Annotated in this window: 43 protein-coding genes and 1 pseudogene; 19 read left to right on the plus strand and 25 right to left on the minus strand. The window is 63.2% G+C overall.

Annotation, left to right across the window (positions count from 1 at the left end):
* Positions 1 to 403: 403 nt before the first annotated feature.
* Complete coding sequence (locus tag BX591_RS27235) at positions 404 to 1,456, minus strand: NAD(P)-dependent alcohol dehydrogenase (protein ID WP_111934429.1); 1,053 nt, start codon at positions 1,454 to 1,456, stop codon at positions 404 to 406.
* Between the two features lie 393 nt (positions 1,457 to 1,849).
* Between BX591_RS27235 and BX591_RS27240 the strand changes: the two genes are divergently transcribed.
* The gene (locus BX591_RS27240) at positions 1,850 to 2,767 is read left to right on the plus strand and encodes an AraC family transcriptional regulator (RefSeq protein WP_111934515.1); all 918 of its coding nucleotides are present in this window, start codon (positions 1,850 to 1,852) and stop codon (positions 2,765 to 2,767) included.
* 34 nt (positions 2,768 to 2,801) lie between these two features.
* Here the strand turns inward: BX591_RS27240 and BX591_RS27245 are convergent, their stop codons facing one another.
* The 3 genes from BX591_RS27245 to BX591_RS27255 form a co-directional block, all read right to left on the minus strand.
* Positions 2,802 to 3,575 (minus strand): molybdopterin-dependent oxidoreductase, encoded by a 774-nt coding sequence (locus BX591_RS27245; protein WP_111934430.1) that lies wholly within the window; start codon positions 3,573 to 3,575, stop codon positions 2,802 to 2,804.
* The gene (locus BX591_RS27250) at positions 3,572 to 4,204 is read right to left on the minus strand and encodes a cytochrome b/b6 domain-containing protein (RefSeq protein WP_111934431.1); all 633 of its coding nucleotides are present in this window, start codon (positions 4,202 to 4,204) and stop codon (positions 3,572 to 3,574) included. Before BX591_RS27250 ends, BX591_RS27245 begins: the two co-directional genes overlap by 4 nt.
* Positions 4,205 to 4,314: 110 nt before the next feature.
* Positions 4,315 to 4,947, minus strand: coding sequence for a hypothetical protein (locus BX591_RS27255; RefSeq protein WP_111934432.1), 633 nt, complete (start codon positions 4,945 to 4,947; stop codon positions 4,315 to 4,317).
* Positions 4,948 to 5,136: 189 nt separating this feature from the next.
* Here BX591_RS27255 and BX591_RS27260 point away from each other — a divergent pair, with 189 nt between their 5' ends.
* The 3 genes from BX591_RS27260 to BX591_RS27270 all read left to right on the plus strand — a co-directional run bounded on the left by BX591_RS27260 (position 5,137) and on the right by BX591_RS27270 (position 7,686).
* Positions 5,137 to 5,808, plus strand: coding sequence for a heavy metal response regulator transcription factor (locus BX591_RS27260; protein WP_111934516.1), 672 nt, complete (start codon positions 5,137 to 5,139; stop codon positions 5,806 to 5,808).
* Positions 5,805 to 7,205, plus strand: a complete 1,401-nt coding sequence (locus BX591_RS27265; protein ID WP_111934433.1) for a heavy metal sensor histidine kinase — start codon at positions 5,805 to 5,807, stop codon at positions 7,203 to 7,205. Before BX591_RS27260 ends, BX591_RS27265 begins: the two co-directional genes overlap by 4 nt.
* 157 nt (positions 7,206 to 7,362) lie before the next feature.
* Positions 7,363 to 7,686 (plus strand): VOC family protein, encoded by a 324-nt coding sequence (locus BX591_RS27270; RefSeq protein ID WP_111934434.1) that lies wholly within the window; start codon positions 7,363 to 7,365, stop codon positions 7,684 to 7,686.
* Between the two features lie 42 nt (positions 7,687 to 7,728).
* Here BX591_RS27270 and BX591_RS27275 read toward each other — a convergent pair whose 3' ends face one another.
* The 5 genes from BX591_RS27275 to BX591_RS27295 form a co-directional block, all read right to left on the minus strand.
* Positions 7,729 to 8,565: an HAD family hydrolase gene (locus tag BX591_RS27275; RefSeq protein ID WP_111934435.1), complete on the minus strand. Its 837-nt coding sequence runs from the start codon at positions 8,563 to 8,565 to the stop codon at positions 7,729 to 7,731.
* Between the two features lie 47 nt (positions 8,566 to 8,612).
* Positions 8,613 to 15,200 carry a non-ribosomal peptide synthetase gene (locus BX591_RS27280; RefSeq protein ID WP_111934436.1) on the minus strand — a complete coding sequence of 2,196 codons (6,588 nt, stop codon included), beginning with the start codon at positions 15,198 to 15,200 and terminating at the stop codon, positions 8,613 to 8,615.
* A gap of 50 nt (positions 15,201 to 15,250) precedes the next feature.
* A complete protein-coding gene (locus tag BX591_RS27285) occupies positions 15,251 to 16,108 on the minus strand; it encodes a hypothetical protein (protein ID WP_111934437.1) in 858 nt (285 codons plus the stop codon).
* 77 nt (positions 16,109 to 16,185) lie between these two features.
* Positions 16,186 to 16,764 (minus strand): acyl-homoserine-lactone synthase, encoded by a 579-nt coding sequence (locus tag BX591_RS27290; RefSeq protein WP_167444624.1) that lies wholly within the window; start codon positions 16,762 to 16,764, stop codon positions 16,186 to 16,188.
* A gap of 10 nt (positions 16,765 to 16,774) precedes the next feature.
* Positions 16,775 to 17,497 (minus strand): autoinducer binding domain-containing protein, encoded by a 723-nt coding sequence (locus BX591_RS27295; protein WP_111934441.1) that lies wholly within the window; start codon positions 17,495 to 17,497, stop codon positions 16,775 to 16,777.
* A 405-nt stretch (positions 17,498 to 17,902) separates the two neighbouring features.
* Between BX591_RS27295 and BX591_RS27300 the strand changes: the two genes are divergently transcribed.
* The gene (locus tag BX591_RS27300; protein ID WP_111934443.1) at positions 17,903 to 19,240 is read left to right on the plus strand and encodes a hypothetical protein; all 1,338 of its coding nucleotides are present in this window, start codon (positions 17,903 to 17,905) and stop codon (positions 19,238 to 19,240) included.
* A gap of 9 nt (positions 19,241 to 19,249) precedes the next feature.
* On the plus strand, positions 19,250 to 20,506 hold the full coding sequence (locus BX591_RS27305; protein WP_111934445.1) for an MFS transporter: 1,257 nt from the start codon (positions 19,250 to 19,252) through the stop codon (positions 20,504 to 20,506).
* A gap of 15 nt (positions 20,507 to 20,521) precedes the next feature.
* Here the strand turns inward: BX591_RS27305 and BX591_RS27310 are convergent, their stop codons facing one another.
* Positions 20,522 to 22,051, minus strand: coding sequence for a sensor domain-containing diguanylate cyclase (locus BX591_RS27310; protein WP_420849424.1), 1,530 nt, complete (start codon positions 22,049 to 22,051; stop codon positions 20,522 to 20,524).
* 215 nt (positions 22,052 to 22,266) lie between these two features.
* On the opposite strand from BX591_RS27310, the gene BX591_RS27315 reads away from it, so the two are divergent.
* The 4 genes from BX591_RS27315 (at position 22,267) to BX591_RS27330 (ending at position 28,125) form a co-directional block, all read left to right on the plus strand.
* Positions 22,267 to 23,199: a 2-hydroxyacid dehydrogenase gene (locus tag BX591_RS27315; protein ID WP_111934446.1), complete on the plus strand. Its 933-nt coding sequence runs from the start codon at positions 22,267 to 22,269 to the stop codon at positions 23,197 to 23,199.
* A 202-nt stretch (positions 23,200 to 23,401) separates the two neighbouring features.
* Positions 23,402 to 26,323, plus strand: a complete 2,922-nt coding sequence (locus BX591_RS27320; protein ID WP_111934447.1) for a molybdopterin-dependent oxidoreductase — start codon at positions 23,402 to 23,404, stop codon at positions 26,321 to 26,323.
* A 66-nt stretch (positions 26,324 to 26,389) separates the two neighbouring features.
* Positions 26,390 to 27,154, plus strand: a complete 765-nt coding sequence (locus BX591_RS27325) for a 4Fe-4S dicluster domain-containing protein (protein WP_111934449.1) — start codon at positions 26,390 to 26,392, stop codon at positions 27,152 to 27,154.
* A gap of 20 nt (positions 27,155 to 27,174) precedes the next feature.
* Positions 27,175 to 28,125, plus strand: coding sequence for a dimethyl sulfoxide reductase anchor subunit family protein (locus tag BX591_RS27330; RefSeq protein ID WP_111934450.1), 951 nt, complete (start codon positions 27,175 to 27,177; stop codon positions 28,123 to 28,125).
* Between the two features lie 44 nt (positions 28,126 to 28,169).
* On the opposite strand, the gene BX591_RS27335 is transcribed toward BX591_RS27330, so the two are convergent.
* Positions 28,170 to 28,868 carry a helix-turn-helix domain-containing protein gene (locus BX591_RS27335; protein ID WP_111934451.1) on the minus strand — a complete coding sequence of 233 codons (699 nt, stop codon included), beginning with the start codon at positions 28,866 to 28,868 and terminating at the stop codon, positions 28,170 to 28,172.
* Between the two features lie 430 nt (positions 28,869 to 29,298).
* Between BX591_RS27335 and BX591_RS27340 the strand changes: the two genes are divergently transcribed.
* Complete coding sequence (locus tag BX591_RS27340; RefSeq protein WP_111934452.1) at positions 29,299 to 31,161, plus strand: M24 family metallopeptidase; 1,863 nt, start codon at positions 29,299 to 29,301, stop codon at positions 31,159 to 31,161.
* A gap of 9 nt (positions 31,162 to 31,170) precedes the next feature.
* On the opposite strand, the gene BX591_RS27345 is transcribed toward BX591_RS27340, so the two are convergent.
* The 10 genes and pseudogenes from BX591_RS27345 to BX591_RS27395 form a co-directional block, all read right to left on the minus strand.
* Positions 31,171 to 31,746, minus strand: coding sequence for a DUF308 domain-containing protein (locus tag BX591_RS27345; protein WP_111934454.1), 576 nt, complete (start codon positions 31,744 to 31,746; stop codon positions 31,171 to 31,173).
* 109 nt (positions 31,747 to 31,855) lie between these two features.
* Positions 31,856 to 32,470 carry a DUF5666 domain-containing protein gene (locus tag BX591_RS27350; protein ID WP_111934456.1) on the minus strand — a complete coding sequence of 205 codons (615 nt, stop codon included), beginning with the start codon at positions 32,468 to 32,470 and terminating at the stop codon, positions 31,856 to 31,858.
* 89 nt (positions 32,471 to 32,559) lie between these two features.
* A complete protein-coding gene (locus BX591_RS27355; protein WP_418939775.1) occupies positions 32,560 to 33,351 on the minus strand; it encodes a molybdopterin-dependent oxidoreductase in 792 nt (263 codons plus the stop codon).
* A 2-nt stretch (positions 33,352 to 33,353) separates the two neighbouring features.
* Positions 33,354 to 33,947, minus strand: coding sequence for a cytochrome b/b6 domain-containing protein (locus tag BX591_RS27360; protein WP_111934458.1), 594 nt, complete (start codon positions 33,945 to 33,947; stop codon positions 33,354 to 33,356).
* 306 nt (positions 33,948 to 34,253) lie between these two features.
* On the minus strand, positions 34,254 to 35,546 hold the full coding sequence (locus BX591_RS27365; protein WP_111934459.1) for an NRAMP family divalent metal transporter: 1,293 nt from the start codon (positions 35,544 to 35,546) through the stop codon (positions 34,254 to 34,256).
* Between the two features lie 16 nt (positions 35,547 to 35,562).
* Positions 35,563 to 35,688, minus strand: a pseudogene (locus BX591_RS27370) (SDR family oxidoreductase); the annotation flags it as partial.
* A gap of 265 nt (positions 35,689 to 35,953) precedes the next feature.
* Complete coding sequence (locus BX591_RS27375) at positions 35,954 to 37,786, minus strand: thiamine pyrophosphate-requiring protein (RefSeq protein ID WP_111934461.1); 1,833 nt, start codon at positions 37,784 to 37,786, stop codon at positions 35,954 to 35,956.
* Between the two features lie 160 nt (positions 37,787 to 37,946).
* On the minus strand, positions 37,947 to 40,265 hold the full coding sequence (locus tag BX591_RS27380; protein ID WP_111934462.1) for an FdhF/YdeP family oxidoreductase: 2,319 nt from the start codon (positions 40,263 to 40,265) through the stop codon (positions 37,947 to 37,949).
* Between the two features lie 832 nt (positions 40,266 to 41,097).
* A complete protein-coding gene (locus BX591_RS27390; RefSeq protein WP_111934463.1) occupies positions 41,098 to 43,674 on the minus strand; it encodes an adenosylcobalamin-dependent ribonucleoside-diphosphate reductase in 2,577 nt (858 codons plus the stop codon).
* Positions 43,675 to 43,892: 218 nt separating this feature from the next.
* A complete protein-coding gene (locus BX591_RS27395) occupies positions 43,893 to 44,177 on the minus strand; it encodes a DUF3331 domain-containing protein (RefSeq protein WP_035563070.1) in 285 nt (94 codons plus the stop codon).
* A 376-nt stretch (positions 44,178 to 44,553) separates the two neighbouring features.
* Between BX591_RS27395 and BX591_RS27400 the strand changes: the two genes are divergently transcribed.
* A complete protein-coding gene (locus BX591_RS27400; protein ID WP_111934464.1) occupies positions 44,554 to 45,648 on the plus strand; it encodes an AI-2E family transporter in 1,095 nt (364 codons plus the stop codon).
* Positions 45,649 to 45,672: 24 nt separating this feature from the next.
* Here BX591_RS27400 and BX591_RS27405 read toward each other — a convergent pair whose 3' ends face one another.
* Both BX591_RS27405 and BX591_RS27410 read right to left on the minus strand, forming a co-directional pair.
* Positions 45,673 to 46,575, minus strand: coding sequence for an alpha/beta hydrolase (locus BX591_RS27405; protein ID WP_111934465.1), 903 nt, complete (start codon positions 46,573 to 46,575; stop codon positions 45,673 to 45,675).
* Positions 46,576 to 46,718: 143 nt separating this feature from the next.
* A complete protein-coding gene (locus tag BX591_RS27410; protein ID WP_111934519.1) occupies positions 46,719 to 47,828 on the minus strand; it encodes an OpgC domain-containing protein in 1,110 nt (369 codons plus the stop codon).
* Between the two features lie 175 nt (positions 47,829 to 48,003).
* On the opposite strand from BX591_RS27410, the gene BX591_RS36600 reads away from it, so the two are divergent.
* Entirely contained in the window at positions 48,004 to 48,168 is a 165-nt protein-coding gene (locus BX591_RS36600; protein ID WP_167444625.1) for a hypothetical protein, read from the plus strand.
* 206 nt (positions 48,169 to 48,374) lie between these two features.
* The gene (locus tag BX591_RS27415; protein WP_111934466.1) at positions 48,375 to 49,535 is read left to right on the plus strand and encodes a porin; all 1,161 of its coding nucleotides are present in this window, start codon (positions 48,375 to 48,377) and stop codon (positions 49,533 to 49,535) included.
* Between the two features lie 38 nt (positions 49,536 to 49,573).
* Here the strand turns inward: BX591_RS27415 and BX591_RS27420 are convergent, their stop codons facing one another.
* Positions 49,574 to 49,906, minus strand: a complete 333-nt coding sequence (locus tag BX591_RS27420) for a hypothetical protein (RefSeq protein ID WP_111934467.1) — start codon at positions 49,904 to 49,906, stop codon at positions 49,574 to 49,576.
* Positions 49,907 to 50,138: 232 nt separating this feature from the next.
* Entirely contained in the window at positions 50,139 to 50,726 is a 588-nt protein-coding gene (locus BX591_RS27425; RefSeq protein WP_111934468.1) for an NUDIX domain-containing protein, read from the minus strand.
* A gap of 116 nt (positions 50,727 to 50,842) precedes the next feature.
* On the opposite strand from BX591_RS27425, the gene BX591_RS27430 reads away from it, so the two are divergent.
* The 5 genes from BX591_RS27430 to BX591_RS27450 all read left to right on the plus strand — a co-directional run bounded on the left by BX591_RS27430 (position 50,843) and on the right by BX591_RS27450 (position 57,586).
* Positions 50,843 to 51,628, plus strand: coding sequence for a DeoR/GlpR family DNA-binding transcription regulator (locus BX591_RS27430; protein WP_244147137.1), 786 nt, complete (start codon positions 50,843 to 50,845; stop codon positions 51,626 to 51,628).
* Between the two features lie 519 nt (positions 51,629 to 52,147).
* Positions 52,148 to 54,976 carry a xanthine dehydrogenase family protein molybdopterin-binding subunit gene (locus BX591_RS27435; RefSeq protein WP_111934470.1) on the plus strand — a complete coding sequence of 943 codons (2,829 nt, stop codon included), beginning with the start codon at positions 52,148 to 52,150 and terminating at the stop codon, positions 54,974 to 54,976.
* A complete protein-coding gene (locus tag BX591_RS27440) occupies positions 54,973 to 55,752 on the plus strand; it encodes a (2Fe-2S)-binding protein (RefSeq protein ID WP_111934471.1) in 780 nt (259 codons plus the stop codon). Before BX591_RS27435 ends, BX591_RS27440 begins: the two co-directional genes overlap by 4 nt.
* Positions 55,752 to 57,044 carry a c-type cytochrome gene (locus BX591_RS27445; protein WP_420849427.1) on the plus strand — a complete coding sequence of 431 codons (1,293 nt, stop codon included), beginning with the start codon at positions 55,752 to 55,754 and terminating at the stop codon, positions 57,042 to 57,044. The genes BX591_RS27440 and BX591_RS27445 overlap by 1 nt, the downstream gene beginning before the upstream one ends.
* A gap of 116 nt (positions 57,045 to 57,160) precedes the next feature.
* On the plus strand, positions 57,161 to 57,586 hold the full coding sequence (locus BX591_RS27450) for a DUF3465 domain-containing protein (protein ID WP_244147136.1): 426 nt from the start codon (positions 57,161 to 57,163) through the stop codon (positions 57,584 to 57,586).
* The last annotated feature ends 85 nt before the right edge of the window (positions 57,587 to 57,671 follow it).

The raw sequence follows: 57,671 nt of genomic DNA on the forward strand, positions 1-57,671 counted from the left end.
GAGAGGCCACAGTACGTTTCTTTTTCATGATCGGCATATCCATGATATTCATCCTTCATGATATGCCTCGCCCACAAAATCACGGATAGGTCCCTGGCGTCGAATGCGCGAGGACACGGATTCCAGATGAGCCACTACCGTGACTGCGCGGGGGACCCGCTTAAGAATTAGCGGTGTGAGCGGCTTTCTCTTGCTGACTTCTCTTTGCCGCGGCAAAGAGAAGTTAGTGCCGCCCCGCACAGGGGCAACGCCAATAGACCACTAACAAAACAAGGAAAGGCCAACACCGCAAGCACCCAGGCAAGCAAGCGCAGCGAACTAAAGCACCAGAAAAAAACAAACCAAACACCCGCACCGCAGGCAAAACTCCCCCTGCGGCCACGAGCAAAAAAACCTAAAAAAATTACTTCCGCAAGGAATCCAGATCAACCACAAACCGATACTTCACATCACTCTTCAGCATCCGCTCATAAGCCTCATTAATCCCCTGCATAGGAATCACTTCAATATCCGAAGTAATCCCATGCTCACCGCAGAAATCCAACATTTCCTGCGTCTCGGCAATCCCACCAATCAACGATCCAGCCAACCGGCGACGCTTGAAAATCAGATTGAACACCTGCGGCGACGGATGATCGTGCTCAGGCGCACCCACCAGCGTCATCGTCCCATCCCGCTTCAACAGATTCAAAAACGGATTCAGATCGTGCTGCGCGGCCACCGTATTCAGAATCAAATCGAAGCTGTTGGCATGCGCTTCCATCTCCTGCGCATTCTTCGAAATCACCACCTCATGCGCGCCCAACCGCTTCGCGTCTTCGATCTTCGACGGCGACGTCGTGAACAACACTACATGCGCACCCATCGCGCGCGCCAGCTTCACGCCCATATGGCCCAGACCCCCCAGGCCGACAATCCCGACCTTCTTGCCGGGACCCGCGCCCCACGTGCGCAGCGGCGAATAGGTGGTAATGCCCGCGCACAGCAACGGCGCCACACCGGCCGGGTCGAGATTGTCCGGCACCCGCAGCGTGAATTCCTCGTCGACCACCAGTTGCGTCGAATAACCGCCGTAAGTGATCTGACCATCCACACGGTCGACACCGTTATACGTGCCTACCCAGCCGTTTTCGCAATACTGCTCGAGGTCTTCCTCGCAACTCGCACACGTGCGGCACGAATCCACCAGACAGCCCACGCCGACCAGATCGCCGACCTTGTACTTCGTCACGTCCGGACCCACCGCGCTGACGCGGCCGACAATCTCATGGCCCGGCACGACCGGGAAAACGGTGTTCTTCCATTCATTGCGTGCCTGATGCAGGTCGGAATGGCACACGCCGCAAAACAGGACTTCCATCTGCACGTCATGGGCGCGCAGTTCGCGGCGCTGGATTTCGAACGGAGCGAGCGGCGCGGTAGCGTCGGTCGCTGCATAGGCGTAAGTCGTGCTCATGGGTAGCTCCAGCAAAGAGGGTGATGTCACAAGGCGATGCCCCAAGGCGACGCGTGACGTCGCCGCGGACAGCCTTGTCTTGAGCCGGGATCGCAGCGCCAGCGGTGGTCGACGAATTCGCCGAAGCAGTGAATCGGCAACCGGGCCCGGCGTGGTGCGGAAAACTCGATCCGGCAGGGTTCCCATCTTAGGAGCCGACTCTGACCCGGGGAATACCTGAATGTCTTGAAGATTTGCCTAAAACTCCTGGCGAAGCGCGCAGTAGGTCGTTTAGTGCTAAATTTCAAGCATTATTCTCTTGAGCGTCACTATTCCGTCATGTCAAGTCCTGCTGCCGATCCCGCTGTGGATCACATCGTCGATCCCGTTGCAAGCACGCTCGCGGACCCGCGTATGGTCGAGCTATTCGATCTGTTGGCGCCGAAGCCGGGCTTCACCTGCTCCAGTCTGGAAGGCGTCAATCTGATGCGTGCCAATCATCCGATGCCGCGCATGCCGGTCATGTATGAGCCGAGCATCGTGATTGTTTGTCAGGGCCGCAAACGCGGCTATCTCGGCGACCAGGTGTTCCAGTACGACGCGCAGCAGTATCTGGTGCTGTCGGTGCCGCTGCCGTTCGAATGCGAAACCGAGGCGAGTCCGCAGACACCGTTCCTGGCGATCTCGGTGCGCGTCGATTTGACCATGGTGGCCGAGTTGCTGATGGCGCTGAACGAAACGCAAGGCGCGGCGCGGAACGAACCGCTCGGGGTTTATTCGACGTCGCTCGACCCGGCTTTGTCGAATGCGGTGCAGCGGCTGATGGAAGCGCTGGCTTCGCCGCTCGACGCGCGCATTCTCGCGCCCGGCGTGGTCCGCGAAATCTGCTATCGGGTGCTGACCGGCGAGCAGGGTGACGCGATCCGCGCGGCGCTCACGCATCAGAATCATTTCGGCCGCATCGCCAAGGCACTGCGACGAATTCATGCCGACTACTACGGCGAGCTCGACGTGGACACGCTGGCCGCCGAAGCCGGCATGAGCCTCGCGGTATTCCACGCGCAATTCAAGGCGGTGACCGCAACTTCGCCGATGCAATACGTGAAGACCACGCGTTTGCATCACGCGCGCTTGCTGATGGTGCAGGACGGTTTGAGTGCGGGCGCGGCCGCGGCGCGCGTCGGTTATGAAAGCGCGTCGCAATTCAGCCGCGAGTTCAAGCGGCTGTTCGGCCTGAGTCCGGTCGACGAAGTCAAACGCATGCGCGCCGTCTACGATGCCCCCGCGCCGCGTGTGGTGAAGCCGGTGGCGCGTTACGTGACGGCCGTCTAGGCGCATTCGCCACGGACGGTTGCGATGACTACGGCTATAAGCCGCTGAACCAGTTATACCCCTGGTCTTCCCAATAGCCGCCAGGGTTCGTGTTGGTCACGAAGATCGCCGCAATGTGTTTCGGGTTCTTGAAGCCAAGTTTGGTCGGCACTCGCAGTTTCAGCGGATAGCCGTATTTCGCGGGCAACGGGGCATCGCGGAAATCGAGCGTGAGTTGCGTTTGCGGATGCAGGGCCGTCGCCATATCGAGGCTCGAATAGTAACGGTCCGCACATTTGAAGCCCACATAGCGCGCGCTCAGATCGGCGCCGATGCGCTCCAGAAACGTGCGGAACGGCACGCCGCGCCATTGGCCGATCGCGCTCCATCCTTCAATGCAGATGTGGCGCGTGATCTGCGAAACCTGCGGCAACGCGCGCAACTGATCGAGATTCCAGCTACGTTTGTCCGTCACCAGCCCCGACACTTCAAGTTGATAGGTCGAGCCGTCCACATCCGGCGCATCGAACTCGGGGTAGAAGGCGTTAAACGGAAACGGGTCGGTGATCTCGCGCGCCGAATAGGTCGGCGCCAGCCTGTTGCGGTCGAACAGCCAGCCTTGCACGCGATCGTTCCAGCGCGACATGGCCCACAGCACCTTGTCGACCGAATCGCCGTCCTGCATGTTGCAGCCCGACAGCATGGCCAGTGCGCCGATCGACAGCGACGAGCGCAGAAACAGACGCCGCTGCAGTCGCTCGATTTGCGGCTGATGATCGCGGAGAACGACGGGCGCTCGGCGTGCCTTGTCGGGACGGGATGCGCTCATGCCTGGGTTCCTTCGTGAACGGTGGGTTTGGCATGGCCGGTCAGCATGGGCAGCAGCGTGCGCGGTACCAGCAGCACGAGCGCCAGATGCACGCAGACAAATCCCACCACGCCCGCCATGGCGACGAAATGCACGCGCCGCGCGAAATCGAAACCGCCGAATAGCGCGGTCAGCCAGGAGAATTGCACCGGCTTCCAGATCGACAGTCCCGACGCCACCAGCAGCACGCCGAGCGACAGCACCAGCAGATAGAGCGCACGTTGCACCGCGTTGTAGCGGCCGGTCTCGTGCGGGAGTTTGAAGCGCAGCGCCAGGGCGGCGTCATGCACCACGTCGCGCGGATGAACCGGCAACAGCGCACGGCGGAAATGCCTGCGTCCGATGCCATACGCCAGATACAGCAGCCCGTTGGCGCACAGCAGCCACATCGCCGCGAAATGCCACGCCATCGAACCGCCGAGCCAGCCGCCGACGGTCGCCCACGCGGGAAACCTGAAGGGGAAAAACGGCGACGCGTTGTAGATGGCCCAACCGCTCATCACCATGCAGACCATCGCAAACGCGTTGATCCAATGGGTGATGCGGACGACGAGCGGGTGAACGAGCTGACGTTGGCGTGTTTCGGGCATGGCGCGACGTTGACGGCAGTGGCGGCGTGAACAGGATGAACGGCAAGCGGCAAGCCGCGTCGTGACATTACGCGGCCGCTCAAACCGATGAAGCGATACAACGCGCCGTATTACATCGGCGGCGTGATGCCGTTCTCACCTGCGGAGATGAAGTTGGCCGCCATTGAACCGTCGGCTTCCTTGTGCGCGAACAGCACGACCTTCGCGCCCGGCACCAGCAGCGAACGGTCGCCCGGCACCAGGTTGACGATCGGCACATCCGGCGGAATCACGATTTTCTTTTCGCCGTCTTTGTATTTCACGGTGATCGTGCGGCCGTTGCTGACCACGAGCGAGCCGACGGTGCCGTTGGTCATCGAGCTGTTGCCGCCCAGATCCCACGGACGATGGCCTTCGCCGCTGCCGCGCATGCTGGCCGGAAACACGTGGACTTCGAGCGCTTTCAGCGTGCCGTCGGCCTGCGGAATCGCGGCGGTGCCGACATAGCTGTCTGGCTTGATGTCGTTCACGTTGGCGAGGGTGACGCCGCGAATCGGCGTGTCTTTCGCGAGCTTCACGTCGACGTCCTTGCCGTCGCGCGTGTGGACCTTGAGCAGGTCGCCCGACAGCGACGTGACGGTGCCGCGTACGCCGGTGGGCGCGGCGCTCTGGGCTTGCGCGGCGGGGCCGGCGGCGAGCAGCGCGGCGGCGACGAATGCCGGGGCGGCGAGCACGCGCAGTGCCTTCGCGGAAACGAGCTTCATGGAACGACTCCAGGTAAGTGAACGATGGGAATAACGACGGCAACAACGATGGGGGGCAGATTAAACGCGCAATCGGCTCAGCCGGGTGACCGGCGGATGACAAAAACGTCATGAACGGTGCGGTCCGCGCCACGTAGAATGGTCGTTACCTATCTTTATGTCCGGCGTTTTCCGCGCGCGTCAGCCACCATGAGCATTCTCGTCATCGAAGACGATCCGAAAACCGGCGATTACCTGAAGAAGGGTTTGCGCGAGAGCGGCTATGCGGTCGATCTCGCCCGCACCGGCACCGACGGTCTGCACATGGCGCTCGAACAGACGTATGAACTGGTGGTGCTGGACGTGATGCTGCCCGGCATCGACGGTTGGGAAATCATGCGCGCGCTGCGGGCGCGGCGCGATCTGCCGGTGATCTTCCTGACCGCGCGCGACCACGTCAGCGACCGCATTCGCGGTCTCGAACTCGGCGCGGACGATTACCTCGTCAAGCCGTTTTCGTTCACCGAACTCGTGCTGCGGATTCGCACGCTGTTGCGGCGCGGTGTGATCCGCGAGCGCGACGTGTTCGAGATCGCCGACCTCAAACTCGACGTGCTGCGTCGCAAGGTGACGCGCGAAGGCGTGGAGATTGCACTGACCAATAAGGAATTCATGCTGTTGCATCTGCTGGTGCGGCGTCAGGGCGAAGCGCTGTCGCGCACGCAGATCGCCTCCGAGGTGTGGGATATGAATTTCGACAGCGACACGAATGTGGTCGACGTGGCCGTCAAACGGCTGCGCGCCAAGGTCGATCATCCGTTCGAGAAGAAGCTCATCCACACGGTGCGCAGTATCGGCTATACGTTCGGCGACGGCTCATGAGCTGGTGGACCGAGCGTTCGCTGACGGCGCGCACCACGGTGCTGTTCGCGTCGATTGCCTGCCTCGTGATCGGCACGCTCGGCGCGTATTTCTATCACTCCGCCGAGGTCTCGCTGGAGCGCCGCGCCGACGTCGTGCTGACCGGCCGCGTCGAGCACTTCAGCCGGATCGTCCAGGACATGTATTCCGTCAGCGAGTTGAAGGCGCGCCCGCTGCTGTTCGAAACCATGCTGGGCGGAGAAGCGGACGTGCTGCTGTTTCGCCGGCCCAACGAGACGCCGTTCATCGACGTCAATCCGGCTGGCATCGCGGTGCCGCCGTTGCAGGCCGCCCCGTCGGGCCGACTGCCGACCTTTGCCGAGATTCGCCGCACCGTGCTGGCGGACGGCGTGCCGGTGCATTGGGCGATTGCCACGGCCAAGGCGCGCGAGGACGGCGCCGAAGTCGAGGTGATCGCCGCGCATCCGATGACCCAGGAAGTGCGCATGCTCGCCGCGTATCGCAACCGCATCCTGCTGGCCACGTTGTGCGGCATGCTCGCCGCCACGCTGCTCGCTTATTACGTGTTGCGCCGCGCGTTGCGGCCGGTGCGCGAGATCGCCACGCGCGCCGCGCAGATCAGTCCGGCGAGCCTTACGGTGCGGCTCGACAGCCAGGCCGCGCCGGTTGAATTGCGCCAGCTCACGCACGCGTTCAACGCCATGCTCGATCGTCTCGCGGACGGGTATCAGCGGCTGTCGCAGTTTTCCGCCGATCTGGCGCATGAAATCCGCACGCCGGTGGGCGCGCTGATCGGCCAGACTCAGGTCATGCTCGCGAAACCCCGCGAGCCGGACGAATATCAGCAGGTGCTCGAATCGAATCTGGAAGAGCTGAACCGCCTCAGCCACATTGCCGAGAACATTCTGTTCCTGGCGCACGCGGACCATGCGGCTCTGTCGGTCGACCGGAAAACGGTGGACCTGCGTGAGGAGCTCGTCAGAATCGCCGACTATTTCGAAGGTCTCGCCGACGAGCGCGGCATGCGTTTCACGATCGAAGCGACCGGATCGGTCTGCGCCGATCCGATGCTGTGCCGGCGCGCGATCAACAATCTGGTCGTGAATGCGGTGCGATATGGGGCGCCCAACACGGTCGTGCGGCTAAGCGGCAAGAACGACGCAACCGGCGCGACGGTGGCGGTGGAGAACGAAGGCGCACCGATTCCCGACGATCAGTTGCACCGGCTGTTCGACCGTTTCTACCGGGCGGATGCGGCGCGTAGCGAGTTCACCGAATCGAGCGGGCTGGGGCTCGCCATCGTTAAGGCGATCATGCATCTGCATGGCGGCGCCGCGCAGGCGGCCTGTCCCGCGCCGGGCGTGGTGCGTTTCGAACTGCGCTTTCCGCGCGCCTGATCGCGTGCGAACGAGCGCGCCTAACCCGGCGCGTGGCGGGTAACGGCGATACCGGGATGATTGCGCAACTGGCTACCGCTTTCCGGTGTCGTTACGATGGTGTGGCCTATTTCCATTCACCACTCGTCACTCCCCCCCACGATCCGGAGAGAACATCATGAAGCGGTTTCACATAGCCCTTGCGGTCGCCGACCTCGACGCTTCGATTGCCGATTACAGCCTGCGTCTCGGGCAAGCACCCACTGCCGTGGTCTCCGGTCAGTACGCCATGTGGCGTACCGATCTGCTCAACTTCTCGATCAACCTGACGCCGGAAAAAGCGGGCCAATTGCGCCACATCGGCTTCGAGGACGACGCGGCCGAGGGCTTCACGAAGAGCGTCGACGTAAACGGCCTCGAATGGGAGCATTTTTCGGCGCAGGAACAGGATCGGCGTATCGAGAGTACTTACGGTCACGCCGTCCGGGCGGATCGGGGCTAAACGGGGCTAGACGGCCTGGCATTGCGCTGACGGGAAGCGTTTTCACAGGGCCAGTAACTGGTCGAGATAGCGGGCAACCCCGTGCTGATGATTCGGCGGCGCCTGCGGATGCCTCGGCAGATGACGTTTCAGCTCCGGCATCGCGTTGGCCATGACCACGCCATGGCCCACCGAACTCAGAAGTTCCAGGTCGTTCATCGCGTCACCGAAAGCAATGGTTTGCGACAGGGCGATCTGTTGTCTTGCGAGGAACCACCTGACCGCGGTCATCTTGTTGTGATTGGGCGACACGATGTCGATCGTCTGCGCGGAGGATCGGCTCAACGCGACCACCTTGCCGAAGCGGTGGCGCAGCGCGGTGTAAGCGTTATCGGCCGCGATCACGTCACCCTGTAGAAGAATCTTGAACGCCTTGATGCTCCGTAACTCCGATTCGGTGTGATAGCGGCATGTCAGGCCGGAGCCGGCGATATAGTCGGCAAAGAAAGGGTTGGGTGTCAACGCATGCCAGCCGGCACGCGAGAATAACGTGACATGCAGTTGCACACTTTGAATGAAGTGCAGAATCTTCACGCTCGATGCCGGCGCCAGCGTGCGCTCCAGCGCGGGCGGCGACGAGGGTCCCGTTTTGATCAGCGTGCCGTTGCAGGAGACGACCGTCGGCGTGAAGCCGAGTTTTGTCAGGCTGCGTCTGGCATCGACGTCGAGTCGTCCGGTGGCGAAAATGATCTTCATTTCACGCCGATGGAGATGTTCGAGCACCTGGGCGGAATAGTTGGACAGCCGGCCTTGATTGTCCAGTAGCGTGCCGTCGAGATCGATCACCACCGCGCGCCATGGCAGGCGCGATGTCCTGCCGGCGCAAGAGCGCGTTTCCATTGAGATTGTCCCGTTGAGAAGAGTCGATCTGGTCGTCTGACGGCAACCTAAGGCGCCTTTGGCGCGGGGTGCGTGGCACGCGCTGCCGATGAATCGGGCGGCGTGTTCACCATCTCCTGCAGGATCACGACGAAGCGCGCCAGAAGCTGCGTCGCCGTTTCTTCCTGAAGTTCTCGCGTGTCGTAAAAGAGGCGTAACTGGAGACCTTCCGCATGCGGAATCAAACACAGCACGGTCTGATGATTGCTGCCTGAAATAGCATTCAGCAGTTTCAGGCGGAACGGCGGTTCGCTGCCGAATTCGGGCTCCGGCATATTTTCAAATACGAACAGGCTGCCGAACGGCGCTTGCGGGGTCCACCGCGCATCGTAATGGGTCAGCTCGTGGAAGGCGAATTGCTGGCGATCGGGCTGTGTGGCGCGAATGTCGTCGAGCAGATCGACCATGCTACGTTGGCGAATCCCGGTCAGCCGCAAGACCGGACTGGCGACAAACAGGCCAACCAGCCGCGCGACGTCGTCGATCTGCGCCGGCCGTTCGCTCATGGTGGTGCCGATGGCAACGTCGTCCTCGTTAAGACGGTCGGCCAGCGCGCGCATCCACGCCAGTTGCGTGAGCTGATTCGCGGTATAGCCGTGCGCCTTGCCGAATTCATATAGCGCGTCGTTCAGTTGGCGCGTGAGCGTCGCGGCAACGCAGCGCATGCGTAACGCCTGACGGGTGTCGATTTTCCGGGGCGTGTCGATGGGCAAGCGTTGATTACGCTGTGCACCCTGCAGGTATGACGTCCAGAATTCTTGCGCCTCGCCAGACTCGTTACGCTCACCATGGCGAGACACGTAGACGGGGAAGGGCATGAAGCTCCGCTTGCAGGCCACCGGCGGCCGGCCCTGCTGAAGGGCGGTGTAGGCGGCCACGGTCTCTGTCAGGATGAGGTTGAGTGACCACCCGTCGAATAACACGTGATTGCAGGTGTGAATCAGAATGTGCCGTTCGTTGCACGCCGTCGCCACGAGCAGGCGGAATAAAGGCGGCTGCTCGAAGTCGAACGGCTCGTTGCGTTGTTGCAGGATGGCGTCGTTCAGCGCGCGATGCTCGGCGTCGTGATCGAGCGTGCGCCAGTCCGCGAATTGAATGGGAAGCGTCACCTCCTTACAGACGAAGAGCTGCGGATTGCCCAGGTTGTCGCGGTCCGTCAAGCCCGCTCGCAGAATATCGTGCTGTGCCGCCACGTGAGTCCAGGCGTTCGCCATGCACTGAGGGTCGAACCTGCCTTCGATCTCCATGATGACCTGATCGATCTGAAAATCCGGATCGACGCGATTGAAGTACATCAGCTCACGTTGTCCGCCAGTCGCGCGATAAACATTCTCGAGCGCATGGCGATGCTGGATCCGATCCAGTTCGGCCAGTGCGATCGTTGCGTGGGGGAAGTCGCTGGGTGTGTAAAGACTCCGTTGCCGGGAGGTCAGGTCGGCGCACACATCAATGATTTCGTGGAGCGCCGAGGTGAAGTCAGCGGCCAGCTTCTTCGCAATCTCATGCTGCAGCCGGGTTGTCAGGGTCAGCCGCAGGCGATGCTCGAATACGCCGCCCGCGATGTCGATGAGATGGCCGGCGTCGTTGGCAGGGTCGATCTGAAGGCCGCAATCCTGCGCGGCGAGTTGCCATTCCCCGGTTGATTCGCTGGAAAAGAATTGCCCCAGATAGTTGAAGCTGATGGCGGGCAAACTCTGCGTGTCGAGCGCGCCTGTCTGGGTGGCGGCAGCGGGGCCGTACCTGAAAGCGCCGTAGCCGAAGCCCTTGTCCGGAATGTCCCGCAAGCATTCCTTGATGTGACGTATGGTGGCCGCAAGCGTGTCCTTGACCGCCAGCTTCACGGGATACAGGCACGTGAACCAGCCTACCGTGCGACGCACGTCCAGCCGCGAGTCGATCTCCTCGCGCCCGTGGCCTTCGAGTGTGAGCCAACTCTCCTTGAAACCGTGCCAGCGATGGAGTGCGATGGCCAGTGCGCTCAGCAGGAGGTCGTCGATCCTCGTGTGAAAGGCCGCAGCCGTTTCCTTCAGCAGGCGGCCGGTTTGCTGGGGATCGAATTCGATCGACACGACTTCATGGCGAGCGGTAATGCCGTCTTGCTGCCAGTAATCGGGTTGACCGGCCGTTTGCGTTCGCCACCAGGCGAGCTGGTCGGGATGCCGTGCGGCATAGTGCGCCGTGGCATCGACCCATTGCCGGTAGCTGCTGCCTTTTCGGTCCAGCGAGCCACCTTCGCACAGCGTCCGGATATCGTCGCGAATAATGCGCCAGGAGACTGCATCGATCACGAGGTGATGGGCGGCGATGAACAGACGTTGCGCGCCGGCCAGGTTGTCGTGGCGAATCCACGCGACGCACCAGAGCGGTCCATGAGTCAGATCGAAGCGGCTTTGCAGGCGGGTCAGACGGTCCGCCAGTGCTTGCCGATCCATGGCCGCATCCAGTTCGATCACGGGCGGCGGCGCAAGCGTGGGCTGATAGGTCTGCGCGACGATCAGGTCGCCCTCGAACGTAAAGGTGGTTCGCAACATGTCGTGGTGGGCATGGAGGGCAACCACGATCTTCTCGATCATCGAACGCTGCAGCGGCGGGATGCCGATAAGGCACGCCTGATTCCAGTGGTGCGGCTGCGCGCAGCGTCGGGACGCGAACCAGCGTTGCACGGGCAGCAGCGCAAACTGGCCGCTGAGGGCGCCTTGTTCGCTGATCCGGTCTTCCTCGGGCGGCTGGTTTTGCAGCCAGGCGGCCAGCCTCGCGATCGTGCGTTGTTCGAAGATGGCGCGCACCGGGCAGGCAATCTGATGTTGACGCAACCGGGTGGTCAGCAGAATGCCGAGAATCGAGTCGCCACCCACTCGGTAGAAATCGTCGTCGACGCCGAGGTCCGTGATGTCAAGCACGTCGCACCACACGTCATGCAGAATCTGTTCGAGCGGGGAGCGCGGCGCGACGCGCGGGCTGTGCGCCGCTCGTGGTTCAAGCGCGAGTAGCGCTTCTCTGTCGAGCTTGCCGTTCGCGGTGAGCGGTAGCGTATCCAATGGAATGAAATGAGCCGGAATCATGTATTCCGGCAATTTCAGACGCAGCCATGCGTCCAGATCGTCGGGATGCAAGGGTGTCGCCGGGACATACCACGCGAGCAGTTCGTGGCGGCGGCCGCTTTGTCCTGCCTTTTCGAGCACGGCCACCGTGCATTGCCGGACGCCGGTGTGCGTGAGCAGGCTTGCTTCAATCTCAGCCAGCTCGACCCGATAGCCACGGATCTTGACCTGGAAGTCGTTGCGGCCGATGTATTCCAGTCGACCCTCCGCCTGCCACCGAACCAGGTCGCCGGTCCGGTACATGCGTTGGTTGCTGTCGCGCGCAAAGGGATCGCTGACAAAACGCTCCGCTGTCAGCGCCGGCAGATTCAGATAACCGCGTGCCACGCCTTGACCGCCAATATAGAGCTCGCCGATCGCGCCCCGAGGTAGCAGCTTGCGCTGCCTGTCGAGGACGTAGCACGTGCGTTGCGTGAGCGCGCGGCCAATTGGAATGGAACCCGGCGCATCGACGTTTTCGATCGCGTGGGTCGTCGCGAACACGGTGCACTCCGTCGGCCCATACACGTTGAGGATGCGCGCCGGGCGTCGCGTCTGGCGGGCCAACCCACGCATGATGTCCGGCGTCAGCGCTTCTCCGCCCACCAGCAGGCAGCGTAAGCCGGCAAATTGCGTGGGACACGACAGGTACATGTGATCGAACAGGCTTCGGGTGATAAAGCCGATAGTCACCTGCTGGTGCCGCACGAACGCCTCGAACAGCCGTGCATCGCTGCACAACTGGTCGGGCTGCGTGGAAACGGCCAGTTTCGCGCCGTTGAGCAGGGCACCCCAGAGTTCCATGGTCGCGGCGTCGAACGCAAGGTTCGCGAGTTGCGGCAAGGCGTCGTGCTCGTCGATACGCAGCGTGTCGGAGTCGACCAGCAGGCCGATGATGCTGGCTTGCTCGATCAATACCCCTTTGGGCTTGCCGGTGGTGCCGGACGTGTAGATCACCTGCGCCAGATCATGTGGGGCGCGATAGATGCCGGGGTCGTCTTCAGTGGCGGCGATCGCGCACTGCTCGTCGAATGCGATGCAGTTCACGCCGCACGCGCAGGACTGCAGGCCGGGGAGCAGATCGGGCTGGGTGACGACCAGGCGGCTGCCCGAATCTTCCAGAATATGACGTTGCCGTTCCGCGGGCGCCTTCGCATCCATCGGCACATAGGCGGCTCCCGACTTGATGACGGCCAGCAGTGCGATCAACGCGTCCAGGCCGCGCGTCATGCAGACCGCTATCCGCGTGTCGGGCTCGATGGGCGAGCCGGTCCGCTGCCGATACTGCTCTCGCAGGTGATGGGCGAGTTGATTGGCTCGCCGGTTGAGTGTCCGATAGTCATAGTGCCGCGTTTCATCGGCTAGTGCGATACGAGCTGGGTGAAGTTTCACCATCGACTCGAAACGCTCGGCGAGACCGTAGTTGGGGGTGGGGGCAGGCGGCGGATTCCACTGGCGAAGCAATTGATCGCGTTCGGCGCGGGAGAGAAGTTCCGGTTCCTGGCCGGCCGCGTTCGTTGCCGCGCAGAGCGATTCGAGAACATTTTTCAATTGTTCCATCAGCCGATCGATGTCGCCGCACGTAAAGCAACTGGCGTCGTACTCGAATCGCAGTATCAGTGCTTCTTCGCGCGGCATGGCGACGATCGCGAGCGGATAGTCGAGCCGTTCGCCTGTTCCGCGCGCGAGATCACGCGACGGCGCAAGTGTCTCGCCGGTGTCGCCACGCTTCTCGAACACAACGAGGCTATGAAATAGAGGTTCGCCCTGCCGATGCTGTTGCGCTTGCAACTTCGTGGCGTGGGGGAGCGGCCGAGTGTCCAGTTGCGTGAGGCGTTGCTGGATCTGTTGCAGCATCTCGCCGGTCGTGGCAGCGGGGCGCCAGATCACCAGCAACGGCAGGATGGGCGGTTCGTTTTCAGCGGCGACGGATTCCCGGTCGGCCACGTCCGCGCACGTCATCGTGCCGGCTAAAGTCTGATTGGCGTCGCTCCAGACGTGCAGTAACTTGTGCCAGCCGTATTGCACCAGTGAACGCAGCGTCACGCCGTGCGTTCCTGCCTGATCGCGCAGCGCTGCTGTCGTGAAGGAATCGAGTGTCAATGACCGGCAGTCGGGATGGTGCAGATTGCCGGCCTGTCGTGGATCGAAGCGGGTCGACGCCATGAGGCCGAGATCGAACGGCGGGTCGTCGTGTTTGCATTGCTCTGCCGGCATTTCCCGCGCGTCGGGTACGGGCGGACGCGAATGCGCTTTGCCGGTGAACGGCAAATTACCGATCGGCACGTCGGGCTGCAGGAGCAGTTGCCGCAGAAGAAAGCAAAAATCCCTCGCGTACTGCTGTGTCTGTCCGGGAGATGCCGGTTCGCCACGCGCGCGCAGGCGAAAGTCGAAGCGCGACTCGTATTCGCAGTATTCCAGCAGCAGCGACGCGGCGCCCATGTCCTCACAGTAGCGCTGATTGGCTTGCGTGTCGCAGTCGTCGAAACGATAAAGGCTATCGCGCAGGTTCGTTTGCACGAAGCACGTGTCGAACTTCGTCGCACCGCATGCGCGGGCAATCCGATGAGTGGGCCATTCGATGAAACGGGCGCCGTTGGCCGAGCGTGCGTCGCGGAAAAATTGCATGTTGCGCTGATAGAGCTGCCGGAAGGTACTGGTCGATATCGAGGTCATGGGCAACACGGCCACGTTCACCTGCGCACCCATCGACAGGTCATGGCCGGCCGCAATCGCGACAGGGAAGCTGACCGGCACGGCGTCGCAATTGCGGTAGCGCGCGAGCAACGCGCCCCATGCGCTGAGGAACAGATGGAACGGCATGGTGTGGCGTAAGGGCTTATTCGGGCGCCAGTTCTTGAGTTCCTGCTTATCCAGCGAGAAATTCGCTACTTGAACGGGCGGGGCGACGCAGTCGTTGCGAGGCTGCGTTAAACAGGTGTCGATCTGGGTGAACGCGGGGCGAAAACCGCGCCAGAATTTCTCCGCGCCGGCATCGTCCAGCGCTTCGCAGTCGCGCGTGATTTTTTCATTGATGGCGGCGATCGCTATAGCGTCGCGTGGTGTCGGGTAGTCGGAGCCGTTGTAGCGCGCGGAGATTCCGTCGATCAACTGGATGCCGGACACCCCGTCGATAATCAGGTGATGCATCACAATGAGGAATTCATGTTCGCGCGGCTGGACTTCGAACACACCGATCCGGTAGAGCGGCCCGCGTTCGACATCGAATGCGCGATTCACGAAATCGGCCTGGCCGCCGACGCCGCGAAGGTATTGAAGCTTGCCGGGCTCGCGGTTTTTCACCCAAAAGATCGACCCGTCGTCGTCTTCCGTGAGGTGGCTATCAAACAGAATGTGATCCGCGATGAAGCGGTCGACCGCCTGCGCGAGACGATTCACGTCAAGCTTGCCGCGAATGGTGTGATCGGCAACGACGTTGTAGGCGGATGACTTCGGATCGAGCCTGAATTCGTTCCAGAAAATCGTTGAATAGGGCGAGCATCGGATTTTGTTCACGGCAATTCCCGTTAATCCAAGAAAGTGGTGTTGAAGGCGTGCCGGTTGCGTTAGCGGCGGTCGAGGCGTCCGATCCAGACTCGCTGTTCATCGAAAATGGGGACGTCTTGCAGGTAACCGATCAACATGCAGAGCGGCTTTTTATGAAGAACGGGAATGATCTGGGAGAGCGTTGGCAGACGCGACTCGTGGAGCAGGATTCGACAGGTCTCGCTGAATTGCGACGCTACGCCAAGGCCCCAGAGAATGTGAGATTCGCCGGAGTCGGATAGATCGACGACATCGGCGCAGTCTTCGGAGACACCCAGAGTCAGGTACTTGTCTTCGTGCTGAAGGTAGTGAACGGTCCGATACAGTGGATGGCATTTCAGGTAGTCGCTGGCCTGCCGGTCTCGTTTTCTGCCGAAATGATTGCGCCACGCGCTGTCCGGAATGGCGTCGGCCTCGATCTCGTTGTAGGGCTCATGCCCAATCGGCCGACAGCACACCTCCGCGTAACGAATGACCTGTGTCGCTGGGGTGAAGTATCTGGTCAAAATCTTCTGGTAAGCGGGCGTTTTTCTCTCGTCTGAAAAGCAGACAATCAGATCGCTATCGGGATTGATTGCATGACGGATCAAGGCGACGGCAACCGGTCCGGATCGGCATCGTCGGTCGACGCCGAGATCGCCGATCAGATTGACTCTGAACTCGCGGCTGTTCAGACGGAAGACATAATGGCGTGAGTACGCGATACCGAGGCACGCCGAGTTCTCTTCGTAGCAGATGGCCTGAGGTTCGACATGTTGGCTGTCGAGCGGGTCCAGAAGATTCTTCCAGTTGAAATAGGACTGACCGCCGAGATCGCGCCCATAAAACCGTGCGAGCAGTTCATAGTCGCTTTCCCTGATTCTCCGTCGAACGTACATGATTGTTTCCGTGAGAAATAACTTGTGCGGGACCCGGCGGGCTGGCGCCGCAAGCCGTTTGCGTCGGATCGGGATGGTCAGGCCGATAGATCGCTCAGCAGCTTCAATCCGGCCCGGTCCACGCCGAGAGAAAATGCCGCGACACTGTCGCGGCGTGCCGGGTCCACCGGGCCCATGGCGCGCAGCACCAACCCGAGCCGGCGGTAGATCCGCACCATGCTGACGGGCGCAACGCCTATCAAGCGTTGGATTCCTAAGCATATGGAGTATTGAAAAACGATTTGCAGGAGTTGACGCATTCGCTGTCGATCAATCGCCATGTCGTCATGAAACGTGGTGAACCGTGACATCTCCCATACGCGAGGATCACCGGTCAGCGGCGTGGAAACCAGGCCGGGAAACACGTCGGCCAGCAAATAAGGCCCGGTGGTAGGCAGCAAGCGTACATAGGCGCAGATCCGCCCGGTTTCCGTGTAGCCAATCACATGAGTGGTGTCGTGCCGGTCGAATTCGTCCCACTCTTCAGCCGCCGGATTTCCGGCGGTCGGCAAATCCCATTTCATGTGTTCGACGAATACCGTGTACCGGTACCGGCCGAGCTGCCGTCTGGCGTGGGGGCTCAGGTTGTTCATGGTGACGATCGCAATCTCCTGCATGGCCCGTTCTCTAAAGGTAACCGTAAGCGATGGCATAAGCGGCGGCCGCGACCTTGGATGATGCGTTGAGTTTTCTCATGCAGTTCTTCAGGTGAAAATTCACGGTATCGGCGGAGATGTCCAGTGCGTTGGAGATGCTTTTTGCGGACCCGCCGTCGGCGGTCCAGCGAAGAATTTCGATTTCACGCCGCGTGAGGTTGATTTCGGTGGTGTCATGCCGCTGCCTGCCGGCAATGTTGGCGATGCACGTCATCGACAGATGGCTGAGCGCGGCGAGGTGCGGCCGCAGCATTTCTATTTCGTGATCATCTAGCGCCCGGTGATCGCGCGCGAGCGAGAAAACACCGCAGCGTCCGCGCGCGTCCCAGCAGGGCTGCGAGATGCCGACTCGCAGTCCCGCTGCGTTAGCGTCGTCCCACAAGTGTTTGGCCTGGGAAAAAAGGTCGTCGGTCCAGACGGTGGGCGTCGGATCCCTGACGTCGAGTCTTGCGATCGGATCGATCTCCAGATAGTGCTGATCGTGATAGCGCGAAACCCATGGTGGGGGATAAGAACTCTCGATCACGACGTTTCTGAAATGAAACGGAGGACGAGTGTGATAACCGAACGCGCAATACGCGAAGCCGAGATTTTGTGACGCGCACGACAGCACGTTGAGCGCGTGGTCAATCTGCTCGCAGTTTTGCAGTTTGAAGAAGAGGTCGTTCCACCATCCGGAGTGGTCAGGGCGCATCGCTGGCTCCGCTTTCAAATGTGTTTACAGACTCGACGCATAAGATTTGGTTCGGACTCTTTAGTGAGGCAGCCTAAATGAACCCGATCGATGCCGTCGATTCCCCCTACACGATTCGCATCGTAAAGGCCAGGCGTGGCGGGGTGATGGACAGAATGGCGGTGACTGCCAATTTTCGGAGCGTGACATAAGCGCACGCGGATCATTGCGGTGGTGAACAAAAGAACCTGGGTATCTTCAGCAGCGGCCGTGCCTATTCCGCAATCGACCCTACCAAACATGGGAGCTTTCTCAGCGTCCGGTTCGTGTAATTGTTTGTGCAAGCAGATCGGTGGTGGACCGCTTGTTATCCGCGGCTCATGTCGTTGCCGTGAACATCCGGAACATTTAACAAAGGAGTTTGTAATGCTCGAATCGTTCTCAGGAAATGACGATCTTCCTGTCTTTGATCCGCAGAAAGACTGGATCACGTGGGGAAAGGATCCATCGAAAGCCGACCTGAGCCGGGCTTACGCCCACGTGCAGGAACGCGCAATCGAAGACCGCTTGTCGTTGAGCTTCGAAGGCAACCGGTCGCGCGCTTATCCGGTCATGTCAGGGGTGTGCGCACTTCATCCCGTGACTGAAGAGATTCTGGTGGCGCGAATAAAAGCCGTATTCAACGCATTGCAGAAAATCGTGGCGGCGTACCGGACCGACAGGAATCTCCAGCACTTTCTCGACATTCCGAAGCCGCTGAACCGCTGGATCAAGGAAGACGCCGAGCCGTCGAACAACCGGATCGATCTGTGCCGCTTCGATCTGATGGGACGCAGCCTGGCGCAATTGAAAATCATCGAATTCAACGCGAACGCGCCGGGCGGAATCGTGTATGCCGGCATGATTAACCGCTATTGGCGGCAGGCGCCGTGGTCCGCGGACCTGATCGAATCGTGGGGCGGTGCGGCGTCGGCATTCGAGCGGGAAGATTGGGTCGTCCGCTGGCTGCTGGCGCTAGCCGAAACGCGTGGCATGGAGGCGATCGAAGGGATCGCGCTGCTGCATCCCACGGACGGCAATATGCTCGAGTTGCCGCACCTGAAGCAGCGGATGGAGGCGTATGGTTTGCGCGCCACCATGCTGACGCCGGAACAACTCTTCCAGGACGCGAACACCGTGTTTCGACTCGGCTACCTGAAATACGGCGTACAGCTGGCGATTCAGGACATCGGGCAATTGGACCGCTTTTGCCGAAGCGTCGTGGAAGGGCGTCTGGTGATTCCATCGTCGCTGGCGGGACGCTGGATCGGCGACAACAAACTCTGTATTGCCGTCATGTCGGACCCGCGCTTCGCCTATCTGTTCGACGACGCCGAGCGTGCGGCAATTCATGCCCTCGTGCCGCTGAGCCGCAAGCTCGGCGACGGCGTCAGCCGCGCGGACCTGCTCAACAACAAAGACGACTTCGTCATCAAGCATCCGTACGGTACGCGCGGTGCGGCGGTGCACGTCGGGCGCGACTACGATACGGCGACGTGGACGGACCTGATCATGCAAACGTCTTCGTCGGGCTACGTCGTGCAGCGCTACATCGACGCGGAATGCGAGGTGGAAGGCGAGACGTGCTTCCGCGATCTCGTGGTGACGATCGCCAACGGCGCAATTGCCGGCTACGGATCTCGCGTGAGCCGGGTGCGCAAAGTCAACATTGCGCAGGAGGGACGCAAGATGGCGGTGCTGAGTTCGCTGCGCGGCACGGGCTGATACGGGCCGGTGCGTTTTTTTTCGCCACGCTGGCTCGCGCGGCAGGCGAGTCGTTTCGACGCGCTGGCCTGCCGTGACTTCCGGCGCTTTACATATGGCAACGGCGTCTCGCTGATCGGAACCTGGTTGCAGCGGGTCGGTGCTGGCTGGCTTGCGTGGGAGGTCAGCCGTTCGAGCGTGTGGCTCGGCGTGGTGGCGTTCGCGGATCTGTTTCCCACGCTACTGCTCGCGCCGCTCGCGGGCGTGATGGCGGACCGCTGCGACCGGCGCAAGGTGGTGCTTTACTGCCAATGCGTCGCGATGGCCGCAGCCGTCCTGCAAAGCGGTCTGTTGCTGGCCGGCTCGCGATCGCTCGCATGGCTGCTGGTGACGACGTCGATCGCGGGGATCGCGAATGCGTTGTGCCAGCCCGCGCGCATGGCGTGGATATCGAGCCTCGTGCCGCAACGGCGGCTCGCGTCGGCGGTGGCGATCAATTCGCTGTGCTTCAATCTCGCGCGTTTCGCCGGACCCGCCGTCGCCGGCGTCGTGCTGCTCGAGTTCGGCACGGTGGCGCTGTTCGGGTTGAATGCGCTCAGCTACTCGGTCTTCATCGTCGTGCTCATGCGTATGCCGGCTGCACCGATGCCTGCCGGCACGGCGCCTTCGGCCCGCTGGCTCGGCGACGCGCTGGAGGGCTTTCGCTACGTCGGGTCGGTCGCGTATTTGAGGGGTGTGTTCGTCGTCACCGCGGCGTCGGCCGTGTGCATTCGGGGCATTCCGGAGTTGGCGCCGGCCATCAGCGAACAACTGCTGCAACAGGGCCCGCGCGGCTTCGCGTCGCTGGTTGCCGCGGCGGGTGCCGGGGCGCTGGCGGGCGGCGCGTGGTTCGGCGGACGCGACGGCGCGCGCTGCGTGGCGACCCTGATCGGGCGCCACGTGCTGGCGGCGTCGCTGTGTGCGTTGGCCTTGGCGCTGACGCATGATTTCCGGCTCGCGCTCGCGCTCTTCTTCGCGATGGGTTTCTCGGTCGTCGTGACCGGCATCGGGGCGCAGACGTTGATTCACCTGTCGGTGCCGGAGCACCTGCGCGGGCGGGTACTGGGCGCTTATGGGGTGATTTTCCGCGCCGGGCCGGCGCTGAGCGCGTTGTGGCTCGGCACGGCTGCACCGCTCGGCGGACTGCGCGTGGCGCTGGGACTCGGCGGCTTGCTATGTCTGGCGGTCTGCTTCGTGGCGAGCGACCGGGTTCGCCGGGTGCTTCGCAAGCTGGCGTGGTGGCGCTGAGCGCGCCACCACGCCTCACTCGCCCAGCGTCCCCGCTTCCTGCTGGTTCTGGTAATGCGCGCGTTTTTCCTCGTACATCAGCAGGTCCGCGCGCTGCACGCCCGCTTCGAGCCGGTCGCCGCGCCGGCAGGTCGCGGCGCCCATCGAAAAGCTCAGCGGCGAGCCTGGGTAGAACTGGTTATTCATCTCCACCAGTTGGCGGATCGCCTCGATCATCGCCGCGCCGCCGCGCTCGTCTGTGTCCGGCATCAGGATCGCGAATTCGTCGCCGCCGATTCGCGCGGCGTGAAACGGGATATCCATCGCCTTGGCGAGCACCTCGCCGGCGCGCCGCAACAGCGCGTCGCCGGCGGCATGGCCGAGCTGGTCGTTGACGCGTTTGAGGCCGTTCAGGTCGGCCATGATGATGGTCACCGGCCACGGACCTTTACGCTCCAGCCGGTTCAATTCGTCGACATAGAACGAACGGTTGCGCAGCTTGGTCAGCACGTCGTGTTTGCCGAGGAACTCCAGGTAGGCTTCGGCCTTCTTGCGCGCCGTGATGTCGGTGAGCGCCACCAGCACCAGGTCCCAGTGGTTCTCGTGTCCCGGCAGCACGGAGAATTGCAGATGCACATGCACCTCGCCGCCGTCGAGCGAATAGTTGAGCACTTCGCGCTGCTGGAACAGCTTGCCGTCCCATAGATCGATCAACTGCTCGCGGAAATGCGGCCGCATGTCGTCGCGGAATACGTCGGACAAACGCGCCAGCAGCATGGGTTTGTCTTTCGCGGCGAACATCTCGAGCGTGTGCTGGTTCACGTCGAGCACGTGGATTTCCTGCATGCAACGCTCGACGAACTCCGGGTGCACGTCGGTGAACACGCGAAAATCGCTGATGCCGGCCGCCCGCGCGTCGTCGAGCAGGCGTTTGACCGCGCTGAAGTCCTCCACCCACAGCGACACGGGCGAATGCTCGAACAGCCCGCGCACGTATTGTTCGGCGAGCGTCACGCGATGCCGGGCGCCTTCCAGTTCCGTGATGTCCTCCACCGACACCAGCACGCGGTCCCAGTTCGCTTCGTGGCCCGGCAGCACGACGCCCTTGAGCAGCACGTCGAGGCGGCGGCCGCCGAGCGTGTAGTTGACCGTGTGGCTCGTGAATTGCGAATGCCCGGCCCACAACTGGCACAGCTCTTCGAGGTGGGTCTTGAGCATGTCGTCGCGGAACACCGCGGCGAGGTTGCTGGTGAGCGCGTCGAAATCGGCGGCTTCGAATTGCGTCAGCGTCTTCTGATTGACCTTGATCACGCGGATGCTGTGCGCGCAGTCGGCCACCCGGGTCGGGTCCGCGGCGAAGTGAGCGCGCAGATCCGTGATGCCTTCGGCGCGCCACGCGTCGAACAGCGCGCGCACGCCGCTGAAGTCTTCGAGCCAGAGCGAGACCGGCGCGAGTTCGAACATTTCGGAGTCGTCGCACGAGGTTCCGCGGGGATTGGCTTCGGAGCGGCTGATGTGCGGGGCGGCCGGGACGGAGGCGGGGTCGTGCGGGAGCATATCCAGCATGGGATTCTCGGGGTCGGAGTAGCCGCTATTCTAAGACGGATAGGCGTTGGGTAAAAACAAACGCGTACGAGGCATCGATTTTGCGCAGGCGGTTCGGCAAGCCACCGGCGCGGACCCGCTTCAGGCGCGCCCGCCCGCCTGCGGGTCCATGAGTGCCTTGCTACACTCATCCGTTGACGCTTCCGCCCACCAACCCGGTTAAAAAACGCCCCGTCATGAAGCCATCCCTGCTGGTGCTGATTCCCCTCAACGACGCGAGCCGCGCCAGTATCGACGCGGCTTTCGACGCCGTCCACGCCCCCGACGATGCCCAGCGCGCCGCCGCGATCGCCGCCCAAGGCGCCAGGTTCCGCGCGGTGCTGACCAACGGCACGACCGGCTTGAGCGCCGCGGAAATCGACCAGATGCCGCAACTCGAATTGCTCAGCGCACTGGGCGCCGGCTACGAAAACCTCGCCGTCGACCACGCCCGCGCGCGCGGCATCGTGCTCGTCAACGGCGCGGGCACCAACGACCATTGCGTGGCCGACCACGCCTTCGCGTTGCTACTGGCGGTGGTGCGCGACGTGCCGCAACTCGACCAGGCGACCCGCGTGGGCGTCTGGCGCGACACGCTGCCCATGCGCCCGAACGTCTCCGGCAAGCGGCTGGGCATTGTCGGCCTCGGCAATATCGGCGCGAAGGTCGCACGCCGCGGTGGCGGCTTCGACATGGAGGTCGGTTATCACAACCGCGCGCCGCGTGAAGACTCGCCGCTGCGTTACTTCGACAGTGTGACGACGCTCGCGCGGTGGTGCGATTTTCTGGTGGTGGCCACGCCCGGCGGCGCGGGCACGCGTCATCTGATCGACGCCGAGGTGCTCGACGCGTTGGGTCCGCGGGGCTTCGTGGTCAACGTGTCGCGCGGCAGCGTGCTCGACACGGCGGCGCTCGCGCAGGCGCTGAGCGCGGGGACGATCGCCGGCGCGGCGCTCGATGTCTACGAAGGCGAACCGCAGCCGCCCGAGGCGTTGCTGGCACTGCGCAACGTGGTGCTGACGCCGCACGTGGGCGGGCGGTCGCCGGAAGCGATCACGGCCTCGGTCGACAATTTTCTGAACAACGCCAAACGGCATTTTGCCGGCGAGCCGGTGCTGACGCCGATCTGAATGCCGGCTGCAACCGGCTCGAAATCAATCCGAAGCCGATCCGACAGCTCGACCGCATCACTGAAAGCCAAACCGAAACTATCGGCGTGACGGATAGTTTCTCTCACGAATAGCGATTTCCCTTGTGGGGCCGCGACGCCTAGGATGGTCGATATTGGATCATCAGCGCTTCGCTCATGCGAAGCGGCGACGGAGACCCCGCATGGAACACCACGCCCGCACGCAGGACGAACGGCTCGAGGTTAAAACCACCACCTGCTACATGTGTGCGTGCCGCTGCGGCATACGCGTGCATCTGCGCGAAGGCGAGGTGCGTTACATCGACGGTAATCCCGAGCATCCGCTCAACCAGGGCGTGATCTGCGCGAAGGGCGCCTCGGGCATCATGAAGCAGTATTCCCCCGCGCGCCTGACCCAGCCGCTGATGCGCAAGCCTGGCGCCGAGCGGGGCAGCGCGCAATTCGAACCGGTCACGTGGGAACACGCGTTCGATGTGCTCGAAAAACGCCTCGGTGCGATTCGCGCCACCGACCCGAAGAAATTCGCGCTGTTTACCGGCCGCGACCAGATGCAGGCGCTGACCGGCCTGTTCGCCAAACAGTTCGGCACGCCCAATTACGCGGCGCACGGCGGTTTCTGCTCGTCCAACATGGCGGCCGGCATGATCTATACGATCGGCGGCTCGTTCTGGGAGTTCGGCGGCCCGGATCTGGACAGCGCGAAGCTGTTCTTCATGATCGGCACCGCCGAAGACCATCATTCGAATCCGCTCAAGATTGCCATTTCGAAGTTCAAGCGCGCGGGCGGACGCTTTATCGCGATCAACCCGATCCGCACCGGCTACGCCGCGATCGCCGACGAATGGGTGCCGATCAAGCCCGGCACCGACGGCGCGCTGTTCATGGCGTTCCTGCACGAACTGATTGCCGCCGACGCCTGGGATCACGAGTTCGTGCAGCGCTACACCAACGCGGCCGAACTCGTCGACCTCGACGAAAGCAGCGCCAACTTCGGCCTGTTCGTGCGCGACCCGCAGCGGCCGGCCGGCAATCCGCTGTTTCCGCAAAATCATTTGTGGTGGGACGCCGCTGCCGGGCGCGCGGTGCCGCATCACGCGCCGGGCGTGACCCCCGCGCTCGACGGCCGCTACACGCTCGAGGACGGCACGCCGGTCACGCCGTCGTTCGCGTTGCTGCGCGAGCGGGTGGCCGCTTGCACGCCGGAATGGGCGGCCGGCATCACCGGTATCGCGGCGGACACGATCCGCCGCCTCGCCGGCGAAATGGTCCAGGTGAGCCGCGACCATCGCATCACGTTGCCGATCCGCTGGACCGACGCGTGGGGCGAAACGCACGAAACGGTCACCGGCAACCCGGTCGCTTTTCACGCCATGCGCGGGCTCGCCGCGCATTCGAACGGCTTCCAGTCGATCCGCGCGCTGGCCGTGCTGATGTCGCTGCTCGGCACGATCGACCGGCCCGGCGGCTTCCGCCACAAGTCGCCGTTTCCGCGCGCGGTGCCGCCGTCCGCGAAACCGCCTAACAGTCCCGACGCCGTCAAGCCGAACACGCCGCTCGCCACGGGACCACTCGGCTGGCCAGCCGCGCCGGAGGATCTGTTTATCGACGAGCAGGGCGGCCCGGTGCGGATCGACAAGGCCTTCTCGTGGGAATACCCGCTCGCCGTGCATGGCCTGATGCATAGCGTGATCACCAACGCGTGGCGCGGCGACCCGTATCCGATCGACACGCTGATGATTTTCATGGCCAACATGGCGTGGAATTCGTCGATGAATACGATGAAAGTGCGCGAGATGCTGGTCGACAAGCACGCGGACGGTGACTACAAGATTCCGTTTCTGGTGGTGTGCGACGCGTTCCAGTCGGAGATGACCGCGTTCGCCGATCTGATCCTGCCGGACACGACCTACCTGGAACGCCATGACGCGATGTCGATGCTCGACCGGCCGATCTCCGAATTCGACGGCCCGGTGGATTCGGTGCGCGTGCCGGTCGTGCCGCCGACCGGCGAGTGCAAGCCGTTCCAGGAAGTGCTGATCGAACTCGCTTCGCGCCTCAAATTTCCCGCCTTTACGCGCGCCGACGGAACGCGGCGATATCGCGATTATCCCGACTTCGTGGTCAATTTCACGACCACGCCGGAGTCCGGCGTCGGCTTTCTGATCGGCTGGCGCGGCAAGGACGGCGACCAGGCGCTGGTCGGCGAGCCGAATCCGAACCAGTGGGAGCAGTACGCGAAGAACAACTGCGTGTTCCATTACCGCTTGCCCGAAGACATGCAGTACATGCGCAACTGCAACGGGCCGTATCTCGACTGGGCGGTGAAGAAGGGTTTCCGCAAATTCAACGAGCCGATCCTGATCCAGCTTTACTCCGACGTGATGCAGAAATTCCGGCTTGCCGCGCAGGGCCGCACGAGCGGCCGGCAACCGCCCGACCATCTACGCGCGCGCGTCGAAACGTACTTCGATCCGCTGCCGTTCTGGTATGCGCCGCTGGAAAGCGCCTCGACGGACCTCGAACGTTTTCCGCTGGCCGCCGTGACGCAGCGTCCCATGGCGATGTACCACTCGTGGGATTCGCAGAACGCCTGGCTGCGGCAGATTCATGGCGAGAATTATCTGTATATGAACCCGCTAATGGCCGCCGAAAACGGCATTACCGACGGTAGCTGGATCTACGCCGAATCGCAGTGGGGCCGCGTGCGCTGCATGGCGCGCTTTAGCGAAGCGGTCGAGCCGGGCACCGTGTGGACGTGGAACGCGATCGGCAAGGCGGCGGGCGCGTGGAATCTTTCTGCTGACGCGAATGAGTCGCAGCGCGGCTTCCTGCTCAATCACCTGATCACCGATGAACTGCCGGCTGGCGACGACACGGCCTCACGCTTCTCGAACTCGGACCCGATAACCGGGCAGGCCGCCTGGTACGACGTGCGGGTCCGGCTTTATCCGGCGGAAGCGGATGCGCGGCACACGTTGCCGCAATTCGCGACGATGCCGCCGTTGCCCGGTTCGAACGGCGTGATTTCGCGCATCGTGCAGACGTATTTCGCGGGCCGCGGGGAATTCGCGGCGCGCTTGCGTGGTGCGAACGGACGTAAGTGACTGGACTCGCGTGATCCGTGGAGCAGACGGGCAGTCTGCGAAAGACAAGCAGCGAAGGAGCCTTTGATGACACAGATGGCCTTGGTGATCGACCTGAACGTATGCGTGGGTTGCCACGCTTGCGTGACCAGTTGCAAGGAGTGGAACACGTCGGGCGAATCGGGCAGCCTCGCGGATCTGAATCCGTACGACGCCGACCCGTCCGGCACCTTCTTCAACCGGGTCCAGAGCTTCGAGGCGGGCAGCTTCCCGAACGCCGAGACGATCCATTTTCCGAAATCGTGCCTGCACTGCGAGGACCCGCCGTGCGTGCCGGTCTGTCCGACCGGTGCGAGCTATAAGCGTAAGGAAGACGGGCTCGTGCTGGTGGACTTCGACCGCTGTATCGGCTGCAAGTATTGCGCGTGGGCGTGTCCTTACGGCGCGCGCGAACTCGACGAATCGCGCAAGGAGATGACCAAGTGCACGCTCTGCGTCGATCGCATTCATGACGAGAACCTCTCCGAGCGCGATCGTCAGCCGGCTTGCGTGCTTGCCTGCCCGACCTCCGCGCGGCTGTTCGGCGATATTCACGACCCGGAGTCGGTGGTGTCGAAAGCGATCGAGGAGCGCGGCGGTTATCAGTTGATGCCCGAGTGGAACACGCGGCCCGCGAACCATTATTTGCCGCGCGTGCCGACCGAGGCCGCGGGTTGCGGCAGCGGCGCGTGCTCCTGCAAATCCGCGGGCTCGGCGACAGACTCGACGGATGCGGCTCATGCACCCGCCTCGCTCGACGCGCAACTCGAGCGCGGCGAATTGCATCTCGCGTCGATGGCGACGCGCATCTAAAAAACCAGGGGGATCTCGCGATGAATCCGGCTTTCTCGGTCGTTTTTCTCACCACCTTGAGCGGCGCGGCTCAAGGGCTGCTGATCGCGCTCGTCGGCGTGGAGAGCGCCGCGCAACTCGGGCTGATCGCGTCACCGGGCGCCGCGTTCTATGTCATCGGCGCGGGCGTGTCGGTGGCGTTGGGCGGGCTTGGGCTGATCGCGTCGTTCTTCCATCTGGGGCATCCGGAACGCGCATGGCGCGCGATCGCGATGTGGCGCACCTCGTGGCTATCGCGCGAATGTTTGTGCCTGCCGGCGTTTCTCGCCTGCGTGTTTTTCTACGGCGTCGCGCATTGGCTGGGCTCGCCGTGGTCGCTTGCGCTCGGCTGGCTTGGCGTGCTGGCCAGCGCCGCGCTGTTCGTCTGCACGGCGATGATTTACGCGTGTCTGCGCTTTCTGCAGGAATGGGCCACGCCGCTCACGCTGGTCAACTTCGCGTTGCTCGGGTGCGCGTCCGGCTTCACGCTGGCGACCGCGTTGAGCGCCTGGTTCGTGCCCGCGCCGACCAGCGGCCTCGCGCTGTGCGCGTGTGGGCTGACGCTGGCTGGGTGCGCGAGCCGTTCGGCGTCGCTGGTGCGCAATGCGCGTTTGCGGCCGAAGTCGACCGTGCAGAGCGCCACCGGCATTCACAATCCGAAGCTGGTGCAGGTGTCGCGCGGCTTCACCGCCGGGGCGTTCAATCTGCGGGAGTTTTTCCACGGCAAATCAGCGGGCACGTTACGCGGGATCAAATGGGGTTTTCTGGCGACGGCGTTCGTCGCGCCGGTTGTCTTGATCGTGCTGGGCGCGAGCTTGCGCTCGATCGACGGGTCGCTGGGTCTGCTGGCCGCGGCGTGTCTCGTGCAGTACGCGGGGCTGGTCGCGGAGCGCTGGTTTTTCTTCGCGGAAGCGAAGCATCCGCAGAATCTGTATTACGCGCGGGTGGGGTGAGCGGGGGAGCCGCGCGGATACAACACGCCAGCCAGGCGACGTGTTTACTTCCCGGCGCGCGTCTTGGTGGCCACCTTGGCGGCCACCTTATTGACCACCTTACGGGCCACCTTGCCCGCCTTAGCGGCGACCTTGCCCGCCCGCACCGGCTTCGCACTATTGGCGAGCGACACGAACACCGAATGGTCGTCGTCGAACAACTGAAGCGTGCCGACCGAAATCAGCTCCGCCACGCCATCGCCGAGATTGGTCACGCGATGCTGCTGCTGTGCGTCGAAATGCAACGAGTCGCCTGAGGCCAGCAGATATTCTTTCTTGCCGACCGCATAGCTCACCTGGCCCGAAAGCACATAAACGAACTCGTCGCCGCCATGCGCGACCCATTCGGAGCGGTAACCCTCCAGCAACTGCACCTTGACGGCGTTCAGCAGGCTGCCGTTGAAGGTGGTGGAGAGTCGCTCGTAGCGCTGCTGGGTGTCGTCGAGCGAATAGGACTCGCGGGCGCCCTGATGCGAATCGGGCTGCTCCTGACGCGGTTGATCGACCAGCACCCCGAGCGGCACGTTCAGCGCCTTGGCGACATTCACGAGCGACGAAATCGAAATTCCCGTCAAATTGCGCTCGACCTGCGACATGAAGCCGATCGACAGGTTCGCAGCCGACGCCACTTCGAGAAGCGTCAATCTGGCTTCCCGGCGCAAGCGGCGAATGCGCTGGCCGATGTGCATGATGTCGGAATCCATGGAGCTCCTTCAAAGCGGCGAGAGACAAAGCATGCAGAAAATGTCGCAGCGTCGCCGGCGTTTCACTTGCGGGGAAATCGCACGAAGCACAACCGTCCGGTCGACAATGCAGGCGGCATTGTAGCGCGCCGAATTCGCGGTTTCGTCCGACGATGCCGGCGGCGTGGCGGTTTTCAACCGCCTGCCGGACGGGGCGGCCATGCAACTTCACCGTAAAGCGACGTCGCCGCATGGCAACCGCTCCGCGCGACGCGGCCGGAATTGCAGCACGGGCGCGCCTTTCCGCTTCCTTTCGCGTAATCCCCGGTTTTTTTGCGAATTTTAGTAGGAGTAAAATTTAAGCTTGACGCAATTTTTAGCTCGCGGTAATTTTGAAAAGCGGTCCCGGCCGTTGCGTACGCCTGATCGATAAACAAAACATGGGCATCCGATGATAGATCGACTGAAATACAGCTTCGCCAGCCTCGCGCCCTATAACGCCGCCGTCGCCGATACGCACGCCGGGCTCTCGCGACTCATGCAGCAGCGCGGCCTCGACGCGCTGCTGGTCCCGTCGCAGGACGAATTTCTCAGCGAGCATGTGCCGCGCCGCAACGACCCGCGTTACGCGCTGTCCGCGTTCGACGGTTCGGCGGGCAACGGCGTGTATCTGTCGGCAGCGGTCGCGCGCGAACTCGGCCTGCCGCAGTTCCTGTTGTTCGTCGATGGCCGCTACCATCTGCAGGCCGATCTGCAATGCGATCCGCAACGGGTGCAGGTGCAGAAGCTGGCGTTGGGCGTGTCGATGTGGACGGCCATCGCCGAGTGGCTGATCGCGCATTCGGCGCATGTCAAAGCCGTGGGCTACGACGCGTTGCGCTTGAGCGTCGCGCAACGCGAGGGCATGCTCGAAGCGACCGCGCAGAGCGATCTCACGTGGACGAGCCTGACCGGCCGGGAAGTGGACAGCGCGATCGATTTGCCCGGCTGGAAGGTGGATCGGCCGATCTTCGAGTTGCCGCAATCCGTGACCGGATCGAGCATCGCGCAAAACCTCGCGACGCTGAATCAGCGCGTTCACGCGCGGCTAGCCGAGGCGCAACCCGATAAAGTGCCGCCAGCAACCTGTTTCCTGACCTGCGTCGCGGACGACATCAGTTATCTGCTGAACAGCCGCGGCTATCACCTGCCCAACGCGTCGTCACATCTGGGTTTTCTGTTCGTGATCGGCGAGCATGCCGTGCTGTTCCTGCCGGAAGGATGCGATCGGTGTCCGGTGGAGCTGCGTACGTATCCGGCGCTGCGTGTGGTCCGTCGCGATCGGGACGAACTGGCGCGGGTGTTGGGCGAGTTCGAGGTTCAGCAGGTGTGCTATAGCGCCGCGGCGGTCAACTGCGCGCTGCCCGACGCGGTGAGTCGTATCTGGCCGGCGGCCGTGCATACCGATTTCAGCCCGGTCGAATCGATGCGGGTCGGCAAGACGCCCGAAGTACTGGACCAGTTCCGCGAGGCGTTCGCGCGCAGTTCGGCGGCAATCGCCGAGACCATGCGCTGGGCCAAATCGGGCGACGGGCAACGTCGCTCGGAATACGACCTGGCGCGCACGATCAACGACGCTTATGGCGCGCGTGGCGCCGTCGGGCTGTCCTTCAATTCGATCGCGGCGAACGGCGCGAACAGCGCGTCGGCGCATTACTCGGCGGCGAGCGCCGAGGTCGATTTGCAGGAAGGCGAGTTGGTGCTGCTGGATAGCGGCGCGTATTACGAAGGCGGATTCGCGACCGATTGCACACGCGTCGTCTTGCGCAAGACCGACCTCATGACTCGGGCGCGACCGTGGCAAAAAGAGATCTACACGGTCGCGTTGAAGGCGTGCATCAAAGGTCTGGTCACGCAGTTTCCCGCCGACATGACCGGCGCGGAAGTCGACGCCGCGGTGCGCGCGGTCTGCCAGCAACATGGCTATGACTTCGGTCACGGCACCGGGCACGGCGTCGGCATTCACGTTCACGAAGGCGGCGTGCGCTTCGCGCCAGGGGCCGAATACGGTCTCGTGCCGGGCGCGGTGATTTCGGTCGAGCCGGGCATCTATCTGCCGGGCAAGGGCGGCGTGCGGATCGAGAACATCGTGATCATTCATCCGAGCACGACGCAAGCCGGCAAGATGGAGTTCGAGAATATCGTTGCCGTGGGTTACGACTGGGATCTGATCGACCTCGATCTGCTCGACGAGAGCGAACGGACTTATCTGCGTGATTATGAGCGGCTGTGTGCCGAGCGCGGCACGAGCGTAACGGCGTGTCCGTTGCTATAGAGAAATCGTTCAGGCGGCCGTGCGTCGTGTGCGGCTCACGGACAACCACAGCGCGGACACCAGAAAATAGACCGCGCCCACCGCCGCGTAACCCGCCACTCTGGCGATAACCGGCGGCGTGGCCGTGTGGGCCTGCACGATAAAGAACGTGCCTGCGATCGCCGATTGCGCGCCGCTCAGTATCATGGCCCACTGCGCCCCGAATTGTTTCCAACGGCGCGCTGCCGTGCCGAGTTGAAGCAGACCGGCAAGTATTGCCCACATACCGAACACGCCCAATATCCAGCCCATGTCGACGCTCAAGGCAACGACCACCGCGGTCGTCGTCAGGATGCTGATGACGACGTTGATTGCCTGAATACGGCTTTCGGCCATTCCGCCGCTGCGCGACATGTCGATGTAATTGGCCAGCGCGTCCCATGCCGGATAGACGACCAGCAGCGCGGCCGCGACCTCCGGGGAACGCTGTCCGAGGGAAAAAGCAAGCGCGACCCATGCAGCGGAAAACGCTGCCCGAATGAAGTAATACTGCGTGAGCCACTGCTCTTCGCGAGCACGTGTGGTATCGGTGCGGCGATCGTTCATTGCAACTCCTTCTGGATTGTCGACGACCGTGGTCGTCGATAGATTCTGGGCGCCGGGTCAGCCGACCTCGCGAGGCGGTTGCCCGCGCAGCGCGAGTCGGCCGCATGACTTACATCGGCGGCGCGACGCCGTCCTTTTCGACGACAACGAAGTTGCCGTCATAAGCACCGTCTTTCCCATGGATGGCCACCACGAATACCTTCTTGCCCGCCGTCAGATCGTCGCGCGTCGCGGGAATGAGGGTGACGACCGGCGCGTTCGCCGGCACGTTGATGGTGTTGGTGCCGCCCTTGTACGAGAGCTTCAGGTCGCGCCCGCTGGTGCCTTGCACCACGGTGTCGACGTTGGCGTTCGTCATCGACGTGTTGGCGTCGAGGTCCCAGGCGTAGTGTCCCTCGCCCGTGCCGCGCGCGGCTTCGGGGAACACCAGCACCTCTTTGGCGACCAGCTTGCCGTCCGGTCCGGGCGTTGCCGCGGCGCCGACGTAAGAGCCCGGCTTGATGTCCGAAAGCTGGACGGACTTCACGGCGTTCAGGTGCGTCGAATCCTTGAGCTGGATCGTGACGGTGTCGCCGCTGCGGCGGTGTACCTGCAAGGTGTTGCCCGACAGGGACTCGATGGCGCCTCGAATCCGTTCGGGCTTGTCGGTGGACGATTGGGCGAACGACGTGCCGGCGAGCGTCAGCGCGAGCGTGGAAATAGCGAGTTTCAGGCGAATCGACATGAATGCTCCGTAGGTGCGGTAGTGGTGTGAAACTTGAGGTTGAGGTGTGGCGTTGAAGCGTGTCGGGAGTGAAAACTTGCGGCGCCGGCTCAGGAACCGCCGAACCAGTTGTAGCCCTGGTTTTCCCAATAGCCGCCGGGAAACTCGTTGGTGACCGTGATCGCCACGATGTGTTTCGGGTTCTTGTAGCCAAGCTTGGTCGGCATGCGAAGCTTCATCGGGAAGCCGTACTTCGCGGGCAGGATGTTGCCGTCATAGGTCAATGTAAGCTGGGTTTGCGGATGCAGCGCCGTGGGCATGTCGATGCTGGTCCAGTAGTCGTCGGCGCAATGCAACGCGACATACTTCGCCGTCGTGTCCGCTTCCACCAGCGCGAGAAAATCTGCAAATCGCACGCCGCCCCATTTGCCGATGGCGCTCCAGCCTTCAATGCAGATATGCCGGGTGACCTGGCTTTGTTGCGGCAACGCTCGCAGTTCGGCGAGCGTCCAGCGGGATTTGCCTTTGACCCGTCCTTTCAGGTCGAGACGATAGGTCAGCGGATCGACGCTCGGCACCTGATCGATGTCGTAGTACGCGTTGAAGGGGAACGGGCGCGTGATCATCGACTCCGGGTAAGTCGGCGCGAGTTCGCGCGGGTCGAACAGGAGGGCCTGGGCATCGTCGTTGAATCGGGAGACGCGGCGTAGCATCGTCTCCACCGATTTGTCGCTCTTCAGGTCGCAACCCGACAGCAGCATCAAACCGCCGAGCGTGAGGATTCTTTTACCCAGCAAGCGTCGCGCGGACGATTGAAGTTCGCCTCGTGCATCCTTGACGATGGAGGCTGCGTCGGGTCGATATTCCGGAGTGGGCATGGCACCGCGTTTTGGCGAGTTCATGGTTAGCGGCCTCGAATGATCGTCAGCAAGGAACGTGGCACGAGGGCGACCATCGTCACGTGCACGATCAGAAATCCGACCAGTCCGCTCATGGCGACAAAGTGGACGAGGCGCGCGTTATCGAAGCCTCCCATCAACGCGCGCAGAAACGGGAATTGCACGGGTTTCCATACGGTCAGACCCGACAGAACGACCAGTGCGATGTCGGCAAGCACGGCAAGGTAGGCCAACTTCTGGACGGCGTTGTATTGGGTTAGGTCGTTGTGCGCCAGCTTGCCTCGCAAGGCGGCAAGCAGGTCCGAGGCAACGGCGCGAAGCGTGACCGGAAACAGCTTCGTGCGCAGTCGTCCCGTCGCGATGCTCAGACCCAGATACGCAAGAAAGTTGGCGACGAGCAGCCACATGATCGCGAAATGCCAGAGCAACGCACCGCCTAGCCAACCGCCCAGCGTGATGGCGGCGGGAAACCGGATGGCCGGAAAAATCGGCGACGCGTTGTAGATCTGCCAGCCGCTCATGCACATCGCAATCACGGAGGCGGCATTGAGCCAGTGAAAAATGCGGACGTAAGCGGGATGTATCGGGGTGGAGTTCAAGGCAGGCTAACCGGCAAAGGCGTAGTAAGTTCGGTATGAGGATCGCACCCGGCGCACCTTGACACCATCGGTCAAATGACCGACCCCGGCCGGAGGAGGCCGTGACGACAGGTTCTGTTTGTTGCCGGTGGTGTGAGCGCGTTGCGCCCGTTGCGTCACATGGCGTTGCCAGGCCGCTGCCGCGTCGACGACGCGGCGGGTGTCGAGTGGAGCAAGTTGGGGCGTGATCCGGCGCAAAGCCCCGTTTAGATACGCTACTGGAAGTTCAGCTTTATGGTCAGCACCGAAGGGCGCGACCCGCCGCGCTCAAAAAAGCCATTCACAGGCAAATTCGGCGGTAAGTGCCGCACCCGCAAATAGCGTGGCCAGCCAGCACAGCGCACGCAAGGTCCAATGGGTGCTGAGATCGCCCACTGCGGAGCGCTTCATGCTTAGCAGCACGAGCATCACCATCACCGGCGTAGCCGTGGAGCCGTTGAGCACGGCGCTCCAGTACAGCGCGCGGATCGGCTCGATGTGCATGACTGTCAGCGCCACGCCGATCGAAACGCCGAGCGCCATGACAACGAGCAGTGCGTGCGCCACCGGCCGGTTGCGTTGCCTGCCCGCGTGCCCGTCCCGCGCGCTTATCGCGGCATTGGCGGCTGATCCGGCAAGCGGCGGCAGCGCGAGCAGGGCGGTGCCGATGAACGCCAATCCCAGCACGTGCGATGCATATCCGCCGGCGAGCGGCCGGAGTACGCTCGCGGCGTCGTCGGCGTTGGCGAGAACATGTCCGCTCGCGTGAAGCGTCGACGCGGCCGCGGCCATGACGAATAATCCGACCGCGTTCGAGAGGACCGTTCTGATCAGTGTATCGCTGCGGGTTTTATTCAAATGCCGTTTGCCCGCCAATGGCTTCGCGCCAGCTGTTGGCGGTCGATCTCCTTCGATCTGCTGCTCGGCCTGCGAGAACAGAAGATACGGGCTGATCGTTGTACCCAGCACCGCCAGCAGCATGGTGAAATAGTCGACGCGCCAGGTGATGTGCGGCACGAAGGCGTGCAAAGCGAGCGTTCGCCATGACGTATGGCTGACCAGCGTAACGCCGATGTAGGCGAACAGGCTCGCAGCCAGCCACTTCAGAATCCGCGCATAGCGCGCGTAAGGAACGAACCATTGGAGCGCGATCGACAGAATGCCGAAGGCGGCGGCGAACAGCGGCACTGAACCGTGCCACAGGAGTTGCGCGCCAACGCCCATCGCAACGACGTCGGCCGCGATGTTGAACACGTTGGCGACGAGAAAGCGCCCGACCGCGAGATAGAAGAGCAGGCGCGAGTAGTGCTCGCGCATGTTGACCGTCAATCCCTTACCCGTCTGCGCCGCGATGCTCGACGCGACGAGCTGGAATGCCACCATCGATGGATACGACAGCGCGCACATCCACAGCATGTCATACCCGAATTGCGCGCCGGCCAGCGAATACGTGACCACGCCGCTCGGGTCGTTGTCGGTCGCGGTCGACACGAGCCCCGGGTCGACGTGCCTGGCCCAGGAATGCGCGGGCAGTTCGTCGCGCGCGTTCGTGGCTCTTTCGTATTCGTGGACGAGAGACATCGCTTCTGCTTGCGCCCTACGTCAGATGATTTCCGCCGGTCACGCCATACACTTCGCCCGTCACGAAGCTCGATTCCTGTGACGCAAGCAGCACGTAGACCGGCGAGAGTTCGGCGGGCTGTCCGGGACGCTTCATCGTAGTCGGGTCTTGCATCGTGAACTGATCGCGGGTGCCGGACATTGCGGGCTCCTTGTATCGATTGGGTGGGACGTCGCCTGGCGACGCCTGGGTGGAATCGGCAGTGGAGCAATGGACGTACCAAGGCACAGGTCGCCTCGGCGAAGGACGGCCACGCAGATCGAGGTCGACGTTGCCTACGAACCCAACCGGCTCGCCTGACCGTCTACGTTTCTACAGTTCACCGCGTTCAGCTCGCTGCACGATGCGATCCGTCATGGCGTCACGCTCATTTGTCGTGATGACCGGGGAGCACCGCGCCAAGCACCTGTCTGGCCGTTTCGACGATCACGTTGCCCTGGTTCGGGTCGCCCTTCATCAAGGTCGACGCGAACGCCTTGGCCTGGGCCAGCGTGATATGCGGCGGCAACGGCGCGATGTTCGGATCGGCCTTCACTTCGAGCACGACCGGCCGGTCCGACGCCAGCGCTTCGTCCCACGCGGCGCCCATCTGTTCGTCGTTGTCGACATAGATGCCCTTCAGGCCGATCAGTTCCGCGAACTTGTGATACGGCACGGACGGAATATCCTGCGACGCTTCGAACTTGGGGTCGCCTTCCACTGCCCGCTGTTCCCACGTGACCTGGTTCAGGTCGCTGTTGTTGAGCACCATGCAGATCCAGCGCGGATCGGCCCAGTCTTTCCAGTACTTCGAGACGGTGATCAGTTCGGCCATGTTGTTCATCTGCATGGCGCCGTCGCCGACCAGTGCGATCACCGGCCGTTCGGAGAACGCGAATTTGGCGGCGATCGCGTAGGGAACGGCCGCGCCCATCGACGCCAGGCCGCCCGACAGCGAGCACATCATGCCGCGCTGGACCTTCAGGTCGCGCGCATACCAGTTCGCGCAGGAACCCGAATCGCTCGTAACGATCGCGTTGGCCGCAATGCGTTTGGACAGTTCCCACACGGTGCGCTGTGGATTCACCGCATCCTTGCCGGCTTCGTGCGCGCGCCTGTCGAGCGTTTTCCACCAGTCCTCGGTCCAGCCTTCGATCTTCTTGCGCCACGCGCGATCCGTCTTTTGTTCGAGCAGCGGCAGCAGGGCGCGCAACGTTTCCACGCTATCGCCGACAAGGTTCACTTCCATCGGATAACGCAGACTCAGCATGTCGGCCTTCAGGTCGATCTGCACGCCGCGCGCCGCGCCTTCTTTCGGCAGAAATTCCGAGTACGGAAAGCCCGAGCCGATCATCAGCAGCGTGTCGCATTCCATCATGAGTTCATAGCTCGGCTTGGTGCCGAGCAGGCCGATCGAGCCGGTCACCCACGGCAGGTCGTCAGGTAGCACGGCTTTGCCGAGCAACGCCTTGGCGACACCCGCGCCGAGTTTTTCGGCGACGGCGATGACTTCGTCGGTTGCGTGCAGCGCGCCTGCGCCGACCAGGATCGCGACCTTCTTGCCGGCGTTGAGCACGTCGGCGGCCTGCTTGAGATCGTCGGGGTAGGGCATGAGGCGCGGCGCGCGATAGCCGACGCCCGAATGCAGCGTGCCGTGTTTGTGGCCGGGGGCTTCGTAAGGCTCATCCTGCAGATCGTTGGGCAGGATGATGGCCGTCACCTTGCGCTCCGCCAACGCGGTGCGCACGGCACGATCGACGAGATGGCGCACCTGGGCGGGCACCGAAGCCTGTTCGACGAAGGCGCCGGCGACGTCCTTGAACATCGAGACGAGATCGAGTTCCTGCTGGTAGTGGCCGCCGAGCGCTGCCCGTGCTTGCTGACCCGCGATGGCGAGCACCGGCATATGGTCCATTCGCGCGTCGTAAAGACCGGTGATCAGATGCGACGCGCCGGGGCCCGAGGTAGCGATGCACACACCGAGTTCGCCGGTGAATTTCGCGTGGGCGGAGGCCATGAAGGCGGCCATCTCCTCGTGGCGAACCTGGATGAACTCGATCGGCTCGGTGGGATTGCCGGATTTCGATTTTCGGGCGTCGGCCTGCGCCCGGTTCAACGCGCCGAAGACGCCGTTGATGCCATCGCCCGGATAGCCGTAAATGCGGCGCACACCCCAGGCATGCAAGCGCTCGATGATGAAGTCGCCGACGGTTTGAGACATGGACTACTCCTGAAGAAGGAAATGCGGGTTCCAGTCGTTTCGTTTTTCTCGCTAAATTCACGCATGCGGCGTGTCGTACAGGTAGTTTCTCGGCATGAAGCGCATGGCGGCTACGCAAATGTGCGGGGTGGACCGAAGAAGGTCGGCTGGCGGTAAGTGTTCAGATAACGGTACTCGCCGGTCGACGCGGCACCGACGCTGGACGCAGTCGTACCGGAATGGATTTCGAAGCTGGAACGAGACTGTCCTTCGCGTGATGAGAGAGTGGGATCAGGCGGTTGCATTCAGGGTAGTAGCCCATGATGCAACCTGGCGGAATGTCGAACGCGTGCACGTGCATGCCGCCGAGTTCGCGCCCCACCTCGTCGGTGGAGACCGTGGCGATGTGCACCTCTTCGCCCTCGGCGAATCCGAGTCGCGCCATATCGTCGCGATGCATCAGCAGAACATCGCGTGTGCCGTGCACACCACGGAACCGGTCGTCAAGCGTGTAGACCGTTGTATTGAACTGGCTGTCGCCGCGGGTGGTCATCAGGCTTAGCACGTCGGGGCCGACCGACGGCATGTCGGCGTCTTCGTCGAGCGTATCCGGCACAACGAAATTGGCCTTGCCGTTCGGGGTTTTCCATTTGCGCTCCGCAGCCGGAATGGGCCGGTGAAACCCTCCCGGCTGCCGGAACCGGCTATTGAAATCGCCAAACTGGTCCGGGTAGGTCTGTTCGATCGCATCGCGGATCGTCGCGTAATCGGCCACCCACGCGTCCCAATTCACGAGTGGATTATCCGGCAACAATGCCTTGGCGATTCCGGCGACGATGGCCGGTTCCGACAGCAGCAACTCGCTGGCGGGCTGAGCATAGCCGTGCGAGCCGTGCACGCAGGCCGTGCTGTCTTCCACGCTCACCCACTGTTCGCCGCTCGCCTGTCGGTCCACTTCGATGCGCCCGAGGCAGGGCAACAGGTAGGCCACTTTGCCGTGCAGCAGATGGCTACGATTGAGCTTCGTGGCAATCTGCACGGTCAGTCTCAGCGAACGCCAGGCCGGGTCCATCACCTGATGATCCGGAATCGCGACCTGAAAATTGCCGCCCAGTCCGATGAATGCCTTGACCTTGCCATCGAGCACACCCTGGCAGGCCTCCACGGTACTCATGCCTTTGTTGCGAGGCGGCTCGAAACCATAAAGTTCTTTCAGTGTGTCAAGCGGCGCGAGCTCCGGTTTTTCAGTGATACCAACGGTGCGTTGTCCCTGCACATTCGAATGTCCGCGGATCGGACAGATGCCCGCACCGGGCTTGCCGATATTGCCGCGCAGCAGTAAAAGGTTGGACAGCATCTGCACGTTTTGCACGCCATTGCGATGCTGCGTGATGCCCATTCCATACAGCACCATCACGGATTTCGCCCGTGCATACTCGGTGGCGGCAGCGCCCAGCGCATCACGCGTGAGTTGCGAGCGCCTCTCGATCTCGGCCCATGTCGTTGCGCGCATGGCGGCGGCGAACCGGTCGAAGCCCTCGGTATGTTCGGCAATGAACGCCGCATCGAGCACGCGCGGCGTCCCATCGCGCTGCGCTGCGTCGTCCCATTCGATCAGCAACTTGCACATCCCGGCAATAGCCGCTTCATCGCCGCCAATGCGCAGTTGATGATATTGCGTGCTGATCTGCGTTTGCGCGGGCGTCAACATCTCGAGCGGCGATTGCGGGTTGGCAAAGCTCACAAGCCCGCGCTCCTTGATCGGATTGAAGGTGATGATCTGCACCCCGCGTTTGCGCGCGTCCTGTAACTGATGCAGCATTCGCGGCGCGTTGGTGCCGGTGTTGTGGCCGAAGAAGAACATGCAGTCGGTGTGCTCGAAATCGTCGAGCGTCACAGTGCCGACCGGCGAGCCGATGGTCTGCGGTAACGCGACGGAGGTACTTTCGTGACACATGTTCGAGCTATCCGGCAGATTGTTCGTGCCGTACATCCGTGCAAGCAGTTGGTACAGATAGGAGGTTTCGAGCGACGCGCGCCCCGACGCGTAAAAGACCGCTTCATTGGGATCGATCGCCTGAAGTTCGTTGGCGATGCCGTCAAATGCGTCTTGCCACGTGGTCGGCACATAACGGTCAGTGACCGCATCCCAGCGCATCGGCGTGATCAGGCGTCCGGCGGATTCGAGTTCGAGCCCGCTCCACGATTCGAGATCTGTCAGCGTGTGCTGGGCGAAAAAGTCGGCATCGATATGCTTGCTGGTGATTTCCCATGCCGTCGCTTTCGCGCCGTTTTCGCAGAATTCGAACAGATGCGGATCGGCCGGTTTGGCCCAGGAGCAGCTGACGCACGCGAAACCGTCCGGTTTGTTCTGATGAGAGAGAATCGCGCTGCCGTGGAGTGCGACATGCTCCTGGATCAGAATGCCTGCCACCGCCTTGACCGATCCCCAGCCGCCCGCCGGGTTGCGGTAGGGCTTGAGTGGGTTATCCGTGCTCATGTGGTCTCTCCTTGCTGACAATCGCCCCGGCACCGCCAGCAAGCCGCGCAGGCGATGGGCAGCGTGTATTGACGACGCAGTCCGCCCGTCGTGTCTCTTTGCGACGATGGAGGGCCGCGCCGGGCGTGAGCGCGCCGCGCCGCGTTATCCGTGCACGGGACATCCGTTAACACGTCCCCGAAGCGCCGACGACATCTCGTAAGCGGGCTTGCGCGAGCGCATCACGCCGCCGATCGGCCGGTGCGCGACGACGCCATGCCAAGGGCTGAACGTCATGCCATCCGTCGATGTCGGCCGAGCGCGCGTCGTTCCAGGCCGGCTGGGGGGCGACCCGGATGCGGGCAACCGCGACATAGGGGCTCTTGTGCTCATGTAGGCTCCGCAACGTTTGTATGGGTTTAATACTCGCGCAAGCGGCGTACCTATTCCGACTCTATCGATAGCCCGTCGGTTTTTTCGCTGTTGGTTGCCAGTGGTGAGCGACATCGACCCTGATGCCAGGCAAATCTCTCGTGGGCATGCGATTGTTCGGATGTCTGCGGGATCTGTTTTGCTTCATCGTGTCGCAGTTGTCACCGGGCATGCCAACCCCAGGCAGTCACGCCAGCCCCAGGCAGGCACGCCAGCCCGGATCCAATCCCTGCCCGACGGCCGGCGAAGTATGGTGATGGATTGCAAGTCAGCAAAGCCGGTGGCAGGGCGATCGCGCAACGGCCGCATGTCGCGGCATCCGTCTCGCGGGCGTGGTTTGCCGTTGATCGGCCTGCGCGCCAATGTCCCCGAGCGCTAAAGAACTCGAACGCCAAAGTCCCAGAACGCTAACGTCCCGCCGTCATCCGCACGCGCCGACCTCGCCGCACGCCGTGCAGAAGTCGCAGCCATCCTTGCGAATGACCGCATTGGCGCCGCAGGTCCCGCATTTGCGGCCGAGCATGGTCTGCAGCCCGAGCACGCCGCCGGTTTGCATCGACGTGGCGGTGTCATCGTCATTGCCATCGCGCGGAGTCGGCCGGATGCCGAAATCCGCCGCCAACGCCGTCTCCGCCTTCATCTGCCCGCGCGGCACACGCCCCAGCATGCGCGAGGGCACCTGATTGCCTTCGGCGTCGAGAAAGCCGCGCCGGTGCAGGATCTGCTGGATCGCGAACGCGAGCGCGGCCACTTCCGAATCATGCCAGCGCGGCGTGCGATGACCGTCGAGACGCAGCACGTCGCCGAGCCGCACCTGCCCGCGATCCCACGACACCTTGCGCATGTCCTGCAGATTGCGCGCGACGAATCCGCCGCGCGCCGCCAGCGACAGCGAGCGCATGGTTGCCGTGATCCATTGCTGCGATTCGTCGCGCTGACCGGTCGGAATGAAGAACTCGATAGGACGCTCGATGCTGATCTCTTCGCCGCCCAGCCGCCCCGTGACTTCGATAAACGACACCGCCACGTACAGTGATTTCTTGCCGGCCTGGGTCAGATATTCGACTTTCTCGATGATCGCCGGCAGTTCGCCTTTGGGCCGATGGTCGATCGCGATCCGCAGCGGATCCTGATCGTTGTCGGCCAGCGAGTCTTCCGCTTGCGCCGGCGGCGGGCTCACGCTGAGCACCGCGCCGAGCGTTTCATTCGGGCGATACGTGGCGAGCCCCTTGAGGCCGTTTTTCCAGGCGTCGAAATAGAGGCTTTCGAACGCGTCGAACGGATAGTCGGCGGGGACGTTGACGGTCTTCGAGATCGAGGTGTCCACATACGGTTGCACGGCCGCCATCATGTCGAGGTGGTCGCGCGCCGACATTTCCAGCGCGCTGACGAAGTAATCCGGCAGCTTGCCGACATCGCCGCCCAGTTCGCGATACAGCCGGTACGCGTAGTCTTCCACGTCGAACGATTCGCGGCCGCCGTCGGCCATCACCTTCATGCGCGTGTAGGTCCACGAGAAAGCCGGTTCGATGCCGTTCGACGCGTTGTCCGCGAACGCAAGGCTCACCGTCCCGGTCGGCGCGATCGAGAGCAGATGGCTGTTGCGGATGCCGTCGCGGCGAATCGCCGCCTTGAGGTCGTCGGGCAGGCGCGACGCGAAGGTGCCCGCTTCCAGATAGCGGTCGGCGTCGAACAGCGCAAACGCGCCGCGCTCGCGCGCCAGTTCGACCGAGGCGCGATACGCTTCGTCGCGCATCAGGCGCGCGATCCGCACGGCGAAGTCGCGGCCGGCCGGCGAGTTATAGCGCAAGCCGAGCATCACGAGCGTGTCGCCGAGACCGGTGAAGCCGACGCCGATGCGCCGCTTCGCGCGCGACTCGTCGTGCTGTTGCGGCAGCGGCCACAGCGTGACGTCGAGCACATCGTCGAGAAAGCGGACTTGCGTGCGGGTGCGTTGGGCGAGGCCGTCCCAGTCGAACGACGGCGTGCCGCCTCGCATCTGCGCGAACGGCTCGATCACGAAGCGCGTCAGATTGAGCGGGCCGAGATTGCAGCAGCCGTATGCGGGCAGCGGTTGTTCGCCGCACGGATTGGTCGCGCGGATGGTTTCGACCGCGCGCAGGTTGTTGTCCTCGTTCATCCGCAAAATGAACACGATGCCGGGTTCCGCGACGTCGTAGGTGGAACGCATGATGCGCTCCCAGATCGCGCGAGCCGGGCGCTCGCTATACACCCACAGGCCGTCTTCGCGCTGCCGCATGTCGTTGGCCGCGCGCAGCGCCGGCGAGGGCTCGCCGCGATGCACGAGTTGCCAGGGCTGATCGGCTTCGACGGCGCGCATGAAGGCGTCGGTCACGCCGACCGAGACGTTGAAGTTGTTCCAGCGGCCTTTCGAATGCTTGGCCTCGATGAATTCGAGCAGGTCGGGGTGGTCGCAGTCGAGCACGGCCATCTGTGCGCCGCGCCGCGAACCGGCGCTTTCGACGGTGCGGCACGACGCGTCGAACACATCCATATAGCTGCACGGCCCGGACGCCGACGAACTGGTGGTGTGAACCCGCGCGCCCTTGGGACGGATCGCCGAGAAGTTGTAGCCGACGCCGCCGCCGCGGCGCATGGTTTCGGCGGCTTGCAGCAATGCGACGTAGATGCCGGGCAGGCCCTGTTCGTCGACGCCCTGAATCGCGTCGCCGACCGGTTGCACGAAGCAGTTGATCAGCGTGGCGGCAATACCGGTGCCGGCCGCGCTCATGATGCGGCCGGCACCGAGCGCGCCGTGCCGCAGATTGTCGACGAAGCGCGCTTCCACGGATTCCCGTAGCGCTTCGGGCTCGGCCTGGGCGACGCCGTGGGCGACGCGCCGGAACACGTCGTCGGCCGATTGCTCGGCGCCTTTTGCGTATTTTTCAAGCAGGACGTCGACGGAGAACTGTTGCGGGACGACGAGCGGGGCCGGGGCGGCCGATGCGGTGCGGGTGTCCGGCGTGTCTTCTGCCATGGTATGCCCTCGGACGGTGCCGCGAGACACGCGGCGCGCTGGGTGAAAGTGCGAGGGTCACGGTGACCGGACAGCAAAGCCGGCGAGGTGACGTGGCGCAATCTCCTGCACCTTAGCTCAGCGCGCGAGGGGCCGCAATCGGAAGGTTTTTTGCAGCGCGGGGTGAGACGTGGCGCTCGGGAGGCGCATCAGTGCGCCGTTGCGGCGAACGGAAAACCTCAGGCTTCGGCGAATTCGCCCAGCAGTTCGGCGCAGATCATGGCCGAGGCATTCGCGGGCGCCGGCCGCTCGGCCGGTTTGAAGACCGCGTCGCCGCGGCGGATCTTGCGGCGCGACACCGCGCAGGTGCCCGAAGTGTGCGCCGACCGGCGGCGCCAGCGCTGCTCGCCATAATGACATTTGCCCGGTTCGACCCAACGGATCACCAGCGTCGTATCGGAGCGTTCGAGAATTTCGATGCGCACGCCGTTGGTACCGTCAAGGGGGATGGACTCTAAGGTCATCATCATCGGCTCCGTATTGTGGTGTGCCGAATGTAGTCCTGCGCGGGCTAGATAGCCATTGTGTCCGAGTTGAAACACTGTTCTCGAATTAGCAACAATGAAACTTGACATTCCCATCTGCCCGTCACAGCGGGGTTTTGCGGGTCACATGACGGCAAATTAGAGATAAGGCGGATTTTTGCAACGCAGTGTTGTTCGTGGCGCGACGAGAGTCCCGCCCATCAAGGCCGACGGCGCTTCCTTTAAGATGTCGTTATTGATGAGCGACCGTGGCATGCCAGTGTAGCGGTTCTGGTTTTTTCCGGTCGGCTCGCGCGCACCCGGGGAAAGTCTCTTTGGGTCGCTTCCATGTCTGGACAAAACCACAAGAGCCTCTATGAATTCACGCCCGCCCGTTACGCCGCCTGTTACGCCACCCGAATCGCCGATGTCGCCCGAGCCCCTGAAGAAGCAACGCACCGCCTCGCTCGTGCTGTACATCGGATTAGTGCTGCTGGCGTTGTGGGTCGTGCGCGATTTCATCGCGGTGGCGGCCTGGGCGAGTGTGCTGGCGATCGCGCTGTGGCCGCTCCTGCGCAAGATCGAGGGGCATCGCTGGTTTAGCGGCCGCACCACCTTGATCGCCGCCGTGTTGACGCTCGCGATTGCGTTGCTGGTGGTGCTGCCGTTCGGCATCGGGATCGCGCAGGCGTTGCGCGAGGCGCACGACATGACCGACTGGTTCAAGACCGTGCAGGAAAACGGCATTCCGATGCCGGACTTCGTTCAGCATCTGCCGTTCGGTGCGCAACAGGTTTCCACGTGGTGGCAAGCCAACCTCGCGCAGCCGCTGCGCGATTCGGCGGCGATGAAGGGCTTGCACAGCACCACCGTGATGACGCTCGGCCGCCATTTCGGCGCGCGCGCGGTGCATGCGGTGATGGTGTTCGCCTTCATGCTCGTCACGCTGTTCGTGATCTTTCAGGCGGGGCCGCGTCTGTCCGGGTCGCTGTCCACCGGCATGCGGCGCGGTTTCGGCGAAGCCGGCGCGCAGCTTCTGCAACGCATGGCCGCGGCCGTGCGCGGCACGGTGTCGGGGCTGGTGGTGGTCGGCCTGGGCGAAGGCGCGTTGCTTGGCGTGGCGTACGCGGTGACCGGTTTGCCGCATGTCGCGTTGCTCGCGATGATCACCGCGATCGCGGCGATGCTGCCGTTCTGCGCGCCGCTCACGTTCGGCCTCGCGGCGTTGTGGCTGCTGTCCCAAGGGTCGGTGGCGGCGGCCATTGGGCTTGCCGTGTTCGGCTCGGTCGTGGTGTTCGTCGCCGAGCATTTCGTGCGGCCGGTGCTGATCGGCAACTCGACGCGATTGCCGTTCCTGCTGGTGCTGTTCGGCATTCTCGGCGGCGCGGAAACCTTCGGTCTGCTGGGCATCTTTATCGGCCCGGCCTTGATGACCGTACTGATGGTGTTGTGGACCGACCTTGTGCAATAGTTGCACGCGAATTTCAGCCCGGTTTCAAGGGCGTCCGGTCGAGGGGTGATCGAGTTGCCGGGGTTGCGTTTGCGTTGGCGTTTGCGTTGGCGTTTTCACACAGCCGACCGTGTATTTCAGCGCGGCCGGCAACAGCGCGCTCCAGACATCCCACGTATGGCCGCCGTCGATGATGCGCAGCGCCGCCGGATTGCCCGCCAGCCGCAGATGCGTGTAGAGCGACGACGCGTCGGCCTGGATCGCGAGATCGTCGTCGCCGGCGGCGATGAACATCGGCAGACGATAGGGCCGGCTCATATACCGGTCCCACTGCGCCGGATAGTTGAGTTCGTGCCAGATACGCGGCTCGAATTCGCGCTCGCCGAATACCCCCACGCGCCGCGCCGCCGACGCGCGCGGCGGTTCGTTCGCGTAAATGGCGGGGCTCAGCAGCAGGGCGCCGCAAAAGCGCTCCGGCTGCGTCAGCGCGTAACGTAGCGCGCCGAAGCCGCCCATCGACACCCCGCCGATCATGCGGCCGCCGCGCTGCGTCGACACGGCGTAGCGGGCTTCGATCTCGGGCAACAGGTCGTCGAAGAACGCCGTCTCCATCTTCTCCTTGCGGTCCACGTACCAGTCGGTGCCGCCCTGCGGCATCACGATCGCGACCGGCAGCATGTCCTTGTGGTCGATCAGCGTGTCGGCGACGCTTTGCAGATGGCCTTGGGTGAGCCAGTCGTTGGCGTCGCCGTTATTGCCGTGCAGCAGATAGAGCACCGGAATGCGGGCGGCGTCGTGACGGTAGCCGGTCGGCAGATAGATCGTGTACGACCAGTCGCGACCGAGCGCGTCGGAATGGAAGCTGCGGCTGATCACGGTGCTGGCGCAAGCCGCGTCGTAAGCGACGAGGCACAGCGCAACGAGTGCGGAGGATAGGAATGGTCGCATGTGCAAATAGAAGGCCGCCGTGCAAGTTACGGGCGGCGTCATGCTAACAGGATGGGCGGTGGAGATTGAAGCGCAACGAGCCGAAGACGGGCGCAACCGCGAAGTCCATCATCGCGGCCCGCGGCTTCGTGCCCACCCACCGCTCAGGGCGAAGTTCGAAGCCGCGCGCCGACCAGCCGCGCAGCGAGCCGCTTAAGCGGCGTCGCCCCGAGCGCGACAGCCAGCAGCGCGCCGACCGCGACGGCGTCGGCGAGCAGGCCGAGCGGGTAGTTGAGGTAACCGTCGGTGGCGGCATACAGCACCGAATCGACCACCAGCGAGATCACCGCGCCGGCGATAAAGCACAACAGCCCCTTGCGGCCGATCACGCCGACCCACGGCAGCCACTGCGCGATTTTCCTGGCCCAACCCAGCTGAATCAGATTCGCGACGAGCCACGCAATCGCGAGGAAATTCACCGCGCGCAGAGACGACAGGTTTTGCTTGAGACTGCCGTCGAGCGGTTCGAGCTCGATAAACAGCTTGTAGTAAGCCGCGGCCGCGACCACGGCGCACGCCAGCACGCTGACCAGCCAGCCGAGCCGGTGCGCGCTGATGCGCTGATAGACCGGCTGGCAGCGGGCCAGCACGCCGAGTACGAACAGCAGTTGCCACGCGAATGGGTTGAAGTCCCAATGCATGTCCGGCGCGGCGGGCAAATACGCGGCGACGGCCGGCGCGCCCGCCCACAGCGCGACACTGCCGGCCAGCAGCCACCACGGCTTGCTGCGCGCGAGCGGCAGGATCATTGGCACCAGCGCCGCGAAGAACGCGTACATCGGCAGCACGGAGGCGAGGTAGGGCTGGCGGCGGAACAACAGGATGTCGCGCAACGCGGCGACGGGAGCGTCCATCAGATCGTCGAGGTCGGTGGTGGCGAGATTCGGCCCGTCGATGCTGAAGGCCGTCAGCACCGCGCTGACCAGCAGCATCAGCGCGGCGGTGATCAGGAACGCCCGGTAGATTTCCAGCGAACGCCGCAGAAAGCGGCCGCGCGCGATCGTTTCATTGCGCCGTTCGGCCAGCGCCGCGTAGGCGGTGGCGGTGGCGAAGCCGCCCAGGAACACGAACACTTCGGCGGCATCGCACAACGCGTAAGCGTGCAGCGTGACACGCGACAGAATGCTGCCGCCAATATGGTCGACCACGATGATCAGAAGGACCAGCCCCCGGAAGAAGTCGAGTTCGATCAGACGGGATTGCGATGCTTGCATGGTGTGGCGCCAAAAGCAGCCTCGTGCGACGGCGCGCTGGCTCAGCGCGGCAAACGTCATCACGTGACTTTGAATAGGGGGAGGCGAGCTGCGGTGGATGCACGATCAACGCGCCCGGCGTCGCCGCTATCAAGCGGGCGGCCCAAGGCAGGCCCGCTTGCAGAGGTCAGTAAAAATGACCCATGTGACAACGCTGAGTTCCGCTGCAGCGCCGCGAAAGCTTTCGATTATATTTCTTTCCGTGACAAAGACCTGGCGAGCCGGGCAGCGCGTCGAGCGCGAAATGCAGCCCGAAATCGGGCTGGACTTCAGTCAGGGCGGCGCGCTGCCGTTTACCTGAATGAGCGCCACGATAAAAGGGGCGCTTGCACGAAGTGGAGATTTCGCAACAATTTAAGATATCGACGCGACACCCGATGGACGTCCCGCTAACGGCGTGTGAGGATTTCCTGAAGGCGCACAGGGGCCGGTGAAAGCCCTGCCAAAGCGTCAAGAACAAAGCGGTTGGATCGAGTTGTCCGATTACTCGAGTGCAGGGAGATCATCATGAACAAGCAAGTGTTCGCGCTGGCTGTCTCCGTTGCTTTGTCCGCCGCTTTTGCCCAGTCTGCTTCGGCGCAGACCAGCGTGACGCTGTATGGCGTACTCGACGAGGGCATCAACTACACCAATAACGTCGGCCGTGGCCATGTCTACGAACTGGCGAGCGGCGACGCGCAAGGCAGCCGCTGGGGCCTGAAAGGCGCCGAGGAACTGGGCGGCGGCCTGAAAGCGATCTTCCAGCTGGAAAACGGCTTCGACCTCAGCTCCGGGCGCTTCAATCAGGGCGGCCGGATGTTCGGCCGCCAGGCCTTCGTGGGCATCAGTTCGGATACTTTCGGCAGCCTGACGTTCGGGCGCCAGTACGATTCGGTGGTCGATTATCTGGCGCAGACCACGGCCAACGGCAATTGGGCCGGCGAACTGTTCTCTCACCCGTACGACAACGACAACACAGACAACTCGTTTCGCCTCGACAACTCGGTCAAGTTCACCAGCCCGTCGATTTCCGGCTTCCAGTTCGGCGGCGTCTACAGTTTCAGCAACGACACCAACTTCGCCAATAACCGCGCGTACAGTTTCGGCGGCCAATATACGTATGGCGGCTTGCTGGTCGCCGCCGCGTATTTGCAGGCCGACAATCCCGGCAATGGCGCGAACGGCGCGATTACCGCGAACGACGCCAGTTTCATTGCCGGACGCATGCGCGTGTTCGGCGGCGGTATTACATACACGTTCGGTCCGGCGACGGCCGGCTTCGTTTATACCAACTCGAACTATCTGGATCCGACCGGCAACGGCTATCTCGGCATCACGCCGCTGGTGGCGCCCGGCATTTTGCTGAACTCGCTGAAGTATCAGAACTTCGAGGTGAACGGCAAATATCAGGTGTCGCCCATGTTTTTCGTCGGCGCGCAATATGTCTATACGATGGAAAGCTACGACGCCTCGAACGGCGGCGTGAAACCGCGCATTCACTCGTTCGGTCTGATGGCGGATTACAACCTGTCCAAACGCACGGACGTCTATATTCAGGGCGAGTATCAGCAGGTGACCGGCGACTCGACCTATACGATTCTGGACGATGCATTCACGCCGGGCACCCAGTCGCCTTCATCGACGTCGAAGCAGGTCGTGGTGCGGGCGGCGATACGGCATAAGTTCTAGGTGCGCGCGGGTGGCGGTTGCGAGAGCGGCTCACTTCATCACGTATTCATCACGTAATGCTGGATCAGAATCCCGACCACCACGCCGGCCGGAATGCCGAAGCTTCGGCCGCGCAGCGTCGCGCTTAAATCCTCGTCGAGGACAAAGCTGCAGCGACGCTCGCGCCATACGGTTTTATAAGCCAACGGTTTCGCACCGACGATCACCAAGGCGATCAGCACGGTCACGACCACCTGGCTGAATGCGGGCAACTGCGCCGTGAACGGAGAAAACTCACCGGCATTGCAAAGGAGCACCATGACGACGGCGGCGATCAGCGCGCCGAAGAAAAAACCGCTGATGAACCGGTTTGCCGATTGAAAAGAATCCACTGCAACCTCAACGCGTTCGCCAGTGGGATAAAGACGGCGAACGTAAAAAATAAACTGACGGGAAAGGAGTTCGCTTTAACCCACCCGCTACGCGTGGTAATCCGATACAAGGCGCGAAGCGGGTCGTTTAGAAACGACCCGTCAGCATATTTTCTTTGTCCGCGGCTCACTAGTGTCCGTTTCTCAACGCCGCACGCGATAAATCCGAAATAGCCGCCGCGCAAATAGCCGCCTACGCGCCCAGCAGATTCAGTTTCGCGTACTGCAGCAGCATGATCGTCTTGCCGTCGACGATCTCGCCGCGCTCGATCATTGCGAGCGCTTCGTCCACCGGCAATTCCAGCACCTCGATATCTTCGCCTTCATCCGCGATGCCGCCGCCTGCGCCGACCTGCGCCGCCGCGTCGTATTCGGCGACGAAAAAGTGCAGCTTTTCCGTGACCGAGCCCGGGCTCATGAACGCCTCGAACACCTTGCGCACGTCATGCACGCGGTAGCCGGTTTCCTCTTCCACCTCGGCGCGAATCCGTTGTTCGGGCGATGCCGCTTCCAGCAGGCCGGCCGGCGCCTCGATCAGCATGCCGTGATGACCGTTGACGAACGCCGGCAGGCGGAATTGCCGCGTCAGCACCACCGTGCGGCGGCGCGGATCGTACAGCAGCAGGGTGGCGCCGTTGCCGCGGTCGTAGGTTTCGCGGCTTTGGCGCTGCCAGCTGCCGTCGGCGCGTTGGTAGTCGAAGGTGGTTTTTTTCAGCACATACCAGTCGTCCGACAGCACCTCGACGTCGACGATACGGACCCGTTCGGCGGTTTCGTTCATAGCTCGCTTCCTGTTCGTTTGCAGGGGAAAAAAGACCAGGCGGTCGGCGCCGCCTGCGAATCATGGTATCGTGCAGTTTCGTGCAGAAACAAGTTATTTCGTGCAATGACGTTAAAATGTCCTCTGGCCCTGTCGAGACCTTTACCGTGCTGACTTCGCAAAGAAAACAACTGATTCTCGAAGCCCTGAAGCGCAACGGGCAGGTGATCGCCAAGACCCTGAGCGTCGAATTCGAGGTGTCCGAAGACACCATCCGCCGCGATCTGCGCGAACTCGCCGCCGAAGGCCAACTGCAACGCGTGCATGGCGGCGCGTTGCCGGCGTCGCCGGCGGCGGTGGACTTTGCCGGGCGCGAGCGCATCGAGTCGGCGTCGAAAGCGGCGATCGGCCGGGCCGCCGCCGGCATGATCGCGCCGGGTCAGATCGCCTTCGTCGACGGCGGGACGACGGCCGTGCAACTCGCGCGTCATCTGCCGCGCGACTTGCGCGCCACGATCGTCACGCATAGTCCGAGCATCGCGGTCGAACTCGCGGAGCATGCGCAACTCGAGGTCGTGATGATCGGCGGCCGCCTGTTCCGGCATTCGATGGTCAATGTCGGCGCGGCTGCCATCGAAACGCTCAGCCATATTCGCGCCGATCTCTTTTTCATGGGCGCGACCGGCGTGCATCCGCAAGCGGGCCTGAGCACCGGCGATCGCGAAGAGGCCTACGTGAAGCGCGCGTTCGCCGAGCATGCGGCGGAGACGGTGGTGTTGGCATCGGCGGAGAAGCTGCATGCGGCGTCGGCGTACAAGATCGCGGACGTGACGGCGGCCAGCGCGATCGTCGTCGAACGCGGGACGGCCGAGGCGCTGACGGCGCCGTTCGAGGCGCTCGGGATCACGATCGTCCGAGCGTAATCTGTTAAGGCGTGGGCGACGCGTGGGAGACGCGAATGCCGCGTTATTCCCATGCCGAGTCCTGCGCCCAGGCCACGCGAGTAGCATGCCGGGTAATGCGCCGACTACCGCGCCGAGTCCACACCCGAACCGCTATCCAGCCCGCGCCATAACGGCTCCACGTCAGCCCATGCTGAATCCGTTATTTTCGAGATAGTGGACAAAATTTGACGCACCCTGCGGCGAATCAGCGCGATAATCGCGGCCTTTGCCCTTCCCCGGGCAGACAAAAAGGCAACTCACGGTAGTTCAAAGGTCAATCAGATCGAATGCGGCGCAACCGGAACACGGGTCGCCGCAGATCGCCGTTACGCGCGGGTGCGCATGAGCGCCTGTGGTTCGAACACCTCCTTCGTGGTTCCACGGCCGTCCCGCACGCAAGCGCTCGCAGGTCAGCGCGCGTCGTCGCGCGTGGGGCGGCGGAGGCAGTGCGCGGGTTCCGCCGACGGGTTGCCACCGTGTTCACTTAAGGAGAAGTCCATGGGGAAACTCGACCTTTCACGTCGTAGTTTTCTGAAGGCCAGCGTCGTGGCGGGTGTGTCGGTGTATCTCGCGCCGATGGGCAGCCGCGCATTCGCTGCGTTGTTCGAAGAGAAAATTCTGACCCCGATGCAGTGGGACGCGGCCAACGGTCAGGCGAAATTCCGTATCGACGGGATCGCCAAGGTGACCGGTTCGAAAGTGTTCGCGCGCGACATTCGCGCCACCGACATGCCGCACTGGCCGCAACAGCAATCGCACGCGTTCATTCTGCGCACCACGCAAGCCGACCGCAGCTACGAAGGGTTCGACCTGTCGCTGCTCGGCGCCGATCTGCAACCCGACCGGGTCGTGACGGCGGCCGATCTGACGCGCGACGGCCTGATCTTCCCGGCCTTTTACGGCGACGACATGCTGCTGCCGCCGGGCAAGACGCCCGCGTATCTCGGCCAGGCGGTCGCGATCCTGATCTATCACGACTTCGCGCGCTTCCGCTTCGCGAAGAACACGCTGAAGTTCCAGGATCAGATCATCCGCTACGGCGCGCAAACCGGACCGCTGGAACGCGATCCGTGGGGTACGTTCCGCTTCGTGCGGGTCGGCGGCAAGACGCCGTACGACGACGATGTATTCTCCAGCCTGAAAGACGCGCCGGTGTTTCCGAGCATGATGCGCAAGCATCGTCCGGTGTGGCCCGACGGTGTCGAGCACGGCAAGCTGGACGAGCAGGGCATGTTCCACGCCGCGCAAATCCAGCAGAGCCTCGATCACCCGTCGCCGGACTGGCTGGTGATGGAGCGCCAGTACAACACGCAGTCGATCGATACGGCCGCGCTCGAGCCCGACAACGCGAACTGCTGGTACGACGCCGCGACGCAATCGCTGCATATGGTGGTGCCGACCCAGGCGCCGTCCGAAGTGGTCGACAGTGCGGCCGGCATGGTCGCGAAGTGCGCGTTCCCGGTGAAGAACCTGTTCATTCACCCGTGCTACACGGTCGGTTACGGCTCGAAGGATCACTTCAACGTGCCGTTCTACGGTCTCGTCTGCGCGATGTATGCGGACGGCCGCCCGGTGCGTCTCGCCAACGACCGCTACGAGCAGTTCCAGACGTCGTTGAAACGCCACGCCTTCAAGATGAACTACCGGATCGCCGTCGACAAAAAGACCGGTCTGCTGCAATCGTTCAAGGCCGAGATGGAAGCGGACGGCGGCGGGCGCTGCAACTTTTCGCCTTCCGTGGCGATGGTGGGCGCTACCGCCGCGCAGTCGATCTACTACTTCCCGAGCAACGATCTGTCGGCCGTGGCGATTGCGTCGCGCGCGATCGACGCCGGTTCCGCGCGCGGCTACGGCACCCTGCAGAGCATGGCCGCGACCGAGATGATGGTCGACGAAATCGCCGCGCAACTAAAGCTCGATCCGATCGATTTCCGCCTGAAGAACGCGTTGCGCTCCGGCATGAAGAACACGCAAGGCGCGGTGCCGGCCGGTGCGATCCGGGTGGACGACGTGTTGCACAAGGCCAAGGTCCATCCGCTCTGGGTGAATCGTGCGAAGCGCAAGGCCGAGTTCGAAGCCGCGCATCCGGGCAAGCGCTACGGCGTCGGTTTCGCGTGCGTGCAGAAGGACTTCGGCACGGGCGCAGAGACCTCGTTCGCGAAGGTCGAATTGAGCGCCGACGGCAAGATCAGTTTGCAGCACACGGCCGCTGAGATCGGCACTGGCGTGTCGACCTCGCAGGCCGTGGCGGTCGCGAAATGGCTCGGCAAGCCGGCCACCGACGTGCACGTCGCGATCACCGACTGGCCGGATCTGCCGGTCGTCACGAGCGGCGATCCGTACATGATGTCGCAGGCCGATCAGGACAAACTCGCGGCGAATCCGCGCTGGTCGCCGGGTTATGCGTCGCCGTCGAGCGCGACCAACTCCGCGTTCTATTTCACGCACAGCACGCGCGAAGCGGCGCGGGTCGTGTTCGTGCACGGCCTCTGGCCGGCGGCGATGGCGATCTGGAGTCAGGGCGGCGGTGGCGGTCAGGCCGCGCCGCTGGTGGTGCGGATCGAAGACGCGCGCTGGGTCGACGGCAAGCTGTCGGCGGCGGGGCTCGAGGCGCTGCCGTTCGAACAGCTTGCGAAGAAAGCGCACGAACTCGGGCTCGTGACTGGCGCGACCGTGCACGTGTTCAATCGCTGGCAATGGACCGAAGCGGACTTCGAGATCGACGGCGCGATCGAGCGCTTGCCGCTCGACGGCCTCGCGCTGCGCTACGGCGACAACGCACCGGCCGAGCGCAAGAAACTGCAGACCACGGCGAATCGTTATCGCGTGCTGGATCGTCAGCGCGTGTTCATTCCGCCGGTGCAACGCAACAACGCGGCCGTGACTTACTACAGCGCGGTCGGCACGCTGGTCGAACTGTCGGTGCATGAAGCGAGCGGCAAGGTCGAGTTGCTCGCGCATCACTCGATCATGGAGTGCGGCAACCAGATCTCGCCGCAACTCGTGTCGGGCCAGTTGCAAGGCGGCCTGGCAATGGGTATCGGCCACGCGCTGCACGAGTATCTGCCGCTTTACGAAGACGGTCCCGGCAACGGTACGTGGAATTTCAACCGCTACCACTTGCCGCGCGCGACGGACGTCGCCGTCTGGACCCAAACCGGCGAAGTGCTGCCGCCCCTCACGGAAACCGATCCGCCGAAGGGCATTGCCGAAGTGGTGATGATTCCGGTGGTCGGCGCGATCGTGAACGGGATCGCACATGCGATCGGGCATCGGTTTACCGATCTGCCGGTTACCCCGCAACGTATTCAGGAGGTGCTCGCATGACGGCCCCCAAGCAAGATTTGACGAGCGCCGCGAGCCAGACGGGTGGTGTGGCAGTGGCTTCTGGTGTGGTGGTCGGGGCGGCCGGTGCCGCGTCGGCTCCGGGTGCGGCACCCGCCACGCCTGCGTCCGCGGCGGCTCCGGCGGCGGCCTCCGCCGCGTCCGGGTCCGGGTCCGCCGGCGTTGCCGCCGGTGCGCCGGCCGCCGGCGTGGTCGAGCGTCCGTTGACGCATTTCCGCACGCTGCCGCTGTCCATCAAGGTCAACGGCGCGATCGTCGGCCCGACCGACGTGCCCGCCGGTCTGATGATGATCGACTACCTGCACGAGTATCTGCATCTGACCGGCTCGCGTCTCGGCTGCGGCCAGGGCATCTGCCACGCGTGCGTGGTGATCGTCGACAAACCGGACGGCACCAGCGAAGAAGTGCGCACCTGCATCACCGGCGCGAATTTCTTCCACGGCAAAACCATTCGCACGATCGAAGGCCACGCGAAGCGCAACGACGCGGGCGAGGTGATCGGCGTGTCGCCGATCCAGCAGAAGTTTCTCGAGCACTTCAGCTTTCAGTGCGGCTATTGCACGCCGGGTTTCGTCAACGCGGCCACGGTGTTGATCGAACGTCTGCAGCGTCAGCCGGTTGCCAGGGACAAGGTCGAAACGACCATCACCGAAGCGCTGAACGACCACATCTGCCGTTGCACGGGTTACGTGCGCTATTACGAAGCGGTCAAGGAAGTCGTGCTGACGACACCCGGCCTCGTCAAGGAAGCCGCATGATGCGCCGCCCGATCACTCTGCGCCGCGCGCTGCTTCTCGTCGGCGCGACGCTCGCCTTGAGCGCGTGCGGCAAGCACGACGACTCCGCCGCGATGAGCGCCGCCGCCGCGTTGGGGCCGCAATCCACCGCCGCCGATCCGCTCGCGCGCGGCCGCTACCTCGTGAAAGCCGCCGATTGCGCTGCCTGCCACACCACCGCCGACGGCGCGCCGTTTGCCGGCGGCGTGAAACTGGCCTCGCCGTTCGGTACCTTCTACGGCACCAACATCACGCCGGACAAAGCGCACGGCATCGGCAACTGGAGCGCCGACGATCTGTACAAGGCGCTGCACGACGGTGTGACGCCGACTAAACAGCTGTATCCGGCGATGCCGTACACGTCGTACCGTCAGTTGTCGCGCGCGGATAGCGATGCGATCTACGCGTATCTGATGGCGCAGAAACCCGCCGCCGTGCCGAACCACGAACCCGAACTGTCGTTCCCGTTCAACCTGCGGTTCGGCGTGCGCTTCTGGAACTGGGTGTTTCTGAAGGACGCATGGCCGGATGCGTCGAACCAGGCATCGGCGAGAGGCGCTGCCGCCACCGGTTCGGCGGACTGGTATCGCGGCCGCTATCTGGCGAGCGCGCTCGGCCATTGCGCCGAGTGCCACACACCGCGCGGCAAGTTCGGTCAGCTCGACGGCGCGAAGCCGCTGGCGGGCGCAGCGCTCGGGCGGATCGCGGCGCCGGATATCACGCCGCACGGACTCGCGGCGCGTGGCTGGACCGCCGCCGACCTGCAGACGTTCTTCGCGACCGGCATCGCGCCGCAAGGCTCGGCGTTCGGCGAGATGTTTCCGGTCGTGCATCTGAGCAGCCAGTACTTGACGCACGACGATCTGCGCGCCATGTCCACCTATCTGCTCGGCGATCAGCCACCGGCGCCGCAACCGTTGCCGCAACCGCAGTCGGGTTCGGCCGATGCCGCGCAGCTCGAAGCGGGACGCAACGTGTATCTCGCCGTGTGTGCCGGTTGTCATGGGCTCAACGGCGAAGGTAAGCCGCACGTCGCGGTGCCGATGCACGCCAACTCGACGCTGCGTCAGAGCGATGCGCACAACCTGATCGTGGCGATGCTCGACGGTATTGGGGCTCAGGATTTTCCGGGCCTCGAACGGATGCAGGACATGCCGGGTTTCGCCACGCAACTCAGCGACGAAGAACTCGCGCAACTGGCGAGCTATCTGCGTGCGACATGGGGCGGTCAACCGGCCGACGTCACCGCGGATGCCGTGAAAGCGTTGCGATGAAGTGACGGCGCGGTGAACTCGACCGCGCCGGTCTGCTCAAACCGTATCGCGCCGCCGGCCGGCGGCGCGCCTTACGGTTCGCCATCGGTCAGGCGGGTTCCTTTCACGGAGACTTCATGAGCAAAGTGAGCAATCGCGCAACAGAGATTCTTCCGCACCACAGCTACGTGCATTCACTCGGCGCGCCGCTTGCCTGTGTGCAAGGCACGATCAGCAAGGTATTCCCCAGCCCGGACAATCACCACGGCGCGAATCATCAGCAGTTCGTGATCAGGATCGACAAGGTACTGAAGTTCGACGGCGGCACGGAGAACCTGGTGGGCACTGAAGTATTCGTCGCCGTGCGTTTCGGCGACGACGAAGGTCTGGCGCACGAGATCCCCGGCTTGCAGGCCGGTCAGCCAATCGAGGCGCAGGGCGAATATATTCCCGATTCCAGCGCCTATCCCACCGCGGACAACGACAACCCCGTGCTGCCGGTGCTGCATTTCACGCATCATCCGGTCGGCTACGTGCGCTACAACGGGCAGTACTACAGCTAACCCGGCCTCTTTCGGCGCGAACGGACCATCGCGTCGTTCGCTTGCCATCGTGTTGATCTTTTCCCCATTCGCCGATCCTCTCGCG

It is taken from the genome of Paraburkholderia bryophila (assembly GCF_003269035.1).
Classification (GTDB): Bacteria; Pseudomonadota; Gammaproteobacteria; order Burkholderiales; family Burkholderiaceae; genus Paraburkholderia; species Paraburkholderia bryophila.

Bases quoted from the DNA above. Each gene is read 5' to 3' on its own strand.
- BX591_RS27425 (WP_111934468.1), bottom strand. From the start codon at position 50,726: ATGAACGAAACCGCCGAACGGGTCCGTATCGTCGACGTCGAGGTGCTG.
- BX591_RS27375 (WP_111934461.1), bottom strand. From the start codon at position 37,786: ATGTCTCAAACCGTCGGCGACTTCATCATCGAGCGCTTGCATGCCTGG.
- BX591_RS27240 (WP_111934515.1), top strand. From the start codon at position 1,850: ATGGTCGAGCTATTCGATCTGTTGGCGCCGAAGCCGGGCTTCACCTGC.
- BX591_RS27415 (WP_111934466.1), top strand. From the start codon at position 48,375: ATGAACAAGCAAGTGTTCGCGCTGGCTGTCTCCGTTGCTTTGTCCGCC.
- BX591_RS27275 (WP_111934435.1), bottom strand. From the start codon at position 8,565: ATGGAAACGCGCTCTTGCGCCGGCAGGACATCGCGCCTGCCATGGCGC.
- BX591_RS27250 (WP_111934431.1), bottom strand. From the start codon at position 4,204: ATGCCCGAAACACGCCAACGTCAGCTCGTTCACCCGCTCGTCGTCCGC.
- BX591_RS27390 (WP_111934463.1), bottom strand. From the start codon at position 43,674: ATGGCAGAAGACACGCCGGACACCCGCACCGCATCGGCCGCCCCGGCC.
- BX591_RS27235 (WP_111934429.1), bottom strand. From the start codon at position 1,456: ATGAGCACGACTTACGCCTATGCAGCGACCGACGCTACCGCGCCGCTC.
- BX591_RS36600 (WP_167444625.1), top strand. From the start codon at position 48,004: ATGACCCATGTGACAACGCTGAGTTCCGCTGCAGCGCCGCGAAAGCTT.
- BX591_RS27430 (WP_244147137.1), top strand. From the start codon at position 50,843: ATGTCCTCTGGCCCTGTCGAGACCTTTACCGTGCTGACTTCGCAAAGA.
- BX591_RS27325 (WP_111934449.1), top strand. From the start codon at position 26,390: ATGACACAGATGGCCTTGGTGATCGACCTGAACGTATGCGTGGGTTGC.
- BX591_RS27330 (WP_111934450.1), top strand. From the start codon at position 27,175: ATGAATCCGGCTTTCTCGGTCGTTTTTCTCACCACCTTGAGCGGCGCG.
- BX591_RS27440 (WP_111934471.1), top strand. From the start codon at position 54,973: ATGACGGCCCCCAAGCAAGATTTGACGAGCGCCGCGAGCCAGACGGGT.
- BX591_RS27300 (WP_111934443.1), top strand. From the start codon at position 17,903: ATGCTCGAATCGTTCTCAGGAAATGACGATCTTCCTGTCTTTGATCCG.
- BX591_RS27380 (WP_111934462.1), bottom strand. From the start codon at position 40,265: ATGAGCACGGATAACCCACTCAAGCCCTACCGCAACCCGGCGGGCGGC.
- BX591_RS27260 (WP_111934516.1), top strand. From the start codon at position 5,137: ATGAGCATTCTCGTCATCGAAGACGATCCGAAAACCGGCGATTACCTG.
- BX591_RS27270 (WP_111934434.1), top strand. From the start codon at position 7,363: ATGAAGCGGTTTCACATAGCCCTTGCGGTCGCCGACCTCGACGCTTCG.
- BX591_RS27245 (WP_111934430.1), bottom strand. From the start codon at position 3,575: ATGAGCGCATCCCGTCCCGACAAGGCACGCCGAGCGCCCGTCGTTCTC.
- BX591_RS27365 (WP_111934459.1), bottom strand. From the start codon at position 35,546: ATGTCTCTCGTCCACGAATACGAAAGAGCCACGAACGCGCGCGACGAA.
- BX591_RS27340 (WP_111934452.1), top strand. From the start codon at position 29,299: ATGATAGATCGACTGAAATACAGCTTCGCCAGCCTCGCGCCCTATAAC.
- BX591_RS27295 (WP_111934441.1), bottom strand. From the start codon at position 17,497: ATGCGCCCTGACCACTCCGGATGGTGGAACGACCTCTTCTTCAAACTG.
- BX591_RS27315 (WP_111934446.1), top strand. From the start codon at position 22,267: ATGAAGCCATCCCTGCTGGTGCTGATTCCCCTCAACGACGCGAGCCGC.
- BX591_RS27400 (WP_111934464.1), top strand. From the start codon at position 44,554: ATGAATTCACGCCCGCCCGTTACGCCGCCTGTTACGCCACCCGAATCG.
- BX591_RS27435 (WP_111934470.1), top strand. From the start codon at position 52,148: ATGGGGAAACTCGACCTTTCACGTCGTAGTTTTCTGAAGGCCAGCGTC.
- BX591_RS27310 (WP_420849424.1), bottom strand. From the start codon at position 22,051: ATGCTGGATATGCTCCCGCACGACCCCGCCTCCGTCCCGGCCGCCCCG.
- BX591_RS27265 (WP_111934433.1), top strand. From the start codon at position 5,805: ATGAGCTGGTGGACCGAGCGTTCGCTGACGGCGCGCACCACGGTGCTG.
- BX591_RS27405 (WP_111934465.1), bottom strand. From the start codon at position 46,575: ATGCGACCATTCCTATCCTCCGCACTCGTTGCGCTGTGCCTCGTCGCT.
- BX591_RS27345 (WP_111934454.1), bottom strand. From the start codon at position 31,746: ATGAACGATCGCCGCACCGATACCACACGTGCTCGCGAAGAGCAGTGG.
- BX591_RS27320 (WP_111934447.1), top strand. From the start codon at position 23,402: ATGGAACACCACGCCCGCACGCAGGACGAACGGCTCGAGGTTAAAACC.
- BX591_RS27355 (WP_418939775.1), bottom strand. From the start codon at position 33,351: ATGAACTCGCCAAAACGCGGTGCCATGCCCACTCCGGAATATCGACCC.
- BX591_RS27255 (WP_111934432.1), bottom strand. From the start codon at position 4,947: ATGAAGCTCGTTTCCGCGAAGGCACTGCGCGTGCTCGCCGCCCCGGCA.
- BX591_RS27335 (WP_111934451.1), bottom strand. From the start codon at position 28,868: ATGGATTCCGACATCATGCACATCGGCCAGCGCATTCGCCGCTTGCGC.
- BX591_RS27395 (WP_035563070.1), bottom strand. From the start codon at position 44,177: ATGACCTTAGAGTCCATCCCCCTTGACGGTACCAACGGCGTGCGCATC.
- BX591_RS27350 (WP_111934456.1), bottom strand. From the start codon at position 32,470: ATGTCGATTCGCCTGAAACTCGCTATTTCCACGCTCGCGCTGACGCTC.
- BX591_RS27290 (WP_167444624.1), bottom strand. From the start codon at position 16,764: ATGCAGGAGATTGCGATCGTCACCATGAACAACCTGAGCCCCCACGCC.
- BX591_RS27410 (WP_111934519.1), bottom strand. From the start codon at position 47,828: ATGCAAGCATCGCAATCCCGTCTGATCGAACTCGACTTCTTCCGGGGG.
- BX591_RS27445 (WP_420849427.1), top strand. From the start codon at position 55,752: ATGCGCCGCCCGATCACTCTGCGCCGCGCGCTGCTTCTCGTCGGCGCG.
- BX591_RS27285 (WP_111934437.1), bottom strand. From the start codon at position 16,108: ATGTACGTTCGACGGAGAATCAGGGAAAGCGACTATGAACTGCTCGCA.
- BX591_RS27450 (WP_244147136.1), top strand. From the start codon at position 57,161: ATGAGCAAAGTGAGCAATCGCGCAACAGAGATTCTTCCGCACCACAGC.